Origin of the sequence: Bacillus taeanensis (assembly GCF_003318295.1) — a bacterium.
GTDB lineage: Bacteria > Bacillota > Bacilli > Bacillales > UBA6769 > Maribacillus > Maribacillus taeanensis.
Window position 1 is genome coordinate 1 of record NZ_QOCW01000003.1, and the last position, 57,671, is coordinate 57,671.

58 protein-coding genes and 1 pseudogene (1 of these 59 running past the window's edge) are annotated in these 57,671 nt (G+C 36.9%); 10 read left to right on the top strand and 49 right to left on the bottom strand.

The window, feature by feature from the left end; all coding sequences use genetic code 11:
- Positions 1–131: 131 nt before the first annotated feature.
- The 7 genes and pseudogenes from DS031_RS04035 to DS031_RS04060 form a co-directional block, all read right to left on the bottom strand.
- Positions 132–920, bottom strand: coding sequence for a carbon-nitrogen family hydrolase (locus DS031_RS04035; RefSeq protein ID WP_113804655.1), 789 nt, complete (start codon positions 918–920; stop codon positions 132–134).
- A gap of 15 nt (positions 921–935) precedes the next feature.
- Positions 936–1,328 (bottom strand): VOC family protein, encoded by a 393-nt coding sequence (locus tag DS031_RS04040; RefSeq protein ID WP_113804656.1) that lies wholly within the window; start codon positions 1,326–1,328, stop codon positions 936–938.
- Between the two features lie 144 nt (positions 1,329–1,472).
- A complete protein-coding gene (locus tag DS031_RS04045; RefSeq protein WP_113804657.1) occupies positions 1,473–2,549 on the bottom strand; it encodes an ABC transporter ATP-binding protein in 1,077 nt (358 codons plus the stop codon).
- Entirely contained in the window at positions 2,546–3,139 is a 594-nt protein-coding gene (locus DS031_RS24030) for an ABC transporter permease (protein ID WP_342767230.1), read from the bottom strand. The genes DS031_RS04045 and DS031_RS24030 overlap by 4 nt, the downstream gene beginning before the upstream one ends.
- A 141-nt stretch (positions 3,140–3,280) precedes the next feature.
- On the bottom strand, positions 3,281–4,300 hold the full coding sequence (locus DS031_RS24035) for an ABC transporter permease (RefSeq protein ID WP_181833005.1): 1,020 nt from the start codon (positions 4,298–4,300) through the stop codon (positions 3,281–3,283).
- 20 nt (positions 4,301–4,320) lie between these two features.
- Positions 4,321–5,373: pseudogene (locus tag DS031_RS04055) on the bottom strand (ABC transporter substrate-binding protein).
- A gap of 223 nt (positions 5,374–5,596) precedes the next feature.
- Entirely contained in the window at positions 5,597–6,403 is an 807-nt protein-coding gene (locus tag DS031_RS04060) for a sugar phosphate isomerase/epimerase family protein (RefSeq protein ID WP_181833006.1), read from the bottom strand.
- A 270-nt stretch (positions 6,404–6,673) separates the two neighbouring features.
- Between DS031_RS04060 and DS031_RS04065 the strand changes: the two genes are divergently transcribed.
- Positions 6,674–7,102 (top strand): universal stress protein, encoded by a 429-nt coding sequence (locus DS031_RS04065; protein ID WP_113804659.1) that lies wholly within the window; start codon positions 6,674–6,676, stop codon positions 7,100–7,102.
- 75 nt (positions 7,103–7,177) lie between these two features.
- Here DS031_RS04065 and DS031_RS04070 read toward each other — a convergent pair whose 3' ends face one another.
- The gene (locus DS031_RS04070) at positions 7,178–7,798 is read right to left on the bottom strand and encodes an SGNH/GDSL hydrolase family protein (protein WP_113804660.1); all 621 of its coding nucleotides are present in this window, start codon (positions 7,796–7,798) and stop codon (positions 7,178–7,180) included.
- Between the two features lie 235 nt (positions 7,799–8,033).
- Here DS031_RS04070 and DS031_RS24400 point away from each other — a divergent pair, with 235 nt between their 5' ends.
- Entirely contained in the window at positions 8,034–8,159 is a 126-nt protein-coding gene (locus DS031_RS24400) for a hypothetical protein (protein WP_281269095.1), read from the top strand.
- 64 nt (positions 8,160–8,223) lie between these two features.
- On the opposite strand, the gene DS031_RS04075 is transcribed toward DS031_RS24400, so the two are convergent.
- Positions 8,224–8,634, bottom strand: coding sequence for a DUF2935 domain-containing protein (locus DS031_RS04075; RefSeq protein WP_181833007.1), 411 nt, complete (start codon positions 8,632–8,634; stop codon positions 8,224–8,226).
- Positions 8,635–8,827: 193 nt separating this feature from the next.
- On the opposite strand from DS031_RS04075, the gene DS031_RS04080 reads away from it, so the two are divergent.
- Positions 8,828–10,009 carry an MFS transporter gene (locus tag DS031_RS04080; protein WP_220182072.1) on the top strand — a complete coding sequence of 394 codons (1,182 nt, stop codon included), beginning with the start codon at positions 8,828–8,830 and terminating at the stop codon, positions 10,007–10,009.
- A gap of 39 nt (positions 10,010–10,048) precedes the next feature.
- Here DS031_RS04080 and DS031_RS04085 read toward each other — a convergent pair whose 3' ends face one another.
- On the bottom strand, positions 10,049–10,558 hold the full coding sequence (locus DS031_RS04085) for a universal stress protein (protein ID WP_113804662.1): 510 nt from the start codon (positions 10,556–10,558) through the stop codon (positions 10,049–10,051).
- 185 nt (positions 10,559–10,743) lie between these two features.
- Between DS031_RS04085 and DS031_RS04090 the strand changes: the two genes are divergently transcribed.
- The 4 genes from DS031_RS04090 (at position 10,744) to ablB (ending at position 13,802) form a co-directional block, all read left to right on the top strand.
- Complete coding sequence (locus tag DS031_RS04090; protein WP_142675747.1) at positions 10,744–11,721, top strand: hypothetical protein; 978 nt, start codon at positions 10,744–10,746, stop codon at positions 11,719–11,721.
- Positions 11,714–12,562 carry a protein-glutamine gamma-glutamyltransferase gene (locus DS031_RS04095; RefSeq protein WP_113804664.1) on the top strand — a complete coding sequence of 283 codons (849 nt, stop codon included), beginning with the start codon at positions 11,714–11,716 and terminating at the stop codon, positions 12,560–12,562. Before DS031_RS04090 ends, DS031_RS04095 begins: the two co-directional genes overlap by 8 nt.
- A 60-nt stretch (positions 12,563–12,622) precedes the next feature.
- Positions 12,623–12,790 carry a hypothetical protein gene (locus tag DS031_RS23490; protein ID WP_181833008.1) on the top strand — a complete coding sequence of 56 codons (168 nt, stop codon included), beginning with the start codon at positions 12,623–12,625 and terminating at the stop codon, positions 12,788–12,790.
- 169 nt (positions 12,791–12,959) lie between these two features.
- On the top strand, positions 12,960–13,802 hold the full coding sequence (ablB, locus tag DS031_RS04100; RefSeq protein WP_113804665.1) for a putative beta-lysine N-acetyltransferase: 843 nt from the start codon (positions 12,960–12,962) through the stop codon (positions 13,800–13,802).
- A gap of 48 nt (positions 13,803–13,850) precedes the next feature.
- Here ablB and DS031_RS04105 read toward each other — a convergent pair whose 3' ends face one another.
- The 22 genes from DS031_RS04105 to DS031_RS04210 form a co-directional block, all read right to left on the bottom strand.
- Positions 13,851–14,504: a phosphatase PAP2 family protein gene (locus DS031_RS04105; protein ID WP_142675748.1), complete on the bottom strand. Its 654-nt coding sequence runs from the start codon at positions 14,502–14,504 to the stop codon at positions 13,851–13,853.
- 148 nt (positions 14,505–14,652) lie between these two features.
- Positions 14,653–14,835 (bottom strand): YolD-like family protein, encoded by a 183-nt coding sequence (locus tag DS031_RS04110; protein ID WP_113804667.1) that lies wholly within the window; start codon positions 14,833–14,835, stop codon positions 14,653–14,655.
- A 156-nt stretch (positions 14,836–14,991) separates the two neighbouring features.
- Entirely contained in the window at positions 14,992–15,813 is an 822-nt protein-coding gene (locus DS031_RS04115; RefSeq protein ID WP_113804668.1) for a sugar phosphate isomerase/epimerase family protein, read from the bottom strand.
- 44 nt (positions 15,814–15,857) lie between these two features.
- On the bottom strand, positions 15,858–17,615 hold the full coding sequence (locus tag DS031_RS04120) for a thiamine pyrophosphate-binding protein (RefSeq protein ID WP_113804669.1): 1,758 nt from the start codon (positions 17,613–17,615) through the stop codon (positions 15,858–15,860).
- Positions 17,612–17,824, bottom strand: coding sequence for a hypothetical protein (locus DS031_RS04125; RefSeq protein ID WP_142675749.1), 213 nt, complete (start codon positions 17,822–17,824; stop codon positions 17,612–17,614). Before DS031_RS04125 ends, DS031_RS04120 begins: the two co-directional genes overlap by 4 nt.
- 101 nt (positions 17,825–17,925) lie before the next feature.
- Positions 17,926–19,383: an aldehyde dehydrogenase family protein gene (locus tag DS031_RS04130; RefSeq protein WP_113804671.1), complete on the bottom strand. Its 1,458-nt coding sequence runs from the start codon at positions 19,381–19,383 to the stop codon at positions 17,926–17,928.
- A 448-nt stretch (positions 19,384–19,831) separates the two neighbouring features.
- The gene (locus tag DS031_RS04135; protein WP_113804672.1) at positions 19,832–20,848 is read right to left on the bottom strand and encodes a LacI family DNA-binding transcriptional regulator; all 1,017 of its coding nucleotides are present in this window, start codon (positions 20,846–20,848) and stop codon (positions 19,832–19,834) included.
- A 93-nt stretch (positions 20,849–20,941) separates the two neighbouring features.
- On the bottom strand, positions 20,942–22,219 hold the full coding sequence (locus tag DS031_RS04140; protein ID WP_113804673.1) for a TRAP transporter large permease: 1,278 nt from the start codon (positions 22,217–22,219) through the stop codon (positions 20,942–20,944).
- Positions 22,220–22,774 (bottom strand): TRAP transporter small permease, encoded by a 555-nt coding sequence (locus DS031_RS04145; RefSeq protein WP_113804674.1) that lies wholly within the window; start codon positions 22,772–22,774, stop codon positions 22,220–22,222.
- 59 nt (positions 22,775–22,833) lie between these two features.
- A complete protein-coding gene (locus DS031_RS04150) occupies positions 22,834–23,838 on the bottom strand; it encodes a TRAP transporter substrate-binding protein (RefSeq protein WP_113804675.1) in 1,005 nt (334 codons plus the stop codon).
- A 540-nt stretch (positions 23,839–24,378) separates the two neighbouring features.
- Positions 24,379–24,945, bottom strand: a complete 567-nt coding sequence (locus tag DS031_RS04155; protein WP_113804676.1) for a shikimate kinase — start codon at positions 24,943–24,945, stop codon at positions 24,379–24,381.
- Between the two features lie 325 nt (positions 24,946–25,270).
- Positions 25,271–26,536, bottom strand: coding sequence for a 2-oxoglutarate dehydrogenase complex dihydrolipoyllysine-residue succinyltransferase (gene odhB / locus DS031_RS04160; protein ID WP_113804677.1), 1,266 nt, complete (start codon positions 26,534–26,536; stop codon positions 25,271–25,273).
- A 14-nt stretch (positions 26,537–26,550) separates the two neighbouring features.
- Positions 26,551–29,418: a 2-oxoglutarate dehydrogenase E1 component gene (locus DS031_RS04165; RefSeq protein ID WP_113804678.1), complete on the bottom strand. Its 2,868-nt coding sequence runs from the start codon at positions 29,416–29,418 to the stop codon at positions 26,551–26,553.
- A gap of 492 nt (positions 29,419–29,910) precedes the next feature.
- Positions 29,911–30,060 (bottom strand): FbpB family small basic protein, encoded by a 150-nt coding sequence (locus DS031_RS04170; RefSeq protein ID WP_113804679.1) that lies wholly within the window; start codon positions 30,058–30,060, stop codon positions 29,911–29,913.
- A gap of 191 nt (positions 30,061–30,251) precedes the next feature.
- Positions 30,252–31,211 carry a hydroxymethylglutaryl-CoA lyase gene (locus tag DS031_RS04175; RefSeq protein ID WP_113804680.1) on the bottom strand — a complete coding sequence of 320 codons (960 nt, stop codon included), beginning with the start codon at positions 31,209–31,211 and terminating at the stop codon, positions 30,252–30,254.
- Positions 31,211–32,419, bottom strand: coding sequence for a CaiB/BaiF CoA transferase family protein (locus DS031_RS04180; RefSeq protein ID WP_113804681.1), 1,209 nt, complete (start codon positions 32,417–32,419; stop codon positions 31,211–31,213). Before DS031_RS04180 ends, DS031_RS04175 begins: the two co-directional genes overlap by 1 nt.
- A gap of 37 nt (positions 32,420–32,456) precedes the next feature.
- The gene (locus DS031_RS04185; protein ID WP_113804682.1) at positions 32,457–33,161 is read right to left on the bottom strand and encodes a FadR/GntR family transcriptional regulator; all 705 of its coding nucleotides are present in this window, start codon (positions 33,159–33,161) and stop codon (positions 32,457–32,459) included.
- A 238-nt stretch (positions 33,162–33,399) separates the two neighbouring features.
- Positions 33,400–34,155, bottom strand: coding sequence for a type I 3-dehydroquinate dehydratase (gene aroD / locus DS031_RS04190; protein ID WP_113804683.1), 756 nt, complete (start codon positions 34,153–34,155; stop codon positions 33,400–33,402).
- Positions 34,156–34,400: 245 nt separating this feature from the next.
- A complete protein-coding gene (locus DS031_RS04195) occupies positions 34,401–34,640 on the bottom strand; it encodes a hypothetical protein (RefSeq protein ID WP_113804684.1) in 240 nt (79 codons plus the stop codon).
- Positions 34,641–34,686: 46 nt separating this feature from the next.
- Positions 34,687–36,444, bottom strand: a complete 1,758-nt coding sequence (locus DS031_RS04200; protein ID WP_113804685.1) for a thiamine pyrophosphate-binding protein — start codon at positions 36,442–36,444, stop codon at positions 34,687–34,689.
- Positions 36,441–37,436, bottom strand: coding sequence for a zinc-dependent alcohol dehydrogenase (locus DS031_RS04205; protein ID WP_113804846.1), 996 nt, complete (start codon positions 37,434–37,436; stop codon positions 36,441–36,443). Before DS031_RS04205 ends, DS031_RS04200 begins: the two co-directional genes overlap by 4 nt.
- Before the next feature lie 73 nt (positions 37,437–37,509).
- Positions 37,510–38,958 carry an aldehyde dehydrogenase family protein gene (locus DS031_RS04210; RefSeq protein ID WP_113804686.1) on the bottom strand — a complete coding sequence of 483 codons (1,449 nt, stop codon included), beginning with the start codon at positions 38,956–38,958 and terminating at the stop codon, positions 37,510–37,512.
- A gap of 578 nt (positions 38,959–39,536) precedes the next feature.
- Here DS031_RS04210 and DS031_RS04215 point away from each other — a divergent pair.
- Positions 39,537–40,886 carry a hypothetical protein gene (locus DS031_RS04215; RefSeq protein WP_113804687.1) on the top strand — a complete coding sequence of 450 codons (1,350 nt, stop codon included), beginning with the start codon at positions 39,537–39,539 and terminating at the stop codon, positions 40,884–40,886.
- A gap of 107 nt (positions 40,887–40,993) precedes the next feature.
- On the opposite strand, the gene DS031_RS04220 is transcribed toward DS031_RS04215, so the two are convergent.
- Both DS031_RS04220 and DS031_RS04225 read right to left on the bottom strand, forming a co-directional pair.
- Positions 40,994–42,007 carry a LacI family DNA-binding transcriptional regulator gene (locus DS031_RS04220; RefSeq protein ID WP_113804688.1) on the bottom strand — a complete coding sequence of 338 codons (1,014 nt, stop codon included), beginning with the start codon at positions 42,005–42,007 and terminating at the stop codon, positions 40,994–40,996.
- A 345-nt stretch (positions 42,008–42,352) separates the two neighbouring features.
- The gene (locus DS031_RS04225) at positions 42,353–43,366 is read right to left on the bottom strand and encodes a TRAP transporter substrate-binding protein (RefSeq protein ID WP_113804689.1); all 1,014 of its coding nucleotides are present in this window, start codon (positions 43,364–43,366) and stop codon (positions 42,353–42,355) included.
- Positions 43,367–44,057: 691 nt separating this feature from the next.
- On the opposite strand from DS031_RS04225, the gene DS031_RS04230 reads away from it, so the two are divergent.
- Positions 44,058–44,777 carry a FadR/GntR family transcriptional regulator gene (locus DS031_RS04230; protein WP_113804690.1) on the top strand — a complete coding sequence of 240 codons (720 nt, stop codon included), beginning with the start codon at positions 44,058–44,060 and terminating at the stop codon, positions 44,775–44,777.
- 157 nt (positions 44,778–44,934) lie between these two features.
- On the opposite strand, the gene DS031_RS04235 is transcribed toward DS031_RS04230, so the two are convergent.
- The 7 genes from DS031_RS04235 to DS031_RS23495 form a co-directional block, all read right to left on the bottom strand.
- Positions 44,935–46,137: a molybdopterin-dependent oxidoreductase gene (locus DS031_RS04235; RefSeq protein ID WP_113804691.1), complete on the bottom strand. Its 1,203-nt coding sequence runs from the start codon at positions 46,135–46,137 to the stop codon at positions 44,935–44,937.
- Positions 46,121–47,185 carry a HAMP domain-containing sensor histidine kinase gene (locus tag DS031_RS04240; RefSeq protein WP_113804692.1) on the bottom strand — a complete coding sequence of 355 codons (1,065 nt, stop codon included), beginning with the start codon at positions 47,183–47,185 and terminating at the stop codon, positions 46,121–46,123. The genes DS031_RS04235 and DS031_RS04240 overlap by 17 nt, the downstream gene beginning before the upstream one ends.
- Positions 47,182–47,886: a response regulator transcription factor gene (locus tag DS031_RS04245; RefSeq protein ID WP_113804693.1), complete on the bottom strand. Its 705-nt coding sequence runs from the start codon at positions 47,884–47,886 to the stop codon at positions 47,182–47,184. The genes DS031_RS04240 and DS031_RS04245 overlap by 4 nt, the downstream gene beginning before the upstream one ends.
- A gap of 87 nt (positions 47,887–47,973) precedes the next feature.
- Positions 47,974–48,507 (bottom strand): DM13 domain-containing protein, encoded by a 534-nt coding sequence (locus DS031_RS04250; protein WP_113804694.1) that lies wholly within the window; start codon positions 48,505–48,507, stop codon positions 47,974–47,976.
- A gap of 140 nt (positions 48,508–48,647) precedes the next feature.
- On the bottom strand, positions 48,648–48,968 hold the full coding sequence (locus DS031_RS04255; RefSeq protein WP_113804695.1) for a DMT family transporter: 321 nt from the start codon (positions 48,966–48,968) through the stop codon (positions 48,648–48,650).
- Between the two features lie 19 nt (positions 48,969–48,987).
- On the bottom strand, positions 48,988–49,566 hold the full coding sequence (locus DS031_RS04260) for a TetR/AcrR family transcriptional regulator (protein WP_113804696.1): 579 nt from the start codon (positions 49,564–49,566) through the stop codon (positions 48,988–48,990).
- A gap of 157 nt (positions 49,567–49,723) precedes the next feature.
- Positions 49,724–49,885, bottom strand: a complete 162-nt coding sequence (locus tag DS031_RS23495) for a hypothetical protein (protein ID WP_181833009.1) — start codon at positions 49,883–49,885, stop codon at positions 49,724–49,726.
- A gap of 276 nt (positions 49,886–50,161) precedes the next feature.
- Between DS031_RS23495 and DS031_RS04265 the strand changes: the two genes are divergently transcribed.
- Complete coding sequence (locus tag DS031_RS04265) at positions 50,162–50,320, top strand: DUF1540 domain-containing protein (protein WP_113804697.1); 159 nt, start codon at positions 50,162–50,164, stop codon at positions 50,318–50,320.
- 198 nt (positions 50,321–50,518) lie between these two features.
- Here DS031_RS04265 and cudC read toward each other — a convergent pair whose 3' ends face one another.
- The 8 genes from cudC to DS031_RS04305 all read right to left on the bottom strand — a co-directional run.
- Complete coding sequence (gene cudC / locus DS031_RS04270; RefSeq protein ID WP_113804698.1) at positions 50,519–51,082, bottom strand: choline uptake/conversion transcriptional regulator CudC; 564 nt, start codon at positions 51,080–51,082, stop codon at positions 50,519–50,521.
- A gap of 313 nt (positions 51,083–51,395) precedes the next feature.
- Positions 51,396–52,280: an intracellular short-chain-length polyhydroxyalkanoate depolymerase gene (phaZ, locus tag DS031_RS04275; protein ID WP_113804699.1), complete on the bottom strand. Its 885-nt coding sequence runs from the start codon at positions 52,278–52,280 to the stop codon at positions 51,396–51,398.
- Between the two features lie 19 nt (positions 52,281–52,299).
- The gene (locus tag DS031_RS23500; protein ID WP_113804700.1) at positions 52,300–52,503 is read right to left on the bottom strand and encodes a hypothetical protein; all 204 of its coding nucleotides are present in this window, start codon (positions 52,501–52,503) and stop codon (positions 52,300–52,302) included.
- 132 nt (positions 52,504–52,635) lie between these two features.
- A complete protein-coding gene (locus DS031_RS04285; protein ID WP_113804701.1) occupies positions 52,636–53,835 on the bottom strand; it encodes an acyltransferase in 1,200 nt (399 codons plus the stop codon).
- A 247-nt stretch (positions 53,836–54,082) separates the two neighbouring features.
- Positions 54,083–54,706, bottom strand: a complete 624-nt coding sequence (locus DS031_RS04290; protein WP_113804702.1) for a flavodoxin family protein — start codon at positions 54,704–54,706, stop codon at positions 54,083–54,085.
- A 28-nt stretch (positions 54,707–54,734) separates the two neighbouring features.
- Complete coding sequence (egtD, locus tag DS031_RS04295; protein WP_245947199.1) at positions 54,735–55,706, bottom strand: L-histidine N(alpha)-methyltransferase; 972 nt, start codon at positions 55,704–55,706, stop codon at positions 54,735–54,737.
- Positions 55,703–56,983, bottom strand: coding sequence for an ergothioneine biosynthesis protein EgtB (egtB, locus tag DS031_RS04300; RefSeq protein WP_113804703.1), 1,281 nt, complete (start codon positions 56,981–56,983; stop codon positions 55,703–55,705). The genes egtD and egtB overlap by 4 nt, the downstream gene beginning before the upstream one ends.
- A gap of 172 nt (positions 56,984–57,155) precedes the next feature.
- Positions 57,156–57,671: the end of an ATP-binding protein gene (locus DS031_RS04305; RefSeq protein WP_113804704.1), read on the bottom strand. The gene runs 909 nt beyond the window's last position; 516 of the gene's 1,425 nt are visible here — the last part of the coding sequence; its start codon lies beyond the right edge, outside the window; the stop codon is at positions 57,156–57,158.

The window sequence follows — 57,671 nt, forward strand, 5'->3', positions numbered from 1 at the left end:
AATGGCTGTGAATTTAAGAAAATTCACAGCCAACAACAACTGATATAAGGCATAATAATGAAAAAAGAGAAATTGCGTCCGCAATTTCTCTTTTTTCATTATTTGAAGCTAGTTATGTCCCAGCCTCTTCATTATTTATAAAGCTTCGGAACACGACTTGTGAAAATTGGAACATTTTTTCGAACTTGTTTTACTTTTTCAAGATCAAGCAATACAGTTAATGTTTCTTCCTTTTCAACAGAGCCTTCTCTCACTATGTCTCCCCAAGGATCAATAACAAGAGAAGTTCCGGCAAACTCGACCCCATCATGCGTACCTACCCGATTAGCGGAAACAACATACATTTGATTTTCAATAGCACGAGCAAGTTGAAGATGTTTCCAATGCGATTTTCTCGCAAGCGGCCATTCCGCTAAAATGTGGAGGACTTGGGCACCTTCTAACGCAAGGGAACGCGCAAGCTCTGGAAAACGGAGGTCATAGCAAATAATTGCTCCCATTTTTATTCCATCTAACTCAAATACTTCGGTGGCTTTTTGTCCACCTTTTAAATAAGTGGGTTCATCAAGCATCGGAACAAGATGAATTTTATCGTATTGATAGACAACGTTTCCCTTCCGATTCACAACAAAAGCAGAATTGTAAATTTCACCATCAACATTATTAGCAATAGAACCGCCGATAATATTAATATGGTGCTTGATGGCAAGCTCTTGTAAAAGTGATTTTGTTGGTTCACCATTCATATCAGCAATCGTCTCAAGCTCTGGAAGTGTATAAGCCGTTGTCCACATTTCTGGCAGCACAACTGTGTCAGGTTTTTCAGTTTGAACAACTTGTTCGATCCATGCTTGTACTCTTTTACGATTTGTTTCTGGACTTCCAGGTACAATATCCATTTGATAAATAGAAAATTTCATTCTTTCATCTCCTCTTTATGTTAAAGCAGGTTCATAAAATTCAATCCATTCACCATCAAGACCTTCAAAGAAGATGTAGCGATCTCCATTTGGCAATGTCGTAATTTCGTTATCAATAAAAGTTACTTTTAATCCGTTGAGACGCGCAATTTCTGCTTCAATATTTTCTACTGTAAAGGCAATATGATGAACTTTCCCTTCAGAAGGCAGCTTATCATTATAGCCTTGAATAAGTTCAATAACCGTCTCATCTTCTTCATGAAATCCTAAAAAAGCAAGCTTAATTGACGGATCATTATGTGTTAACGTATTTAAAAGTCTCAGCCCAATTGCTTGTTCATAAAATGCAATTGACATATTAATATCTCGTACCATGATACCAACATGTTCAATTTTTTTTACTGTCATAACAAGAATCCCCTTTCTCTTTTTCCACATTCATTTTAAAAATAAGTATACTACGATAACTCAATAGACGAAAGAATATTCAAAACATTATTTATAATAAAAAACCTACAAGCAGAGAAACTTGTAGGTTAGAAAGTCATTCCGTTATTTCACCACCACCATATTAAGTGTACTTTGGACCGTATCAGGTGTTATATACACTCTCTCACCAATTGAGTAATTTGAAAAAAAACGATCATGAACCACCCACTCTTCACTGAAAACATCTAGTGTATAATGAACCTCTTTTCCTTGGTATTGAATGCTTTGAATCGTTCCTATAATACCATTTCCAGTGACTTCTTTTGATAATGTAAACTGCTCAGGCCGAACTGGATATAAATTTTTATCTTTAAATATCTGTGAAACCTTTGTACCATCCCACTTATTAAAGCAGCTGCCGGCAGTAGGTGTAAATGTATTCCCCTTCCATTTTCCGCTTACTAAATTGGCTTTTCCAACGAAAGAGGCAACAAATTCAGTTTTTGGATAACAATAAATTTCTTTTGGGGTACCAATTTGTTCAATTGTACCATTGTTCATTACAACAATACGATCAGCCATAGCAAGCGCTTCACTTTGATCATGGGTTACATAAACAATAGCAGATTTGGTTGTTTGATGAATATTGATAATCTCCCGACGCATTTCCATACGAAGTTCTGCATCTAAACTGCTTAGCGGTTCATCCATTAATAATAATTGGGGCTGCGGAGCAATTGCTCGTGCCAGTGCCACACGCTGTTTTTGACCGCCCGATAACTCGTGCGGCATCCGATTTACAAAAGACTTCATCCCAACAATATCAAGTACTTTATTCACTCGTGAGTTCGGATTTTTCTTTAATGTTTCAGAAACAAACTTATGATGAAGAAGCGGAAACTTTACATGCTCTCGAACATTCATATGAGGCCACAGTGCAAATGATTGAAATACCATGCCGATATTCCTTTTTTCAGGGGGAACTAATTTATTTGAACTGCCGCATTCTTCATCATCAATAAAAATTGTACCTTCTGTTGGTTTACTAAATCCAGCAAGCAAGCGAAGCAAGGTTGTTTTTCCACACCCTGATGGTCCTAAGATGGCAACAAATTCACCACTATGAATCGTTAAATTAATTGATTTCAAAGCAGTAAAATTTTTATAGTTCATTTTTACGTTTGTTACTTTTATACTCATGAATGAATCACCTTTCTTTGCCATACTTTTTGAAGAAGGATTAACAAACCAAAACCTACTATAATCAATAACACAACCACACTTGAAAAGGCAGTTGAGTATGTGGAATAACCCGCTTGTTCAAAGTTAAAGATTACTAATCCAATCGTTTGTGATTTGCTTGACCACAGCAGCGCTGATACAGTTAATTCTGTTAGTGCGGTTAAAAAGACAAGAAATGCTCCACTTAACACGCCAGGCAAAAGGAGCGGAAGCAGAACTTTTTTCCACTTTATAAAGCCATTCGTCCCACTCGTTCTTGCCGCTTCTTCAATTGACAGATCAATTTGTGAGAAAGCGACAATACCTGCCCGCATTTGTAAAATTAAAAAGCGAGTCATATAGGCAATAAATAAAATAGAAATTGACCCATATACTCCTGGATTCCAATTTGGAATAAGCTCCATCCAGGCAAAAATCATTGCAAGTGCTAATACCGTTCCAGGCAGTGCATATGGAAGTCCAATTAACAGTTCCATCACTTTAGAAGAAAGGAATGGTTTTCTTATTCGTATATAGGCAGCTGCTGTGCCAACGACAGCACAAATAATAGTTAGTTGTCCCTGCTGCTAAATATAAGCTGTTTACAATAGATTGTCTTGATTTTGGACTTTCCCACAATACAAAATAATAATTTGCAAAGCTTATATTTTCTAGTGTATACGGTACACCATAAGCTTTAATAAGAGATGTCATAAACATTGAAAAAGCGGCACAAAACTAATTGTCAGCAAAAAGATCCAGACTAGTAGTTCGATAATCAATCGAGAGCGCCCTAAATAAACTCTTGGCGTATTGTCCATTTGAATAGTGTCCAGGTGTTTCAACCGCCTTGTAGTTAACCACTGTAAACCTGTTCCAACTATTGCTGCAGCAGCTAGAAGAACAGATAAAACAGCCCCTCTTGCAAATGCAGATGGACCAAAGCCAATAATTTGCTCATATATATACGTACTTAACACACTAATATCAGCTGGAATACCTAAAAATGCCGGAATGCCAAAATTATCAAGGCTTGCGATAAACGCTAAAAGTCCACCGCTTGCAATCCCCGGCATTGCAAGCGGAAACGTAACCTTTCGGAATACCGACCACTTTCCAGCACCAGACGATTGAGCTGAGCGTTCAAGTTCACGCGGAATTCTTTTTAATATAGCAGCAGTCAGCAAATAAACAAGCGGATAATGGAACAGACCCATTAGAAAAATAATGCCCGACATACTATATAAATTCCACAACTGCAGCCCTTCATGAATTCCCCCTAAAAATTGAGCAATTACCCCCGCCGGACTTAAAAATTGGGTCCACGCTAATGTAGTGATATATGATGGAATTACAAATGGAAGAAAAATAAACAGCTGCATGATCTTTTTCCCTCGAATATCTGTATAGGTAATAAGCCAAGCAGTTATGACACCTAACCCTAACGAGATAAGCGTCGACCCGAAAACAATATAAAGAGGATTTTTAACTGTAATCCATGTTGCTTGTTCTTGAAGAATAGAAGTATAGTGTGAAAGTGTAAGACCCGCTTCTGATGTAAAACTTAAATAGATTAACCGAATAATAGGAAGCAGAAAAAAAATAAAAAGCACTAACCCTCCTATTACTTTCCATAGAGGATCACGCATCTTCTCTAAAAAAGAAGATGAGAAAGTCAACTGCTGCCTTCCCCATGATAAATTACGACCTGAATAGTTACGCATTCTCATTCTATATTCGCTCCGATCTATTAACCACCAAATAACGTACTGAACTCCTGCTTATCTTGTTCACGCGCTTGATAAAGCTCTGTTATATCCGCTTCCATTACTTTCATCTCTTCAATTGTTTTTAAACCTTCAGGTGCTTTAATACCTTTTCGAATTGGTGTATATCCCCGCTCTGCTGCAAGTGTTTGGCCTTCTTCTGAAAGCACAAAATCAATAAATGCTTTTGCAGCTTGTTCATTGTCTGTATTTTTCATGATACCGATTGGTTCTGTAATAACTGGCACACCTTCCGATGGATAAACTAGCTCAACCGTTGAACCTTCTTTTTTCACACGTGCCACAATAAAGTCAACAACCATTCCATATGATTTTTCACCGGCTGCAACTGCCTTTAATACCGCCCCATTCCCTTCAGTAACCATTACTTCATTATTTTTTAAGGATTCATAATATTCCCAACCAAAATTACTATTTCGTGTAATTACACCTAAATTATAGGCAGCTGCGCCAGAATAAAGCGGACTCGGCATGACAACTTCACCTTTTGCTTCTTTACTCGTCAATATATTCTAAGAAGAGGGCATTTCATTAACTTTATTTGTATTAACAACAAGTGCTGTTGCCATTACTTTTGTTCCTGTATACATGCCATCTGAATCAATGAACCTTTCAGGAATTGCCGCTTCTTCATCTGATTTGTAGCTTAAAAGTAAATCTTGTTTCTTTAAACTTTCAAATGTTACCGCATCTGCGACTAATAAAATATCAGCTTGAATATCGCCTGCTTGATTTTCGGCCTGCACTTTACTAATCACTTCTTCTGTTCCTGAGCGAAAAATATCTATTTCCACTTCTGGATGCTTTTTCATAAAAGCATCTACAATTGCTTGAGCATCCGCATCTGGTTGGGATGTATAAAGGGATAAACTGCCGGTTATTTCTTCATTTTTTAAGGGAGTTTGATCAGCTTCAGCAGTGTTGTTAGCAGTTTCTGTATTTGACTTATTATTACATGCTGCAAGAATTAATAAGATTAAAAATAGAAAGATAGATGAAAAGTTTTTTTGAAACATTTAATCGTTCTCCCTATAAATTGTTTAGTAGAATTTTTAATACCTGCAATATTATTTTTTTCAAAAAGGTTTATAAATAATGAAAATTGTTAGCTCTTCCTAATTACTACATTTTTTATGATACAACGAGTAAAACAACAATAAATGCTACAAAAACTTTTTTAATCTGTACCTTAAACATAAAAGTTCCTCCTTATTTTTAAAATAAATATTTATATATAAATTAAAGGATATATTGGACAGATTTAATTTCTTCTTTTGGCATATAGGGATATAAATAGCGAAGGTTTGCCTGCAGAACTTCACATCCCTCACTTTCATCGTAGCCTTCCATTACAATTGGGGCGTTTGTCTTTAATATTGTAGGGAGAATGGAAGAAAGATCAATTTGTCCTGTTCCAAGCGGTGTATGATACGTATTTGTCGTTGCGTCACTAAGATGAATTTTATTAATGCGTTTCATTTTTTCATAATATACAAGAGGATTTTCATAGAGTGGAACATTTGAAATATCAAAAGTAGTCATAACTTTTTCAGGAAGATGATCTAAAATAGAGTTAATTGAAATAGGATGCGTCATAAATTCTTTTCTCTCATGCTTTGTATGTTCTAAACTCAATGTTATCTGTAATCGTTGTGCCCGATCAGCAAGAAAACGGAGATTTTGAATTAACGATTCAAAATGCCAAGGTGTCCATTCAGAAGTTAATGTACGCCGTCCCGGGCTAACAGTAACGTTGTTAGCTCCAATTGCTTTTGCAAGTTCCATTGAACGCTCAACTTCTTTAACAGACTGAAGTTGAATTCCTTTATTTAATGAGCAGAGATTTAAATCCCAACTCGCAGCATGAAAGGTTAAATCAAGATTATACTTTTCTTTTGTATACTTAATCTTTTCAGGCAATGTTTCATGAAACCAAACGTGTTCTGCCCAAACTTCCACACCTTCAAAACCTGTTTCATAAGCAATTTTTAATACTTCTTCCAGCGGATAATGCCAGCATAACGTTGACGCTAAGTACAACTTCATCTTTTTCCACTCCTTTAATGAGCTGTTTTTACCGCATTTTTCTTCCGTACGCACTACTTTCTTTTCTGATCTGTTAATCTCTGAGTTTGTTACATTCATTGTAAAAGACAAACATTAACGCAAAATAAATGTAATGTTCAGTTTTCTTTAAGATTTTGTAAAGATATTGTTATTTTTTACATTTTATTCTTAGATGTGATGTTTTTCACAGAGCTTTAAACGGAATATAACTTATGATTGGAATATATAGAAAGGAAAGGGTGTGATCGTATGTATTTATATAAAAAAATACTTGCTGCCTATGATGGGTCAGAATTAAGTCAAAAAGCACTTCGCCATGCTGTCGAAATGACAAAGCAAAATAAAGAAAGCGAACTAATTGTAGTGAGTGCCGTCAATCCAACAGGCCCTATGACACATCCTAGTATTTATGAACAAATCGCACAAAGCTTAACAGAGCAAGCACAAGAACTCATTGAAGATGTAAAACAAACATTAGATTCCCTTTCAAACAACACAAGTACATTCGTAATAATGGGCAATCCAGCGCAAAAAATTGTTGAATTTGCCGATAGCAATAAGGTTGATCTTATCGTTATGGGCAGCCGCGGCTTAGGAGGCATTCGTGAGCTTTTCCTAGGCAGTGTTAGTCACAATGTGCTTCAGCAAGCACATTGTCCGGTATTAATTATAAAATAAACGAACAAAGTGCTTAATCAAATGTTTGATTAAGCACTTTGTTCGTTTTTCTATTAAATATTATAGACGTTTCTTTTAGCTTAACGTCTTAATCCATGTTTGTGCCATTAACATATTACCAACCGATGTCATATGCACACCATCAGTCGTTAGTTCAATCCCCTGACCTGATTGAAGAAAATTAATAAATACCTCATGCGTTGGCACAAGCACCGCATCAAATGTTTCTGCAAGACGATGAACAACTTTAACATAAGGAATGAGCATTCTATTTCCGTCTGAATTAATTTTCTCTTCAATAATTGTTGGTTCCATTAAAATAATCTTAGCTTTTGTTTGTGCTTTTACCTGTTTTAAAAGATTATAATAAACCTTCTCAAAGTCCTCTGGATAAACCTGCTCCATTTGAGGATTATCGAGCTGGCGCCATACATCATTAATTCCGATTGAAACAGAAAGCCAATCTGGATTACATGTAAGGACGTCTTCCTTCCATCTCGCTGCTAAATCTGTTACTCGATTACCGCCAACTCCTTTATTAACAAATGAAAGATTTTTTTGTGGATAGGTAACTGTGTAGTAATCACGAATTAACCTTGTATATCCATAACCAATTTCCTCTGGATCCTGTCGTCTATCTGCATCCGTAATACTGTCACCGATAAGCAGAATTCGTTCATTTGATTGAAATCTCATTGTATATTTCCCTCTCTCTTTTTTAATAATATCTCGTTAGATTTTTTATTAAATAAGGCCTGTTCCTACATTTATTGTTCTGTTTTTTTATGAAATTGATTTTACTAATTATAGTTTAACAGGTTTATTATGAAGATCTCGTGACATTTTTAGATGTATCAAATTTATTTTAAAAACATATGTTTAAATTATTGGAAAACGGGTATTCCAATGAAAAAACAAGGAGTTGGACAATTTGGCTGAAAAAAGCCTGTATGACATTAAGCAGGAAAACATGAAGCGCCTTAGAATAGAAGGAGAAGCGTATTTAAAAGCAATTTACAAAAAGCCGTGGCCAAGAAAAAAGAAAAAGACCCCCTAAAAAGAAACAGCTTCACCGTTTAAACGGTGAAGCTGTTTCTTTAAAGCACTTTCTATAGATTTAACTAAAGCTCAGGCGGTGCTTTCCCATACATTGCAAATGAAAGAATTCGCAAATACTCTGCATTTTCACTTAATGTACCATTTAAGTAAGTGGGAGATAAGTTTAAACTTACCAGATTTTGAATTATTAAATGCTGAAGGTGTCCTTCAAACCGATAATATCCAAATACAACAGGATAGCTTTCTTGTGCAAAGGATATCATCTTTTTTGATTTAAAAGGTAAACTAGAATTAACCATTTGAAGCTGTCTGCGCATCCTTGAAAATGCTTCTATATATTGCTTTGCTGTTTGAATCCATTTCGTTTCACTCGAAGATAAATGAGCATGAATATAATGGGCATGATTTTCTAATATTTCAAGCCAAAAGGCATGTTCCTCCCATGCCGAAACCCTTTTTGATATTTCTTCCATCCACATTCCTCCATTACAATGCTTTACACATTCATATGTAGAAGAAGGAAAAATATTAATCTTTCTCTTTTATACCTTTGCAAATTTTCTGAAAAACTTGTATAATCAATTCAACCGTTTGCACAAATAGCAAACTAGATATTGTTTGTGTATCAATGCAAACGATTGCACTAATGAAAAGGAGAGAATTAACGTGTCTAAACAAAAAGCACAAGTATTATTTTTACTATTTGTTACAATGTTTTTGCTGGGTGGACTTGCCAATACAAAAGGAATCATTCTCGAGCAAGTTCAAAGTGATATTGGTCTAAGTTTAAGTCAAATTGGTCTTGTTGTGTTTATTTTCCAATGGGGATTTGTCATTGCCAGCATGATTACAGGATTTTTAACTGATAAAAAAGGTCTTCGCTTTATGATGTTAATCGGGGCATCCAGCATGGTTATCGGCTTATTCGCGACAGGTTTTGCCGCAACAGTCTTCTTTTTCCTTGGTTTCTATTCCATTGTTGGTCTTGGAATTGGTTCAATGACAGTGTCTATTAATGCAATTATTCCAGCTCTTTACAAAGAAAATGCTGGTTCAATGTTTAATATCGCAAATGGGGTTTTCGGCCTTGGCATGATTTTTATGCCGATTATTATGAATGTTATTTTTGCAAATGACCTTTCATGGCGCTACTTTTACATCGGTCTTGCTGCTGTTATTGCTCTTACAATGATTGTAATTACTTTTGCTGATTTACCGAAGCCGCAAGCAAGTGATCTTGACTTGAAAGCGTTTCTCGAAACGATAAAAAACAAGCAGTTTATGTTTGTAATGTTATTTTTAGTTTTTTATGTTTCTTCTGAAGCATCATTTATGAACTTTTTTCCGATTTACTATAAATCGCTTGATATTGCAGGAATGACGCTTGCAGAAAAAACAGAAATGGCAGGCTATGTTATTGCAAGTTTTTCTGTTTTATTTACAATCGGCCGCTTTGCAGGAGGATTTATTAACTACAAGCTCGGAGAGCGAAATACACTTATTCTATTCTCTGGACTATCAGTTGTTTCACTTGTTATTAGTAAACTATTTGCGGCAGAATGGGCATATTTATTTATGTCTGTTGGTCTTATGTTTTCTGTATTATTCCCAACTGCAACAGCAATCGGAGCAAAAACAACTAATAAAGGTGGTTCCGCTTTAGGATTTGTCTATGTAGCGGCCGGGATTGGCGGCGCTTTCGCCGGATGGCTTGTTGGGGTTCTTTCTGATATTTTTGGTCCATCTATGGGGTTCAATATTCCAATTGTATTTGTTGTTATTATGTTTGGACTTTCTCTATTTATTAAAGATGAAAAGAAAACAGTATCCGTTCGAAAAGCTGCATAAAGAAAACCCTCTTGGCTTAAACGCTAAGAGGGTTTTTCCTTATTTTACAATTAAGACAGGAACCTCTGCTTCTTTAGCAACTTTTTCACTAACACTGCCAATCATTAATTTTTTTAGTCCGCTAATGCCTCTGCTGCCGATTACAATTACATCCGCTTGATGAATGTCAGCATATTCGCATAACCTTTTTGCGGGATCTCCTTCAAGAACATCAAATTTTGCCGGTATATGTTTCTCAGCAATTTTGGCTTTTGCTTCTACTAATATTTCATCATTATTTTCTGTAATTCTCATTCGTTCCTCTTCTATTAATTCTCTTTCATTCATTACTCCGTAGTCGTCGCGATTTGGTGCATATCCATAAGGAGTAAATATTTCATTACTTCTTGCTAATTTAGGTTCATTTTTCCTTGTTTGTAAGTTCTTTTCTTTCACCACATGAACAACCGTTAACTTTGCAGACTGTCTCTTACTTAACTCAATTGCGTGTTCAAGTGCCTTCACACTTCCTTCTGAGCCATCAAAAGCAGCTACAATTTTTTGATACATATCCACTCATCCTCTCAATCATCATTTGAATTGATGTTATTTACTCGCTTTATTCCCGCTTTTTTAATGAACATATCTTGTATTTCAATTACAGTTTGGTAACAATTTTTCACTTGATTCACTGATAACTTTTATATTTTAAAATATATATGTAACAACCCTTTATTGCTTGAGAGGATGATTTTATGCCTAACACGAACAAACTGAATCACATTTTCCATACAAAAGGAGGCAGTTTCTTACAAAGATCGTTTTTTACAATGTTTTCAAACAACAAAAAAGAAACCATTACCCTTTTAAATCGAGAAGACCTTGAATTTGCCACTTTATTTCTGCTGGAAAATGAAATTAATAAGCTAAAGCTGCGCCGTTATTTAAACGATCGAAATCAAATTGCATTAGAAATTACAAAAGAGATTTTATCTAATCCGCAAGTTCCGTGTACATTATCTTTAAACTGGCAGCTTTGTGATTACTCTCATGTCATTCAAGCAGCATTAAAGTGGATCATTACTTCCAATAAACAAACGATTAGTAATTTTCAATATATTGAAGTGATTGACAGCTGTTCTTCTCTTTTAACATCTACGTATAAAGATGAAAACATCTTACCATATCTTTGTAAACTCATTTTTTCCCGTTATAAACAGGACCTTCCCTATCATTATTTAACAAGAGCTTTTTTTGAAGCGAAAGAATCAACAAGTTTACTATTAATTGCCGAACGTCTTACGAGTAATGACCTACAGGAAGTTAAATTCGCCAAAAGGATATTAGCATTTATACCGGAATTAGCTTCCCAACAAAATGGGAAAGAAGCGTACAACATATTTTATAGATGGTTTCAACTAAACAATTTATTTCTTTACTATACTGGTGAGAGCTTTGATACAAGCCACTTCCCTACTCTTTACACTATAGCACTGCATGCGAAGTATTTAGGAAAACCTGTATTTATTCAAACAGGCGAGATACTTGAAAGTTTAACAGAACAGGAAAAAAATCTTTTAAATGACTTTTATCATTTAGAGGAAAGCAAACAGTCTCAGATCGCCAATTATTCTAACTCACTTCGAATACAGCATTTTCATAAATGGAGACAGTGGCTAGAACAGCCCCTTGAAGTCCAACTTGAAGAGGTAAAGGAGCTATCCCATGATTAATATTAGAGGAGAAATTTTTAGTCTAGATGAACTAAATAGCTTTCTTCCATTAAATGAACAGGAAAAAGAAATTGCAAAAAAAATGGCGAAACATTTAACCGTTTATTATTATCCAACTGTTTCTGAACTCCATTTTGAAATTGAAATTCGCCTTCAAATTATTAAAGCAGCCCATGCGTTATTTAACAGCCGAGCAGAGTTTGCAACATTTTATCGTTCAAGATGCAATGACGTTTATTGGGAATTAACTACAAAAGGAGGATTTCAATTAAAACAAGATGCACAACCTGCACAGGCTGTAGTTAATATTTTTAAAGATGGTACAAATTATGCATTTGAATGTGCGACAGCAATGATGATCGTTTTTTATAAAGCTGTGCTTGAAGTAATTGGTGCAGGAAGGTTTAATAATTTATTTAGAAACCTTTTATTATGGGATTGGAATTATGATCCAGACCTAGATGTAAAGACCGTTAGAACAACTGAATATCTACCAGGAGATGTGCTTTATTTTAAAAATCCGGATGTGCATCCAAAACTGCCGCACTGGCAGGGAGAAAATGCAGTAAACCTTGGAAATGGAAGCTATTATGGACATGGTATTGGAATTGAAAGTGCTGAAAAGATGATTGAAATGCTTAACAAACAGCGAAAGCCCGAAGCAGAACAGTCTGCATACCTGTTAGAGCAGGCAACACGCCCTAATTTTCGCTCTCTTTATTATAAAGCAAGACGGTTTAATTATTATATTTTTGATCAATATGGGGTAAGACAAAATGGTAACTCACAGAAGAACATGGATCAGCTTCGCAGAGATTATATTACTATTCAATTTGGCTAAAATACCCTTTGTATAGCTCTTTTAAGTGAGGAGATGCTACAAAATAAAGGAGGGATTATTATGATTGAAAAAGAACAGCAAACACGAAAAAACATTGAAATTGAACAACCTCATATTCGAGAATTTGAGATAAACACTCCCCACCCTAGCGAAGAGCAGAACCTAAGAAATATCAACTATGCCCCAGGCGAAAATACCTATTTAAATGAAAATACAAACGCACAATAAAGAAGCGGAGAAGGCTTAACTCTTCTCCGCTTTTACATTTATTTCTGTTAATCATACTTGCATTATCCTGAACATGATACAGATTATGAATTTTAGTTCTAACATGGCGCCTCTAATTATATATTTAATATAGAACATACTAAACCTTGCTGGGAGGCATTTTTCTTACATGGAAATCATACAGTCCCTATATAAAACGGGACAATCTATTGATGTTGATCCGCACAATCGCCGCATTAAAATTTATCGATACCCGACAAATCAAGAACCAAAAGTGATGATAGCATCTTTAAAAAAGCTTGGGAAAGAAAAAAACTGTGATAAACTTATTTTTTATATTATGAAAGAAGAACGATACGTATTAGGCGCAGAAGAATGTTATTTAGAAGGAATTCTTGATGGTTTTTTCAAAGGAAGAGATGCTTATATTTATTCGATCTTTCTAAAACCAGAACGCAATCATTCTCTCTTTGCCGAAAAACAGCAGTCAATTATGGAAACAGTCATTAAAGATCGAAAATCAATAAACTCCATGTCGCTAAAAAGCGAATATTTGTTAAGAGAAGCCGAAGAAAAAGATATAGAAGCAATGGCAGAGCTTTATGATACTGTATTTATTACGTATCCAACGATGATGAATGATCCGGAATTTATTAAGAAAATGATGAAAAAAAACACTCTATTTACTGTGATTGAGCATAAAGGAACGATAGTCAGTGCTTGCTCTGCAGATTTGTTTCCAGCTTTTGAAGCAGCAGAAATGACAGATTGCGTTACGCTCCCAGAACATCGAGGCAGCGGCTTACTTTCCAATCAATTTCACTATTTAATCGAAAAAATGCGTAAAAATAATGTTAAAACATTATTTTCGTATTCACGTGCCGTATTACTCGGTATGAACTTAATTAATGCAAGACACGGCTTTGATTACCGTGGCCGTATGAAACAAAACAGCAATATCTCCGGACGCCTTGAATGTATGAATGTGTGGGTCAAGCGTCTCAATTATTAAAATGGGTTCCCCTTCCTTTATATATAGATATATATAGAAGCCTGTGAATTAATGTTCGCAGGCTTCATTCATTTCTCTCCCAACCGCCGCTTCATAGATAACTATAATTAAAATTGTCCAAGCCGCTCCTGCAGAAATTCCTGCAGCTACATCAATCGGATAATGAACACCTAAATAAATACGACTTAGTCCAATTAACAATACTAACAAGAAAGCGGCAAACCAAATACTATTTTTCTTGAAGCGTCTCCATACTATATAAGCAAGAAATCCATAAAATGCGGTTGAATTCATCGCATGACCGCTCGGAAAGCTGTAGTAGGAAGCACGGACAACAGCCTCAAGATCAGGACGACTTCTCTCAAACCAGGTTTTTAACAGCCAATTTAGTTCGCGCACCCCGAATAAGTTCACAGCTAAACAGAATACAAGTACGTAATGCCGCTTTAGTAAATAAATAATTGCTAACATTCCAAGCATCGGATACGTAAATGTCTTCGAGCCCAAATGAGTAATAAAAATAAAGAATAAATCAATAAATGTTCCTGAAAGCTGGTAGATCTTCTGTAATAACAATTTATCGTAATAAACTACCTTTTCAATATGATAAATATATGAAAGTAAAAGAAATACAAATAACAGCAAAACTAACCAAAATAAATATTGTTTTTGAATAGCCAAATAGTCCCTCAAATTGATCACCCTCCCTCCTTTTTATTTTTAAAAGAAATACAAAAAAAATACGCGACCTCTATAATTCTTAGGTTACGCATTCCTATTTTCAAAATATTTGTTTACATCATCATTGAACTCCAAAAAGAGATTTCTCCTTTATTATTAAAATAAATGATTAGTGAATATGTTTAATTCCAGCTAAACGGATCGAAAGAACTTTTTGATCTTCATCTTGTAATAAAAGACTCTGCTTGTATAAATCAATGTCGCAAACTCTCCCCTTACATGTTTGTAATGTTCCGTTATGATAATAGTCAACTGTTACTAAGTGATTTTTTATTAATTTTTTCAAGATCATGTTTTGTTTCATCTCCTTTCTGTTTCTACCGCTCAAATAAACTTCTACATATAAATTAAAGTCGAATTTCCTTTAAAAGAAACTCGACTTTGTTTATATCGCTCTCTATTTAATCCATGCACTTCTTCATTTTCTTCGACGTTATGCTGGTATATATCATGTATAAATTAAATGGTTATTAATATAAGTCTTTGCAGTTTGCAAGCAGCGTCTTGCATGCTCCTCATAACCTAACTCTTGAGCACGCTTGTCATGCGGCAGTTCAATTGAATAAGGAATATTAGGAATTTTATTCAAAATACTCGCAATATCAATACCGCCCTCTCCTACATACAAACGTTCCTCACGAAGAATTCTTGTCATCTCTTCTTTTGACTCAGGAATTTTTCCTGGCGCATCGCAAAGGTGAAGATATCGGAACCATTCACGCGGTACTGTATCTAGAGCCTCTACCTTGTCACCTGAGCGATGAAAATGATGGATATCAATCATTAGACCGGCATTTTCCTCATTTACCGTCCGAAGAACATCAAGAGTTCCCGCAAGGTTATAAACACTAGCAATAGGAACAAATTCTAGCTCTACTGTTAATCCAAAAGGCTTAGCTAATTCACAAAGTTCAGCAAAACGTTCAATATAATAACTGCGATCATCTGTCCAAATGCTGCTAAGAATATGACGCCCGCCGAGCTCAGCCGCAACTTCCATAGCAGGTAAATAGTTTTTTAAGTCGACTCCATCATAGATTCGTGCTAGTTCAATATCAAGAAGCTTAACCCCCGTTGCAGAAAGTGCAGCTTTCGTTTGCCGCATCATCTCCTTATTCTCCGCTAATGCATAGTTAGGTTCACTAGGAAGTCCCATATAAATGGGTCTCAAACTAACGAAATCATAGCCGGATCGAGCGGCAATATAAGTCATTTCAGGAGGTTCACAGCCGAGAACGGTAAGATGGGCGAGGGAAAACTGAGTTGTCATCTTTTTCTCCTCCTAAATTTTTAGATTTCACTAAACTTTTTTTATTAAAGGGAAACGTGATGAACTTTCTTATCAGGTGAATAAATGTCCATGATGTTCCAATGTCCTGCCGTTGGAACCGGGTTGTTTAACATCGCCACATCAATGACAAACGGCTTGTTGGACGCAATGGCTTTTTCGAGAGCCGGTTTAAATTCTTCCGCCGCTTCAATTTTAATGCCTTCGACTCCATATGCTTTCGCGACGCTTGCGAAGTCCGGTGAATACGCTTCTCCATTTCGCTGAAACACCGTCCCAAGCGTTGTGCCGTAATGGGCTTTCTGCAAACCGGCAATCGTACCGAACGCATAGTTATTCATGACCACCCACACGACTGGGATATTTTCCTCGGCTGCTGTCGCAAGCAGGGCCGGGTTTTGACCAAAGCCGCCGTCACCTACTAAAGACACAACAACACGATCCGGCTGCGCAATTTTTACGCCTAGTGCCGCCGGCGCTCCAAAGCCCATTGTTGCGTAGCCGCCTGGTGTTAAAATCGTACCCGCTTCATAAATCGGGAACTGCTGACCGACACCGTTTTTATTCCAACCCACATCGGTTGTAATGTACGCATCTCTTGGCAGCACCTCACGCACTTCTTCTAAAATGCGCTGCGGCTGCATTGGGTAACAGTTATCTTGGATATACTGCTGATTGCTTTGTTTAAACTCTTGACGATACCGGACAATTTCCTGCTTTAATGCTTCATTTTTCAAGCCGTTTGGTACCATCTCTTTCGCAACGCGGTTTAATACGGTAAGCGCCTGTTTTAAATCCGCAACCGCGCCGATTTCTACCGGGTAGTTGCGGCCGATTTCACTTGGATCAATGTCAATTTGGATTAATTTCGTTGGCGGGAAGTTAAACGTATACTCCGATTCCCACGAACTTGAATCCGCTTCTGCAAAACGAGTCCCTAACGCGAAAATATAGTCAGCTTCTTTACATTGATCGTTAATGAACTTTGTCCCCCAAAATCCGGTCATGCCGAGCGTTAGTGGGTGATCATCGGATACGGCGCCTTTCCCCATTAACGAATGAGCAACCGGAATTTCCAAATGATCGACAAGCGCTCTCAACTCTTCCGCCGCATCGGCTAACATAATTCCGCCGCCAACATAGAAAAGCGGATTTTTTGCATCGAGTAACGTTTGAATGATGTGTCGCGCTGTCTCATCATCAATTGATGGCTTTTGAAGCGATTTTGTATGATGCTTCAAGCGCTCAAATAAGGAGACATCGACTTCTTTTGAGAAAATGTCCATCGGCACCGATACTAAAACAGGTCCCGGGTTGCCGCTTTCAGCTAACTGGAATGCCTTTTCAATAATTTCTGGGAATAAATCTGGACGTTCCACGCGCCACGCACGCTTGACAAACGGGCGGTAAATTTCATACTGTGACGCATCGGCATGAAGATTCACTTCTTGGTGTGGGTGCTTGCCGTAGTAATGACTTGGAACATCCCCAGCGATGACCACCATCGGAATTGAATCGAGGGCGGCATTGGCAACCCCTGTCGCCGCATTCGTTAACCCTGGACCTAAGTGGCTTAATAACACAGACGTTTCTTTTTTCGCGCGGGCATAACCATCCGCCATATGAGCGGAAATTTGTTCATGCCTTACATTCACAAATTTAATTGAACTGCATTCTAACGCTGTTAGAACTGCAATATTTGTATGACCGCAAAGCCCAAAAATATGTTCCACACCGCGGTTTTCAAGATACTTCACAAGTTGATGGGAAATAAGATCGTTCATGAATGGGATTCCTCCTTAAAATCTAAAATAATTTTGCCGTATTCTCCGGACACAGCCGTTTCATAGGCGCGTTTATATTCTTGATACGGAATAATATCCGAAATAATCGGTTCCACCTTAAAACCATCCTGTTTTAAGTAATGAAGCGTTTGTAGGAAATCGTCCGGAAAATCATAAATAATACTGCCGTAAATGAGTTTCACTTTCACTTCAACTGCCGATCATTTTTTAAATAAGAGCATGAGTGTTAGGTATCACTCATGCCTTTACTTGTGTCGTTCATTGTCCTCATCTAAATAATCAGTACTTCTTATTCATGATCCGGAAGCTGCAGGACAATCATTTTTGTTTCCGTCATATCTTCAATTGCATAACGCGGGCCTTCACGACCAATACCGCTGTTCTTCACACCGCCGTACGGCCAATGATCAAGACGGAAGTTCGATGTACCGTTAATTACCACACCACCCATTTCAAGCGCGTGTGCAAATTGATAAGCCACGTCCATTTGGTTTGTAAAAATTCCTGCCTGCAGACCAAAGTCCGAGTTATTTGTTTCTTCAATGGCTTCTTCAATTGTTTCATAAGGAATAATATTAACGATTGGTCCAAATACTTCTTGGCAAACGACTTTACTATTTTTTGATGAATTTAATAAAATAGTAGGCTCTACCGCTGCCCCACGCTGCTTGCCGCCGTGTACTAATTCAGCACCTAACTGAACAGCTTCATGAATCCATTCCACAATTCGATCTGCATTTTTCTTATCAACTAAGCTTCCAATATCTGTATCGGACAAGAGCGGGTCACCAATTTTAAGTTGTGAGACATGTTCCTTTAAGAGTTCGGTAAACTGAGGAACAATTGATTGATGAACATAAATACGCTGCACTGAAATACAACTTTGCCCTGAATTGCTGAATCCTGTTCTCGCACAAAGCGCCGCGGCACGGTTTAAATCGGCATCTTCATGAACAACTGTTGCCGCATTTCCGCCCAATTCAAGGAGCACTTTTTTCATACCCGCTAATTCGCAAATATTTTGGCTGGCAACTGTTCCTCCAGTAAAGGAAATGACATTGACGCGATCATCTTTAACAATTTGTTGGCCAACTTCTCTTCGACCGATCACCATATTCACGGCATTTTTAGGTAAACCAGCTTCTAACATGAGCTTTAAGAATTCAGTTGCAATTAAAGTTGTTGGAGTAGCTGGCTTTAAAATAACGCTGTTTCCTGCCGCAAACGCTGGACCAACTTTATGACAGACAAGGTTCAGCGGTGCATTAAATGGCGTAATCGCCGCGACCACACCAACCGGAACGCGGAACGTAGAAGCTATTGCTTTTGTTCCTCGTTCAGATGCATCGCCTGGAATCGTTTCTCCAATAAGCCTTTTTGCTTCTTCCCCTGATTGTTCAAGCGTTTCAATCGAACGCGACACTTCATCACGGGTATTTTTTAACGGTTTTCCTAACTCAAGTGAAATTAGTTTTGCAAAGCGCTCTTTCTCTTGCTCCAGCAGCAAAGCAGCTCTTTTTAAAATTTTTGCACGTTCATGAGACGGGATTCTAGCAATCTCTTTTTTAGCTGCAAATGCTGATGCTAAAGCTTTCTCAACATCTTCTGCCGTTACAATTACTTGTTCACCAATGATTTCTCCTGAATATGGGCTTTTAATAGGTGCCGTATCACGATTTGAAGTAATCCATTCCCCATTAATATAAGGATGTGCTTTTTTGAAACTTATGTTTGTTACGTTTGTCATTTCCATCACCTGCTCTTATAATTTTTAAAGAAAAAAGCTGACTATTTTGTTTAATCCTTTCTAAATAACTGGCCATTTATTTAGATCGATCTAAATAGTAAGTAAAAAATATCCTGATTATTGTAAAAAACTCTAAAAACGCTTTTTTGTTTCTATAAATACTTTTATTAAAGACTGTTTTTTAGAAGAAACTTGTTATTCAATTATAAGATTAGTAGATCGATCTAATAACACGATAAAAAAATATCTTTAAAACTCTCTCACACCTTTCTTTCTAACTAAATTATTAATTTTTACCAACGTGTTAAGTTAATCACTCTTATTAACCTTTTGTTGGAAGCGTTATCATCATGGTATAATAAATTTTTAACACTTGCAATACTATTTATTGATTTTTTAAAAATTAAATTTAATAAACAAATCCTATGTTCTATATACTGCTCTTACTTTAAGAAGAATCGCGAACAACAAGCTCTGGCTGTAAGATCATACGCTGACGTTCACGCAGTGGATCGACAATGCGTTGATGCAAAAGATCAGCAGCATATGTACCAATAAGCCGTGCAAATGACGAGACAGTAGTAAGCGGCGGATTTGAAATAGATGCTTCCTGAACATCATCAAGGCCAACGACTGCCATATCTTCACTAGGAACTAGCCCTCGATCTCTTAAGCCCTGCATGACGCCAAATGCTACAAGATCGTTAAAACAAAAAGCAGCTGTCGGTGGATTCGGATCATTTAGAACCTGCTGTAATGCTTTTTTTCCACCTTCTCGAGTCACAGCGTTTTCTATCACCAGCGCTTCATCAATTTGTAATCCTACTTGTTGAAGAGCTGTACAATATCCTTTTTTACGTTCCTGCCAAGCAGAAGATTCAGAGGAACCGCCTAAAAAGGCAATCCTCCGATGTCCTTTTCGAATAAGATGACCAACAGCCATCTGTGCGCCAATTTTATAATCAATTCCTACATAATCACAACTTACGTCCGGAAGTTCTCGAACCGCATGTACAATTGGAATATCCCACTGCTTAATGCGCTCAATCGTTTCTTTTAAACTATCCGAAACAGGGCAGAGAATAACTCCCCCAACTCTATGTTCAAGCATCGTAGAAAGAAGTTTGTCCTGCTTCGCATCTAAATCAAATGTCGTACCTAAAACCACAGTGTATCCATGCTTTTCTAATGCATGATGGACACCTATAAGCAGTTCAGAAAAAAACGGATTTGCTATATCTGTAATAATTAATCCTATCGTTGAAGAACGCTGTGATCTTAAATTGGCAGCAATACGATCGTAAACATACCCTAATTCCGTCATAGATTTTAACACTTTATTGCGCGTAGCTTTAGAAATATTTTGGCTGTTGCGTACAGCAAGTGAAGCAGTTGCCCGAGAAACCCCTGCATGTTCGGCTACTTCCTGTAAAGTAACACGTGAGTATTTTTTTTTCGTTTTCATCGCTGCATCACCTGCTTAAAGCACCCTTTAATTATTTTAAAACTACCACTCAGTTTATTAATCTTTTTAAAAAAATGTAAGCAAATTTAGAAATTACTCAAACCATCCTACCGGAATAGTTACAAGAGATGGGAATAAAATGAGAAAAATAAGCACTACTACTTCTACTAATAAAAACGGCCAAATCCCCTTCATAATAGATTGGATATCAATTTTCCCTACACCGCTCGCAACGTTTAATACTGTTCCTACAGGAGGAGTTAATAGTCCGATAGAAAGATTAAGAACAAATAATACTCCAAAATATACCGGATCAATTCCTGCTTGAGCAATAATTGGCATTAACACAGGTGTAAGAATTAAAATTGCAGGAGTTAAATCCATCATCATTCCAACTAACAGCACTAATAAATTGATCATTAATAAAAGCATTAAGCGGTTATCAATAAATGGCTGAAGAACATCAGTAACAACCGCCGGAATATTCGCAACCGAAATTAACCACGCTGAAACCATCGCTGCTGCTACTAAAAACATCACAATACTTGTTGTTTTTGCAGAAGCTACTAACACTTTGTACAATTCTTGTATTTTTAATTCCCGATAAACCACTACACCAACAAACAACGCATAAAATGCTGCCACAATACCTGCTTCTGTAGGTGTAAAAATTCCGCCGCGCAGTCCGCCGATAATAATAACAGGAAGAAAAAGAGCCCATAATGCTTGACGAGTAGCGATTAGCATTTCTTTCCCCGATTTACGCGGTAAAACTTCTGCTTTATCTTTTCGAACGACAATTGACCATGTAATAATAAGGCCAATTGCAATCAGAAGACCTGGAACAATTCCAGCGGTAAATAACGCTGTGATCGAAACACCACTTGTTACTCCAAAAAGAATCATCGGAATACTAGGCGGAATAACAGGCGCGATAATTCCCCCTGCTGCAATAAGACCTGTCGAGCGATTACGATCATATCCTGCCTTTACCATCATTGGAATAAGAATTGCACCAAGAGCCGCTGTATCTGCTACTGCTGAACCGGATAAACCTGCAAAAAGCACACTTGCAATAATGGCTACATAACCCATTCCTCCGCGAATATGACCAACAATTGACATTGCAAAATTAATAATTCGAGTCGAAATTCCTCCCGCATTCATTAATTCGCCCGCAAGAATAAAAAACGGAACGGCTAATAACGCAAAACTATCTGCTCCATTAATAAGATACTGTGCAACAATTTGACTATCAAAAATATCAAGATAAATCATTAGCACAACACTACTTGCTAAAAGCGCTAGGGCGATCGGCACCCCAAGCGCCATAACTCCGATAAGTGAACCGACAAATAGAGCTAATGTCATTTACCTTCCCTCCCCAGCCGTTTTTGTTTGCTCATGAAATGAAGAAGCGATTTTCTCTGATTCAGATGCTTTAACAGAATCCTCTAGCGATCCTTTTTGAAAGATTACGCGATAAAGATTAAATAACACAATAACTCCCATTCCAATCCCTGTAATAACTCCTGACGCATAAATAATTGACAAAGACAATCCTGTTGCAGGCGCTGTGCTGCCAATACTGCTTAACGTGAGATGCCAGCTTCCATTAAGAATTAACCATAAGAGATATAAAACGAGCACATTACTTATTACAAAAACAACCCGTTTTGCATTAGACGGCAATTTTTTTATAAAGAGGTCAACACCTAAGTGGCTGTTATCTTTTAGCGCACCGATAGCTCCTAAGAAAACCATCCAAATAAACAGAAAACGGGCAATCTCTGTTGAACCTGCAATACCCAAATTAAAAGCATAGCGCAAAATTACATTTAAAAAAACAAGAATAGACATAATCGTTAAACATAAAGCCATCGTAATATTTAATGCCTTATCAAATACTGAAAATACTTTATTCATTTCTAACACCCCATTTCAGTAATTAAACCTAATGCTGAAAAAACAAATTAATTCTTTCATTATTTAACCGCTTCCAACAGCTTGCTAACAAATTCTTCGCCTATTTCTGATGAATATTTCTCATAAACCGGTTGTACGGCTTCAAACATTTTCTGCAGCTCTTCCTCACCTAATTCTGTCACAACCATTCCTTCTGCTGCTAAGAAAGCATACGCATCTTCGCTTTCCTGCTGATTTAATTCACGCTGGTATTCTTTCGCTTCTTCTGCCGCTTTCGTTACAATTTCTTTTTCTTCATCGGAAAGAGTATTCCAAAACTTTTCGCTGATCATAAATACACTTGCATTATAGATGTGATTCGTTTTCGTTAAGTATTTTTGTACTTCATAAAAATTCCCTGTCGTAATATTTCCAGCTGGATTTTCCTGTCCATCGACGATACGCTGCTCTAATGCTGTAAACAATTCCGGGTATGGAATTGGCGTTGGATTAGCACCGAGCTCTTTCCACATGTCCACATGCAGCTCATTTTCTAATGTTCTAATTTTTAATCCTTTAATATCCCCAACTGTTTTGACTTCTCTTACATTATTCGTCAGCTGTCTAAACCCGTTTTCCCAATAATTTAAACCAATTACACCTTGCTCCGGCAAATCATTCAGCAGTTCTTCACCAATTGATCCGTCTAACACTTCATAAGCCTCTGTTTCGTCTTTAAATAAATAGGGCAAATCAAAAACAGTGAAGCGGCTTTCAAATGAGGCAATAGGGCCTGTTGACATCGTCGTTCCTTGAATGGAGCCGATTTTTAATCCTTCAAATACAACACGATCTCCGCCAAGCTGTCCGTCCGGATACACTTCAACATCAATTGATCCGTTTGTTTCTTTTTCAACAATTTCCTCAAACTTATATAAACCCTGTGTCAAAGAACGATCTTTTGAAGTGGCAACTGCTAATTTCATAGTTTTCGTTCCATCTTTATTTGAATCAGAAGCTTGTCCAGAACATGCTCCAAGAAGTAGTATGCATAGTAATAATGAGAAATTCAATATCTTTTTCACTCGATATCCCTCCGTTATTGTTTAAAAAGTGAATGTATAAAAACTTGATACCTCCTTTTAGCAGGTTATCCAGTGAGCCTTTAAATCTCTTAAAAATAAATGCGTTTTCTTATTATATTTTTTAAAGACAGCGCTCACAAAATAATCAAGAACTTCTTTTTTTAGAGCTGAAAATATTAATTACAGTTGTTTACCTTTCTTATACTCTTTCATTTAAGTAAAGATGAAAACGATTACTATTTTGTTCATAATTAAATGGAGGTAACTATAATAATTAATAATACTCAATAATAGTTAGATCGATCTAAAATTGAAGAAAAACTTCCCGGCCAAAAATAAAAGAGATTCCTTAAATTAGATCGATCCAATTTAATGCTTATTAAAAAATCCCATTAAAGGATAGAACAGATTAAAAGCTTCTCTTTCATTTTTTGAACTTTTAGATCCTTCTTTTATTTTACATGAATTTTTTGAACTTTTCAACGTTAATTATTATAGAACATTTCTCCTATTTTCAGCTAAGAAAACGGACAGCACTGACTATTCACGGTGCGGCTGGTTAATATCCCATGAGAATTTTAGAACGTCAACAATATAATCGGCAACTTCTTCCGCATCTAAGTTATCTGTACTCACTCTTGAATTGTGTAATGAATAAGCTTTTTTTCTTTCTATAAAAAGCTCCTCTATTTCTTTAAACTTCTTCTTCTGAAGGATTGGTCTGCTGTCAATAATTAAATCAAGTCTTTCCTTCCAGTTATCCCACGATAAATCAATTAAAAATACAATGCTGTTAGACAAGCATGCTTTTTTAATTTCTTCTTGAAGAAACGCTCCTCCTCCTAAAGAAACGACTTTCAGACGCTTGTTATTCACAATATCGAGTACAAACTCTTTTTCAATTTTACGAAATTCCTGTTCACCTAATGTTTTAAAAATATCAGAAACACTCATCTCGTACTTTTGTTCAATTTCATGATCAATATCAATAAATTCTCGGTAAAGCTTCTTTGCGATTAATTTTCCAATCGTTGTTTTACCTACTCCCATAAATCCTATTAATACAATATTCATTTCGCGAATTGGGGTTATTCTTTTACTATTCATGAGGTATACACTCTTTCTAAAAAATTGTTGTAATATTTGCTTATTCGCTTTAATGTGAAAACAAAAAATGTTCTTTCAACTAAAAAGGGCGAAATATTCAGATTACATTTTCTATTCCATACTATACTACAAATCATGAATTTAAGAAACAAAAACATTGAATTTATCGCTGCCATGAATAAGTTGAATAGGTACAACCTTCTTAAAATAAGATGGATAGCTTAAATAAATGAATCCCTACTCCTGTTTTTTCGTATAGAGTAGGGATTATAACCTTAATAACCGACTAGAGGACAGTGAAAGAAATAACAGTTTCCCCCCTGTTCTATCCTTCTAACAGCAATGATTCCGGGTCTTCTAGGAGCTGTTTCACTTTTGCTAAAAAGCTTACCGCTTCTTTTCCGTCAACAATACGGTGGTCATAAGAAAGGGCGATATACATCATTGGACGGTTTTCGATTGTGGTTTGATCAATCGCTACCGGACGCCATTGAATGCTGTGCATCCCGAGAATGCCTACCTGTGGGCTGTTTAAGATGGGCGTTGACATCATTGAGCCGTAAATACCGCCGTTTGTTATTGTAAATGTTCCGCCCTGTAACTCGTCCATCGTTAATTTATTTTCTCTCGCTTTATCTGCAAGTCTTGCAATCTCTTTTTCAATTCCCGCAAAGCCAAGACAATCTGCTTCCCGAACGACAGGTACAACTAGTCCACCTTCTGTACCAACAGCAATGCCAATGTCATAGAATTTTTTCAGCACAATTTCATCGCCTTGAATTTCTGCATTTAACGCCGGAAACTTCTTCAGTGCACCAACAACCGCTTTTGTAAAAAACGACATAAATCCGACTTTCACATCATGCTGTTTTAGAAATGCTTCATTACGGCGTTTTCTGACATCCATAATCGCGGTCATATCTACTTCATTAAAGGTTGTTAACATTGCTGCTGTGTGCTGTGCTTCCACAAGCCGTTTCGCAATCGTTTGACGGCGGCGCGACATTTTCACTCGTTCCACAGGCTTTTCAGATCCAGTTGAAGCACTTACCGGCTGCTGAGCTTTTCGATTTTCTGTTTTTTCATTTTTCGGTAACACTTCTTCTTGCTGCTGCACTGCTCCTCTATCAGCATGCGCTCTAACATCTTCTTGTCTAATACGCCCTAACAAGTCTGTTGTTTTTACTTCATTTAAGTTAATGTTCAGTTCTCTTGCCAGCTTTCTTACTGCAGGAGATGCCAGTGGGCGCTGCTGTTTAGAGACTGCTGTTTCGTTCTTTTCCTCTTCCACATTTGAAGCTTTACCCGTACTTTCTTTTTGTTTAACGGGAGCTACTTCGTTTAGATCTTCTTCAATGCCCTCTGCTAGAAAAGCAATAACTTCATCAACTTCAACTGTATCGCCTTCCCCTTTTAAAATTCCCTTAATAATTCCTTCGCTCTCAGCACTTACCTCTATATTTACTTTATCTGTTTCAAGCTCAACAATATAATCACCTTTTTGAATTTTATCTCCTACTTTAACAAGCCATTGAGCAACTGTTCCTTCTGAAATAGATTCGGCTAGTTCAGGTACTTTCACTTCAATCATTCATAATTCCCTCCCTAATTGTTAATGAGACTTTTTTCTTCTTTATGATGAACATCTAATTTAGATCGATCTACTAACGCTTTATGAAGAATGAGTTCTTGTTCCTTTTTATGAACAGTTGGATTACCGCCTGCAGGACTTGAACGCTCAGGGCGTCCAATATAACTTACCGTTACATGATTAGGAGCAGTATCTCTAAGCTTTGCTTCAATATAGTTCCAAGCTCCCATGTTTTTCGGTTCTTCCTGCACCCAAACCACTTCTTTTAAGTTGTTATAACGTTGTAAAATTGCTTCAATATTGTATTTTGGAAATGGATAAAGCTGCTCGACACGAATAATATGAAGCCAATCAGCCTTTTCTTTATTTAGCTCAATTTCAGCAGCAAGATCAATTGCCATTTTCCCGCTTGCTAAAACAAGCCGTTCCACTTTATCCTGCTCTTTTCCAAGTCCCTGCTGCTCTAATACAACTTCAAATCGATCATCACTAAGCGCCGTATGCGGTGAAGAGGTAAGCGTATTTCGCAGCAAACTTTTTGGTGTCATTAATACTAATGGACGAACTTCTTCTTTTCCTAAAACAGCAGATTGACGGCGCAAAATATGAAAATATTGCGCTGCACTTGTGACATTTGCAACCGTCCAGTTATTTTCAGCGGCGAGCTGAAGGTAGCGCTCGATTCGACCGCTCGAATGTTCCGGTCCTTGTCCTTCATATCCGTGCGGCAGAAGCATCACAAGACCGGACTTTTGTCCCCATTTCGCTCTTCCTGCTGAAATAAATTGATCAAAAATAACTTGGGCAGTGTTGGCAAAATCTCCATATTGCGCTTCCCAAAGCACAAGCGTTTCAGGAGAAAATACATTATAGCCATATTCAAATCCAACAACAGAACCTTCAGAAAGCGGACTATTATGAATCGCAAATGATGCTTTTGCCTGCGGAAGAGCATGCAGTGGTGAAAAAATTTCATCTGTATTTGTATCATGCAAAACGAGATGACGCTGTGCAAATGTCCCGCGCTCGGAGTCTTGTCCTGTTAAACGAATCGGCGTGCCTTCACTTAAAATAGATGCAAAAGCCAGCGCTTCAGCTTGAGCCCAGTCCACTTTTCCATTCTCTTCGAAGGCTCCTTCGCGTCGTTTCAATATACGGCTCAGCTTCGGATAAACATTAAATCCTTCAGGCCACTTTAATAAATTGCTGTTGATCTCGCGGAGTTTTTCGAAAGAAACTCCTGTTGGAGTCGATGGAATACCACTTGCAATACGTTTAGGTATCATTACTTCGATTTCTTCGCTTTCCTGATCAGCTCTTGATGCTGTTTCATATTCTAATTTAAGCTTATCCTCTAAATCATGCTGGAGCTTTTCGATTTCTGCAGCTGTTATAATCTTTTCTAACTGAAGCTTCTGACCGTATAATTTGCCGACAGTTGGATGATTACGAATCTGACTATAAATTTTCGGCTGTGTAACCGCTGGATCATCCATTTCATTATGACCAAAGCGGCGGTACCCTACTAAATCAATAAGAAAATCCTTATTAAAACGCTTACGATACTCATATGCCAGCTTTACTGCTGCAAGACATGCCTCAGGATCATCAGCATTAACATGGACAATCGGAATTTCATATCCTTTTGCAAGATCACTCGCATATTTGGTAGAGCGCGAATCATAGCTGTTCGTTGTAAAACCTACTTGGTTATTTGCAATAATGTGAAGGGTGCCGCCTGTTTTATAACCGTTTAATTGACTTAAATTAAGAGTTTCCGCTACAATTCCTTCACCTGGAAATGCTGCATCACCATGAATAATAATGCCAAATGATTTTGTAACATCTTGCTTTGGATACCCAGCTTTACCGCGATCTTCCTGAGCAGCCCTTGTATAGCCAAGCACGACTGGATCAACGAACTCTAAATGACTTGGGTTGTTAGCTAATGTAATATGCGCCTGGACTTCACCCGCTTCTTCAAATGTTTTATCTGCACCGAGATGATATTTTACGTCTCCCGTCCAGCCATAATTTTCAGCAGCAGATTCTTTATTTGGCTTATGCTGAAACTCTGAGAAAATTTTGCTGTATGGCTTTTCTAACACATGGGCAAGCACACTTAGCCGACCGCGGTGAGCCATTCCAACCATAACATGACGGGCACCATGTTGAACCCCTTCAGCAATTGTTGCATCAAGCATTGGTACAAGTGCATCAACTCCTTCAATAGAGAAGCGCTTTTGACCAACAAAAGTGCGATGTAAAAACTGTTCAAAACTTTCTACTTCCGTTAACCGCTTTAAAAGCTTTACTTTCTTTTCCTTGGATAAAGGCTGAGAAAATGCGCCGCTTTCAACAGCTTGATTTAACCACTTACGCTCTTCCTTATGAGGAATATGATTAAATTCATATGCTAACGAATTTGTATAAAGCTCCTGTAAGCGTCCTGCAGCCTGTAGTCCAGTTTGAATATCATCAGGGGAATCTGACCACATCACTTTTGATGGTATCGCTTCCAAATCTGATTCTGTTAGTTCGTATTCTCCTAAATTAAGAAAAGTATTTTCCACTTGATTTGATTCTAATGGATTTACTGCAGCAGTTAAGTGACCATAAGCACGAATATTTTCTAAAAGTTTAGCTGCTTTTACTGCCTTTTCCATCACTTCTGAATAACTTAAAAGACTTTGCGAAGCTGTTGTTTCTTCACCTGCTTGGACTTCTGCTTCAGGGGAACCCCATACTTGAAAAAGTTCTTTTAGTTCCGAGGCAACAGAATCAGAGTCTAATTTATATCTTTCATATTGTTCCATCATATAGCCAAGATTTGGACCGTGAAACCTCTGCCATGGATTTTGTTTTACGTTCTTACCTGTCATTTAACAATACCTCCCATACCATTAAGATTGCTCCGGATTGTCTAACCTTGTTTAAAGAAATAATCTATCGTTTTTGGAAAGAGTACCCCTTCCTCAAGGAATGTGAAGGGCGATTGCCCAATCAGTAGGGAGGGGGTGAATTTCCATCATTTATTACGAACGCAAGTACGTAATAAATGATATAATAATCGTTGTACATCCTTGTACATGCTCATTGAAAACTGAACATATAAGGTTGTAGCAGGAAAAGACGCTCTGCTGTGTAAAATGTTCAAGCCTAGAGAAGCCGAAAATGCGTGATACATGACTAGCACAACGTGTGAAAATGTTGCAGTAGGCTTATTAAAAGAAGTCTCAAAGGCAAGACTGATGGGATAGAGGAGTTGGGTGTATTCAGATCACCAATGTGGCAACTCCACTAACGTTAAGCGTTCAGAAATGTTCGATACGTTAGAAACCCCCACTTCAAGCGTAGCTAAGTGGTGGGAGTATTCATGAATGATTAGCTAGTGAGTAAGTTTCTTTTTCATGTCTTTCTTCAATTCTTTTTTCAATTCTTTCTAATGCCTTATCATCTTCTAAAAGCTTCTTTTTGTTTTCTAAAACTAATTGTTTAAAACCTATTCTTATTGGCTTTCTCATGCTCCCCACCCTTATTCATAAATTTCGCTTATTGGTTATTTGGGCTATTGGGTAGTCCAGTTAATTAAATTATATTCCTATGCTTATGAACCGTCAAGCGATTTACATGGTTTTTCAAAGAAATATTCGTTCTTTATAACCTTAACGATGCCTAAAAAGCCGCGGCTCAGACACGCGGCTTTTATCATATCTTAAGTATTCAACTTTTCTTGAGTGTTTGGTTTTTCATGAAGCTCGGAACAAGGTCCTGATTGCAATAGGAAACTGCCGCCATCATGACCAATTTTTCTTTGGACATCTTTTGCTGTGATAAGAAGCTGGTCAACATTAATGCCAGTTTCAACTCCCATTTCATGAAAACCATGTACAAGATCTTCCGTTGCAATATTCCCCGTAGCTCCTGGCGCATAAGGACATCCACCAAGTCCTGCAATCGAGCTGTCAAAATGAACAATTCCCTGCTGCAGAGCTGCAACGGCATTCGCAAAAGCCATTCCTCTTGTGTTATGCAAATGCATGGAGAAGGTAATATCTGAAAATTCATTTGTTAATAATCCCAAAAGCTCATATACTTGTTTTGGATTTGCCATTCCTGAAGTATCTGCTAGTGAAATCTCGGAAATACCTAACTTTTTATAGCGCTCTACAATTTCTATAATTCTTTCTTCAGGTACATTTCCTTCATAAGGACATCCAAAAGCTACTGAAATTGATCCGCCCACTTTAACACCATGTTTTTCACCCAACTCAATAATTGGTGCAAACCCTTCCTGTGCTTCTTTAACAAGACAGTTAGCATTTGATAGACTATGAGAATCTGTCGCCGAAAGCATCAGCTTTAATTTTTTAATACCTACATCAATTGCCCGCTGCGCTCCTCTCACATTTGGAACGAGAGCTCGGAATTTAATTTCTTCTAAATCCTGTACCTGTGTCACAACTTCCTCTGCATCTTTCAACTGTGGAATTGCTCTTGGATGTACGAACGAAGTAATTTCCATTGATTGAACGCCGGTTTTTGCTAATTGGCGAATAATATCAATTTTCGTTTCGGTAGGAATCCATTCTGATTCTGCTTGAAACCCATCTCTTGGTGCTACTTCACAAATAATCGCTTTAGAAGGAAGTATCATTTTATTGTTTGTATTCATTAGATTACCCCTTTCTCTTTTAAGCTTGATAACTCTTCTGCCGATAACCCGAGTGCTTCTCCAAAAATTTCTTCATTATGTTCACCTAATTCAGGTGCGCGATGACGAATCGCTCCCGGTGTACTTGAGAACTTTGGAACAACGCCTGGAACTTTAATTTTTCCTAAACGCGGGTGCTCCACTTCGACAATGTTTTGTCGCTCTTTATACTGTGGATCATTAAAAATATCTTCAATACTGTAAATAGGACTAACCGGTACGCCAAACGAATCAAGCTTTTCCATTAATTCTTTTTGTGTATGCGTACGAATCCAGCCGGATACAATTTCCTGCACCTCACTATCATTTTTTAAACGCTCAGAGTTTGTATAGTAGCGAGGATCTTCTAACATATCTGTTCGCTCCATCGCTTCAGCAAGACGATTAAATGTAGAATCGGTACTTGTGACGAGCACCACATATTTGCCATCCTTTGTTTCATAAGTACCGGCTGGACTGGAATGCCCCGCTAAACCTGGACTTCTTTCTCTCACTTTACCTGTTTGATCATATTCGGCGATTAAAAACTCCATCATCCGGAAAATCGATTCATAAAGGCCCATCTCAACAATTTGCCCTTCGCCTTCTTCATTTGTTTCCCGATAGAAAAGAGCGCTTACAGTTGAGAAAGCAACATAAACACCGGTAATGTAATCTAATAACGAATAAGATGGACTAACCGGCGGACGGTCGCTGTATCCCTGCAGATAGGTATGACCGCTAAATGCTGTTCCCGGAGTACCAAAGCCTGCTTTTTCGCGATAAGGACCTGTTTGACCATAACCGGAAACACGAGTCATAATTAATTTCGGATTTGCTTTCTTTAATTCTTCATAACCTAAATTCCATTTTTCTAATGTACCCGGGCGGAAGTTTTCAATTAATATATCGACTGTACTAATCAGCTTTTTAAAAAGGGCACGTCCTTCTTCTGTTCGAATATCTAAGGTTACAGATTTTTTGTTACGCGCCAATCCCGGCCATCTTAAAGGCTCCGTTCCTTTCCAAGGACCTACTGTTCGAAGCGTATCGCCTTTTCCGGGTATCTCGACTTTAATTACTTCGGCTCCTAAATCTGCAAGTAATGTTGCGCCAAATGGTGCTGCAATCATTGTTGATACATCAAGAATACGAACTCCTGTTAACGGGCCATAATTTACTTTAGACATTTTTTTCCCTCCAATAATAAAGTGCAAGTTTCTATTTTTAATAGTTTTCTAATACATTTTTACGAAGGTTTTGGAGATGCTTCACTGTGAGGTCAACAGCATCAGAAACGCTTCTATATTTTACTGCTTCTAAAATGGCTCGATGTTCTCCCAAAGATTGCATCGTACGTTTTTTAGAAAGCAATGTTTTCTTTCGAATATGATGAAAGATATTTAAATTTGTTTTCATCATTGATACAAAAACAAAATTTTGCGTTGCTTTCGCTAAAGCTAAATGAAAGATGCTATCGTCTGCTGCTTTTTCCAATGGATTTTTAAGTTTCTCTTCCATTTTTAATAAAATGCTTTCTAATATTTCAATATCTTCCTCTTCTGCTTTTGGACAAGCTAACTCTGCTATTTTAGGTTCAAGAGCTTCTCGTGCTTCTAAAAAGAAAATGATTGTTTTCTTTTCGATATAATCTCTGCTGCTAGCATACTTCTCTACACCTAAATGTTGATTAACATTCTTAATAAATCTTCCTTCACCAGGCCTTGATACAATAATTCTTTCAGATTCTAGTACCCTAAATGCTTCTCTTATCGTACTCCTGCTGCATTCAAAACGAACTGCTAAATCTCTTTCACCCGGTAAACGATCTCCCGCTTTTAAATCATCTTCTTGTACGAGCTTCTTAATTTTTAGCACAATCTTTTTGTAAAGCCTTTCGTTATCCATATGCGAAAATAATTGGTCATTCATAACATGATCTCCAAATACAATTGGTCATATGGACCATTGGCTAGTCCAGTTAACTAGATTATAGTTATTAAAGAAGAAATCGTCAAGTGCTTTATTAAATTTTAAACTTCTTTTATCGATTATTAAGCAGAAAAACCCTTAAAAAAGCGCTAAAAGAAGGGAAAAAGACAGTCCCAACTATCTCTTTCCCTTTTTTCATAAATTATTTTATAATCGACTAAATTTAGATAAGCGGTTATTAATACCCCATCGGCTTTTTTATCAGTTCAATTACTTTTCGAAGATCTTCAATCGGAATTTGCCCAGGAGCTGAGCTTTTTTCTCCAACAGCAAATGTAACGGCAGAGCCATAAAACCAGCCTAACATTCTGCTTAAGGAACCTACGTCACCCATTGACATCGTAATAAGCGGGATATTTAATTCTTCCTTTGCCTTGCTCGTTACTTCCAATAACGTTAACACATCTTTTTGGTTTTTAGGCATCACTGCTGCTTTGGCAATATCTGCACCGTAAGACTCCATCATAGATAAACGTTTTCGTAAATCTGCTTTTTCAGGGGTACATTCAAAATTATGATAAGATAATATAAGCTTTTTTCCATACTTTTCAGAGACTTCTCTTACATGTTTAATATGTTCTGGTTCACTGGATAATTCAATATCAATAATGTCTACAAATTCACTTTGACAAACTTGACTTAACAGCTCTACTCTTTCTTCCTCTGATAACGGAATTGATTCACCGCCTTCTTTATGAGAACGAATTGTAAAAAGAAGAGGAAGACCGCTGCTTTGAGCAGCAATTTTTTCAGCTGTTACTAATACTTGATTAAAATCATTAATCTCTTTGTAGAAGTCAACTCGCCATTCAATTAAATCAGGATTTTTAGGTAAAATGTTTGTTAGTTCTCTCATAATTTCCTCTGTGTTTTTACCTGTTAAGGGTGTACATATATAAGGAAAGTTTTGTTCATTAAATAGTTGATTTTTCATATGCCCTCCTAAAATTTTTAATTCATAAATGATTATTTTATTGAATTTTCCATCAAATAAGTAATAACTCCCATTATATAATGATTACAAATTGAAAAACAGCTTTCCTCACAAATTAAATGATAAAAATAAAAAGAGAATCATCCCTAAGGTCAGACCTTAGGGATGATTCTCTTCGTTATACGTGACAATACGGCATGTCTTACTGCAAAATAAGAGACATCTAGGGATAGGGGAGAATTTCTTTACATGTTTTCCTGTGACATTAATGCGAGCAGCATCGCTTTTCTTGTTTTATTATTACTGTTGTTCTCTAAAATACTTTGAATGCCGCTTTTTACTTCTACATTTTTTTCTGATAATTCGACTAAGCGTACCAGTTCTCTTTTTTCCAGTTCTGATAATAAAGTTGAATCTAAGCCTAAAATGACATCTAAAGCCTCGTAACCTAAAGAACTGAACATTTCACCATAACCAGGATACATATCATTTATCCCTCCCAAAGCTTTAAATGGAATCAAATTTTATAAACTACAGAGAGACGTGATGAACTTTCTTATCAGGTGAATAAATGTCCATGATGTTCCAATGTCCTGCCGTTGGAACCGGGTTGTTTAACATCGCCACATCAATGACAAACGGCTTGTTGGACGCAATGGCTTTTTCGAGAGCTGGTTTAAATTCTTCCGCCGCTTCAATTTTAATGCCTTCGACTCCATATGCTTTCGCGACGCTTGCGAAGTCCGGTGAATACGCTTCTCCATTTCGCTGAAACACCGTCCCAAGCGTTGTGCCGTAATGGGCTTTCTGCAAACCGGCAATCGTACCGAACGCATAGTTATTCATGACCACCCACACGACTGGGATATTTTCCTCGGCTGCTGTCGCAAGCAGGGCCGGGTTTTGACCAAAGCCGCCGTCACCTACTAAAGACACAACAACACGATCCGGCTGCGCAATTTTTACGCCTAGTGCCGCCGGCGCTCCAAAGCCCATTGTTGCGTAGCCGCCTGGTGTTAAAATCGTACCCGCTTCATAAATCGGGAACTGCTGACCGACACCGTTTTTATTCCAACCCACATCGGTTGTAATGTACGCATCTCTTGGCAGCACCTCACGCACTTCTTCTAAAATGCGCTGCGGCTGCATTGGGTAACAGTTATCTTGGATATACTGCTGATTGCTTTGTTTAAACTCTTGACGATACCGGACAATTTCCTGCTTTAATGCTTCATTTTTCAAGCCGTTTGGTACCATCTCTTTCGCAACGCGGTTTAATACGGTAAGCGCCTGTTTTAAATCCGCAACCGCGCCGATTTCTACCGGGTAGTTGCGGCCGATTTCACTTGGATCAATGTCAATTTGGATTAATTTCGTTGGCGGGAAGTTAAACGTATACTCCGATTCCCACGAACTTGAATCCGCTTCTGCAAAACGAGTCCCTAACGCGAAAATATAGTCAGCTTCTTTACATTGATCGTTAATGAACTTTGTCCCCCAAAATCCGGTCATGCCGAGCGTTAGTGGGTGATCATCGGATACGGCGCCTTTCCCCATTAACGAATGAGCAACCGGAATTTCCAAATGATCGACAAGCGCTCTCAACTCTTCCGCCGCATCGGCTAACATAATTCCGCCGCCAACATAGAAAAGCGGATTTTTTGCATCGAGTAACGTTTGAATGATGTGTCGCGCTGTCTCATCATCAATTGATGGCTTTTGAAGCGATTTTGTATGATGCTTCAAGCGCTCAAATACGGAGACATCGACTTCTTTTGAGAAAATGTCCATCGGCACCGATACTAAAACAGGTCCCGGGTTGCCGCTTTCAGCTAACTGGAATGCCTTTTCAATAATTTCTGGGAATAAATCTGGACGTTCCACGCGCCACGCACGCTTGACAAACGGGCGGTAAATTTCATACTGTGACGCATCGGCATGAAGATTCACTTCTTGGTGTGGGTGCTTGCCGTAGTAATGACTTGGAACATCCCCAGCGATGACCACCATCGGAATTGAATCGAGGGCGGCATTGGCAACCCCTGTCGCCGCATTCGTTAACCCTGGACCTAAGTGGCTTAATAACACAGACGTTTCTTTTTTCGCGCGGGCATAACCATCCGCCATATGAGCGGAAATTTGTTCATGCCTTACATTCACAAATTTAATTGAACTGCATTCTAACGCTGTTAGAACTGCAATATTTGTATGACCGCAAAGCCCAAAAATATGTTCCACACCGCGGTTTTCAAGATACTTCACAAGTTGATGGGAAATAAGATCGTTCATGAATGGGATTCCTCCTTAAAATCTAAAATAATTTTGCCGTATTCTCCGGACACAGCCGCTTCATAGGCGCGTTTATATTCTTGATACGGAATAATATCCGAAATAATCGGTTCCACCTTAAAACCATCCTGTTTTAAGTAATGAAGCGTTTGTAGGAAATCGTCTGGAAAATGATAAATAATACTGCCGTACAGCGTGAGCTCATTTCGAACAATTTTTACAACAGGAAGATTCGCTTCTGGAGTAAGGCCGACTAAGACGACCGAGCCGCCGGGACGGGTAATGTCTACCGCCTGTTCCACGGAAGACTTTACTCCCGCTGCTTCAATGACAACATCAAACGTTTCATCCTTAATATCTTGAGGGCGGGCGGGTGTAATGCCCCAAGAACGTTGTGCTTTCTCCAGCTTCTTTTCATTAATATCAATCGCAGTAATCTCAGCGCCTAAATAATGCGCAAGGGCAATCGCAAGCATCCCTTCTGTGCCGCAGCCAACAACGGCAACCGATGTCCCCTTTGTAATGGCTGCTTTTTTAAACGCATGGACAATGACCGCCAGCGGTTCAATCAGGACTGCCCGTTCATCTGCCATTTCCCTCGGAATCGGCAGCACATACTTTGAGGAGATCACAAATTCTTGAGAAAATCCACCATCTGTATTGACACCTAACGACTGCTTATGACGACAAATATTGGTCTTCCCTTCTACACACAAATCACATTCACCGCAAAAGGAATTCGGCTGAATGACAACCTTTGTGCCAATCTGATGAACTGACTCTTTCCCGGCCTCAATAATTGTTCCCAATAATTCGTGACCCGGCCGAATCGGATAAGCAGCATGACCAATTTTCCCTTTATACACTCCAATATCCGATCCACAAATGCCGCCGTAAATTAATTTTACTTTCACTTCATCTTCTTTAAGAGAAGAAGATGAAAATTCTTTTAGCTCAATCTCACCTGGATTTTTCAAATACAATCCCAACATTTTCTTCACCACCAGTTTGTTCACCTACTTCTTTATTTCTTACCTATCATGAAGTGGCTAATTTAAGTTTTATTTACTCGTTAACAGGAAGCTGCAGGACAATCATTTTTGTTTCTGTCATATCTTCAATTGCATAGCGAGGGCCTTCACGACCAATGCCGCTATTCTTCACACCGCCGTAAGGCCAATGATCAAGACGGAAGTTTGAGGTTCCATTAATAACAACTCCCCCAGCTTCAAGGGCATGTGCAAATTGATAAGCCACATCCATTTTATTTGTGAAAATTCCTGCCTGCAGACCAAAATCAGAGTTATTCGTTTCTTCAATCGCCTCTTCAATCGTTTCATAAGGAATAATGCTGACGATCGGACCAAATACTTCTTGGCAAACAACTTTGCTCGTTTTAGACGGATTTAAAAGAACTGTCGGTGTAATTGTCGCACCATTTTGCTTTCCGCCGTATACTAACTCTGCGCCCATGTTTACTGATTCATGAATCCATGTCATAATTCTATTTGCTGCATTTTCATCGACTAAGCAGCCAACATCTGTATCTGGTAATAAAGGATCCCCAATTTTTAGTTTAGAAACTTCTGCTTTTAAAAGTTCCGTAAACTGAGGAACAATCGATTGATGCACGTAAATCCGCTGCACAGAAATACAGCTTTGTCCGGAGTTACTGAAGCCTGTTTTTGCACAAAGCACTGCCGCACGGTTTAGATCGGCATCTTCATGAACAACTGTTGCTGCATTTCCGCCCAGTTCAAGAAGCACCTTTTTCATACCCGCTAATTCGCAAATATTTCGACTGGCAACTGTTCCTCCAGTAAAGGAAATGACATTGACGCGATCATCTTTGACGATTTGCTGACCAACCTCTACACCGCCAAGCACCATGTTAATCGCATTGTCCGGAAGACCTGCTTCTAACATGAGCTTTAAGAATTCAGTTGCAATTAAAGTTGTTTGAGGGGCTGGCTTTAAAATAACGCTGTTTCCTGCCGCAAAGGCTGGACCTACCTTATGACAAACAAGGTTCAGCGGTGCATTAAATGGCGTAATTGCTGCGACCACACCAACCGGAACGCGGAACGTAGAAGCAATCGCTTTTGTGCCTCTTTCAGATGCATCACCTGGGATCGTTTCTCCAATAAGTCTTTTTGCTTCCTCGCCTGATTGTTCGAGCGTTTCAATCGAACGCGACACTTCATCACGCGTATTTTTTAACGGTTTTCCTAACTCAAGTGAAATTAGTTTTGCAAAGCGCTCTTTCTCTTGTTCCAACAGCAAAGCAGCTCTTTTTAAAATTTTTGCACGCTCGTAAGAAGGAATTCTAGCAATCTCTTTTTTAGCTGCAAATGCTGACGCTAAAGCTTTTTCAACATCTTCTGCCGTTACAATTACTTGTTCACCAATGATTTCTCCTGAATATGGACTTTTAATAGGTGCCGTATCACGATTTGAAGTAATCCATTCTCCATTAATATAAGGCTGAGCTTTTTTTACAGCTACTTTTGTCATTTTGATCACCTGCTTTTTAAAATTTACATAGGAAATAAGGAGTGATAAACTACTTGGTTAATTCCTGCTATGAACAATTCTCAAAGTAATCTTTGAACCTAAAGGCCAAGCTGAAAAACGTAAATTTTCAGTTAGATCGATCTAACTTAAAGATATAATTTTTAGCTAACAATTTAATCTGGAAATAATATAACTGAATATAATGGATGTGAATTCTCAATGATTTATAATTTGCTAAAATTCATTAGATCGATCTAACAAAACATAAAATCCTTAACTTTTGTAAACGTTATCATAATCTTACAATAAATTTTGCACACTTGCAATAGTATTCATAAAAATAATTTCCTAATTTTCAATAAAGTAAATATAGTGGAACTTCTGTTAATAATCTGCTAAAATTCATTTAAAAATCTTGGACAGCTACTTTTCGGATTAAATGATGAACTTCAGAATGCTAATTAGCTTTTATAATAATTTTAATTAGATCGATCTATATTTTAAATAGCTATATAACGAGTTGAGACTTTCATGTTGGTATACCTCTAACTTTTTTAAAGAAAGGATTGCATTCCTATATGATCATTTATATTTATACTATTCTTATTGTTTTGTACATCATATCTCAGTTTATCTCTACTCCCATTTTGACCTTTAGTATGGGAATAACCGCCTTAAGCACCTTAATTCTTTCAGCTTTCCGCGCTAATGGACTGTACTTAATATCTGGTATCGGCTTTCTCATCATTGGAACGTTTTTATTTATTTTTAATGATCTACCTTGGTACACATTTTTATTACAATTCGAATCAATGCTTGGTGTTTTATCACTATTTTTATTTCTGCCTTTTATTAATTCTATCATTCGCATAGGACGTTATGATACAAATTTAAGTTTATTATTACAGCAGGGAGTCACACGTTTAAGTAAGTTATATAGACGAAGCTTCCTTGTTTGTCACCTTCTTGCCCTGTTTCTTAATATAGCGACTATCCCAATATTAACGAGTTCCTTAAATAAAACGTTACGGCAGCTGCCAAAAGCTACTGCTGATAAATACTATACACAAAATTTATTACGTGCTTATACGTTATGTCTCACTTGGAGTCCTATGGAAGTGATGGTTAGTATTTCAATGGATATTACAAAAAGTCACTATTATCAAATTTTTCCGATCATGATTTCAATTGCCTTTATTATCATTCTTTCAGACTGGATGCTTTCTTATTTCAAACATACTGATATTCCTTTAGTAGTCGAAAGGAAAGAAGAAATCTCTTTGAAAAATGTTTATAAAAAAATACGAGAAATGCTTATCATGCTGTTGATTTTTATTATTCTCGTTTCCTTTATTCAGCACACTCTTAATAAAGGATTTCTTTTTTCAGTTGTCCTTTTATTACTGCCAATTTCGATTGCTTGGGCTCTATTTATTGGTAAATTAAGAAGGTACTTTTCGTTCACCATTCCTCATTGGAAAGAACGAACAAAGGGGCTGTCTAATTACTTTTTTATGTTTTTAAGCGCCGGATTATTTGTCGAAATGTTATCTTTTTCAGGGCATCTTTCCTTTTTGCAAAACACTTTTAGTTTAGCCTCTGAAAAAACATTATTACTTTATGGAATGATTGGAGGATATTTTTTATTTACTTCTCTTGTAGGATTTCATCCTTTAGTTTCCATAACACTTCTCATCGAATTATTGCATCCTATTTTACCTGAGATTTCTTCTCTTTCTTTAACAATTGTATTAATTTCATGCAGCTTATCAACAGTAATGTACAGTCCTTATAATTTATCTGTATCTATTTTAGCGGATCAATTAAAAATTAATCCTTATAAAATGGTGAAGTGGAATATTGGATTCGCTATCTTTTATATATTGGTAAGTATTTTCACTGCCTATTTTCTTACATTTATTGTTTGAGAATATTAGTTTTTTAGAGCTGCAAAGGCTGTGAATATACAAAAAGACAGTTTCTTCTCGAAAGAAAAGGCTGTCTTTTTCTTTTACAATTCTTTTAAATTTAAATTTTATGAAGAACCTCGCACAACAAGCTCAGGCTGCAGAATGATTCGCTGACGTTCCCGATTTATGTTTACAATCCGCTGATGCAAAAGGTCAGCCGCATGTTGACCAATAAGCCGTGCAAATGAGGAAACAGTAGTAAGCGATGGCGTTGAAATAGAAGCTTCCTGAACATCATCAAATCCGACAACAGCCATATCTTTACCGGGAGTTAATCCCATATCCTTTATCCCCTGCATAACCCCAAACGCTACAAGATCGTTGAAGCAAAATGCTGCTGTAGGCGGATTAGAATGACGAAGAGCCTGCTGTAATGATGCTTTTCCACCTTCTCGAGTAACTGCATTTTCTATGAATAAAGATTCGTCTATGTCTAAGCCCGCTTGTTTAAGTGCCGTACAATAGCCTCTTTTTCGCTCCTGCCATGCTGAAGACTCAGAAGATCCACCGAGAAAGGCAATTCTTCGATGTCCCTTTCTTATTAGATGTCCTACAGCCATCTGGGCCCCAATTTTATAGTCAATTCCTACATAATCACAATTTACTTCAGATAACTCTCGAACAGCATGTATGATTGGAATATCCCACTGCTTAATCCGATCAATTGTTTCTTTTGAACTGTCCGAAACAGGGCATAAAATAACTCCCCCTACTCTATGCTCAAGCATCGTTGAAAGAAGACGATCCTGCTTTGCATCGGAATCGAATGTAGTACCCAACAGTACTGTATATCCTTCTTTTTCCAACTCCTGATGAACACCGATTAACAGTTCAGAAAAAAAGGGGTTGGCTATATCGGTAATAATTAACCCTACAGTTGATGAACGTTGTGATCTTAAATTCGCGGCCACACGATCATAAACATATCCTAATTCGCGCATAGATTCTAAAACCTTTTTACGCGTTTTTTCAGAAATTTTGGAGCTGCCCCTTACAATGAGAGAGGCTGTCGCCCGTGATACTCCAGCATGCTCTGCTACTTGTTGTAAAGTAACTCGAGAACGTTTTTTGTCTTTCATATGTAAATCACCTGCTTACAGCATATTTTATTTATTTTAATTATTTATTAATACAATAAAGCAGCCTTTAAGTAAGCGCACTCACCTTTCTAAACTGCTCATACTTGCTGCAACTTTCGTGTTATAATGCCGTTTTTGTAAGAGGAGTTGCTATCAAAACTTTCTTTGAAACTAAAAATATGCCTACTCTAATGTTAGCTATATTATAGGTAGCAATGATAAACATTGTCAATTTGAAAGGAAATAAATTAACCGACTATGCACATATTAATTTTATCACCTGTACATGCACTTGTCGTTTAAAAAACCTTAAGAGGAAAGTTTCCTCTTAAGGTTTTTTGTAAGTTATTTAGCAGCTTCTAACAGCTTATTTACAAATTCTTCTCCAATTTCTGATGAATATTTCTCATAAACCGGTTGTACAGTTTCAAACATTTTCTGCTGCTCTTCCTCACTTAATTCTGTCACAACCATTCCTTCTGCCGCTAAGAAGTCATACGCTTCTTGACTTTCCTGCTGATTTAATTCACGCTGGTAATCTCTCGCTTCTTCTGCCGCTTTCGTTACAATTTCTTTTTCTTCATCAGAAAGTTTATTCCAAAACTTTTCGCTGATCATAAATACGCTCGCATTATAAATGTGATTCGTTTTCGTTAAGTATTTTTGTACTTCATAAAAATTCCCTGTCGTAATATTTCCAGCTGGGTTTTCTTGTCCGTCTACAATACGCTGCTCTAATGCGGTAAATAATTCTGGATATGGAATCGGCGTTGGATTAGCTCCAAGCTCTTTCCACATATCAACATGAAGTTCATTTTCTAATGTTCTAATTTTTAATCCTTTAATATCATCTACTGTTTTGACTTCTCTTACATTATTCGTCAGCTGTCTAAACCCGTTTTCCCAATAATTTAAGCCGATAACGCCTTGCTCTGGCAGGTCATTCAGCAGCTCTTCCCCAATTGGCCCATCTAACACTTCATAAGCAGCGGCTTCGTCTTTAAATAAATAGGGCAAATCAAAAACAGTGAAGCGGCTCGCAAATGAGGCAACCGGACCTGTTGACATCGTCGTGCCTTGAATGGAACCGATTTTTAATCCTTCAAACACAACGCGGTCTCCGCCAAGCTGTCCGTCCGGATACACTTCAATCTCAATCGATCCGTTTGTTTCTTTTTCAACGATTTCTTCAAATTTATATAAACCCTGTGTCAGAGAACGATCTTTTGAAGTAGCAACCGCCAGTTTCATCACCTTTGTTTCTGCAGCACCTTCCTCAGTCGAACTTGACGTTTCTTCCCCACATGCAGCGAGAAGCAAAAGACCTGTTAATAAAAACAAACATAACAATTTTTTCATTTGATGCACCCCTTGTCATATGATTTAACTAATAAAACATCAATTAGAAAGTAAACTATTATTCGATTAAATTACCTTACTAATTAATGAATAGTTTGTATACAATCGTTTTTAAGAAATACCATTCATCATTTGTAAAATAGGTAACGCTTACAAAAAATCTTTTATTAACAATTACGATAGATTAATTCATTAAATAGATCGATCTAATAAAGCGTTATAAAAATGAAATGATTTAAACATTCATAGTTAAAACAACTATTCCAATACTTGATTTCCATCTTAATTTATTGCCCCTTCAAGAGAACGCTTTCATTTCAGAACAATACATTGTTAATATAAGCTACTATCAATAATTGTTATTTATACACTCCTTTCCTAATAAGATTTTTTTAAGGTTTCCTCTAACCTTTGTCCATCTTTCAATAAAAATGTTAACCTATCAATTGATAAGTTTTTTGAGTTATTGGGCTATTGGTATATTGGATAGCCCAATTAATTAAATTATATTCTCATCTTTATTATTCGTCAATACCTTATTTTATCTGATAATTGATCTTCTCAAGGACTATTGTTAAAATTGACCCTTTGCTTTTTTCTGGACAATCCCCCTATAATATTAAGTAAGAAGTAAAAGGACTAACCAGCAGCCCTATTATTATTGGGTGTATAAATAGAGAGGAGAAAAGATATGGAAAATTTTTTTTCAAGTGTTCGTTCAGAGCGACTTTATGAAAAAATTGTTGTACAAATACGTAAGTTAATTCAGGAAGGTCGTTTAAAACCAGGGGATCGCTTACCAGGAGAACGCGAACTTGCCGAATCGCTTGGGTGCAGCCGAACATCGCTTCGAGAAGCGTTTCGTGTTCTAGAATCAGAAGGACTTGTCATTTCTAAACCAGGTGGCGGAAGGTTTATTCAACATGTTGATCAAAATATGGCTGTAGAATATCGTTTTAATCCTGTTGATATGATTGAAAAGTCATCGGTTGTTTATTTCTTAGAAGCTAGAGAAACATTAGAACCGAGAATTGCAGAATTAGCTGCAGAACGTGGGACACCCGAGCAAGTGCAAAAGATTGAAAAGGCTTTATTAAAAATGGAAGAACAGCTAAAAAATCCTGATGAAAAAATTGACGGTGACAGCAGCTTTCATATTGCGGTTGCTGAGTGCACCCAAAATTTTGTATTTGTTTCTATGCTTGAAACTAATTTAAATATGATTCGTCAAGTACGCAGAAAAACGTTAGTATCTCAAGATCGTTATAAAGCATCTTTAGAAGAGCATCGCTTAATTTATGAAGCGATCAAAAATAAAGATGTACAAAAAGCGAAAGAAATGACAATCTTCCACCTAAAAAATCTAAAAGAAAATGTTTTACAAAATAACCCTGACCTAAAAGAAAAGTGATTTTTTAGATACAAGTTACCTTAATAATTATAGATCTTATTTGATATTAATTAAACACTTCTAGTTAAATCTTAGTGTTATTCTTTATCTAATTGCAGTATATTAACAAAAAGGCTGTTGGCATCATTTTTTCAACAGCCTAAAAATGCTGATCTATTTATGTCTGCACCCAAGCATCATTATCATAACCTCGTACTTCCCAAAAACCGAGATGTGGATAATCTATTAATTCAATGCCAACAAGCCATTTTACCGACTTATAAGCATACATTTTAGGCACGATTAATCGAACAGGCCCACCGAAGTCAGAAGGAATCAGCTTGCCATCCATGAGCACTGCAACCATCACATCATCCATCTTTGCCTGATCAAGTGAAAGCGTGTCAGTATAAACACCATCACCGGAGTAAAGTTTTACATATTTAGCTCTCTCCTTTACACCTCCCATTGCTAAAAATGTTGACAGAGGAATTCCTTCATAAGTCACATTATAAACCGACCAACCTGTTACGCAATGAAAGTCACTTACCTGTACTTTTCGTTTTAGCTTTAAGAAATCATTCCATGTAAAAGTTAACGGTTCATCAACAAGCCCGCTGACGGTAAAGTTCCAGGTTTTTTCTGTAAATATTGGTTTTTCTGTTACTGTATAAACACGAAACTGCCCCTTATATCCTCCGCCAATAGGTGGATTGGACTCTTGAAGCGGTGTCGGTTCTGGATTCATATTATTGCCGTCTGACCGCCCAACAACTTTTTGAAGTGAAGTCCCTCCATCATCTGTAAGCTGCTTCACCCATTTGTAAAACGATGGTCCAATAATCAATACAAGACTTGTTCCAACAATCCACTGGATAAAACCCCGCCTTGACAGCGGTAGTTTTCTCTCACCATCACCAGCCTCATTACCCTTTCTAATTGTAACGAATGGCTGACGCTGCTTTTGTACCCACAGAAGCCTTGTAATAGAATGGTAAATAATAATAGGTAATCCAATCCATGTAAATAAATCATGAACAAACAGCGCAAATGGTACTAAATCCTCTGGCACACTCTTTTCAAATGTTAAGACAATTCCACTTATTATCCAAACAATAATAAAAGCAATCATCGTTATTAAGTTAATACGCTTACTCTTTTGCTTTTTCAGTCGTTTCCAATGTTCTTGAAAAAAAGGCATATACAATAACAGAATAACAGCAGACAGAAATCCTAGTAGAATATGAAACTGTTTTAAGCTGATACGAATTGAAGCTAAGGGACCTCTCAGTGAGGGAAGAAACAGTAAAATACCTGTAATCAATAAAAAAGCGATCAGCCAACCGTTATAAACATGCAGCTTTTTAAGTTTGTTCCACATCCTCTTCCCTCGCTTTCCATGTTGGAATCGTAAACCAAAATGTACTTCCACCGCCTTCTCTGCTGTGAACACCAATTTGTCCACCATGCAGCTCTACAATTGATTTTGCAATCGCAAGTCCGAGACCCGAACCACCTTTTTCTTTGCTGCGCGATTTTTCAACACGATAAAAACGGTCAAAGATTTGGCTATATTCCGATTCTGAAATCCCTTCTCCTTGATCAGAGATAGAAATTTTAATCCATTCCCTTGAAGATTCATCTGCTTTTAACTGAATGACGCTCCCTCTTGGTGAGTAGCGAACCGCATTTTGAATTAGATTAATTAGTACACGTTTTATTTTTTCCGGCATTACCGCTGCAGCAGGTAATTTTTCAGGAATCACAACGTTTACTTCCGTTCTATTTTCTTCTAACTGTAAAAGTAGGTTTTGCAGCGTTTCGACGATTAAACTGTCTACATGATAAGGGTGCGGATGATAGGTTTCACTTCCTGCATCAAGCTCTGAAAGCTGAAACAAATCGTTAATAAGTTCACTAAGCTGTTTCGTTTCAAGCTGAATTGTTGCTAAATAGCGTTCAAATGATGCTTCGTCTTGAATTACATCATCCTGAAGTGCTTCAACAAATGATTGAATTGATGAAAGTGGCGTGCGTAAGTCATGTGAAATATTTGCAATAAGCTCCCGTCGGGATGCTTCAGACTTTTTAATTTTTGTGAAGCTATCATTTAACTGTTTGCTCATTTCATTAAAGTTTTCGGCAAGCTGTTGGAACTCTAATGGACCGCTAGAAGGTACTTTTCCGTCAAAGTTTCCTTTTGCAACCTTTTTTGATTCGCTTGAAATGAACTGAACTGATTTTTCGATTGGACGAATGAAAAAACTGTGTGCTATGAACGAAACAACCCCCGCACCTATTGTAACGAATGATAGTACAATAACTGCATCATTTGAAAGAAACATTCGCATATAACTAATGATTAAAAAGACAAAAATAATTACAATACTAAGGGCATTTGCAAGTAATAGTTGTGTACGAAGTTTCATCTAACATCGCTTCCTTCAAATTTATAGCCGATACCCCAAACTGTTTTAATATAGGTAGGTTCTGATGGTGTTGGTTCAATTTTTTCTCTTAGACGACGAATATGCACGGTAACGGTTGTTGTATCTCCTTCATAATCGATATCCCAGATCTTCATTAACAGCTGATTTCTAGAAAATACTTGTTTTGGGTGACTTGCAAGCAGCCATAGTAAATCAAACTCTTTTACAGTTAACTCAATTGGCTTTCCATTAACGATTGCAATTCGCTGTTCCGGCTCAATAGATAAACCATTAAATGTAAGCACGGTTTGTGATAGGTTTCCTTTCTCCCTCCCAATATGAATACGCCGAAAAATCGCCTTTACCCGGAGCACTAATTCCCTTGGACTAAACGGTTTTGTTATATAATCATCTGCGCCTAGTGTTAAACCCATCAGTCGGTCGATTTCTTCTCCTCTTGCTGTTAACATAATAATTGGTACATCATCTTCATTTCGAATTTCTTCACATACTTGCCATCCATCCTTTTTGGGCATCATTAAATCAAGGACAATAAGATCTGGCTTTGCTGATTTCCACTTTTCAATTGCGTCAGTACCATTCGATGCTGTTAATACTTGATATCCTTCCCGTTCTAAATACCGACTAGAAACATCGGTAATATTTCGTTCATCATCGACAACTAAAATTGTATAATTCACAAAAAGTACTCCTTTCTTGTGTATGTCTTTACTGTTATCATACCTTATTTAAATTTGCTTTTTACAAGAGGAGCACTTTTCTGAATATTACTTTACTGCTAATAAGGCATAACCAAAATCAACGTCAAAAGATTTGCACCAAATGATGACTTTACTATATTCTATTAAATCAGCATTCACTGGGAGTATATAGTTCTGATCGCCAATATTACCTTTTAGCTCACCCAGGTGAATGCCTTCACTCGTTTTTTGCCCTGGCTTTGCAAGGAATACATGCAGATCTGGTCCATTTGTTGCTTCAAAATCTTCAAAACGTAAATATATATCATCACCATCCATCACCGTTATTACTTTTCCAGAGACACTGTGCTTTTGATCAGCATCTTCAAATTGGCCCGTAAACTGCTTGTTCATCTCCTGATTCATTTCATCTGACATTTTACTTTCAGTGCTTTCATCTTCCATCATTTCTCCTAACATTTCTTTCTCTCCACTTTCTTCTGATGAACTAGGTAATGCTTCATTTACTTTCTTATCAATAAAAAGGGGTGAAACAAGCCACCAACCAATAACAAATATGATAAGAACAGCAAATGTAATTATTAACTTCTTTATTACCATTATAAAGTCCCCCTTTTCTAGTTCTATATCAACCTTAATAAAGAAACCTTATAAGATTCTAAAGAAATCATTACAAAAGTATTAAATCATAAAAAAAAACGCCTCCCTATATGAAGAAGACGTTCATTACTATTATATTATTAGTGACTTGAAGTAACTTTAAGCCCAACAATACCAACAAGGAGACATAGCAAAAATATCATTTTTAATAAATCGCGCGATTCTCCTAGAAACAGCATGCCGATAACTACTGTTCCTAACGCACCAATCCCCGTCCAAATCGCATATGCAGAACCGACAGGCAATGTTTTTAATGAAAGAGATAACAGCCAAAAGCTAACTGCACCGCCTCCAATTGCTGCAATAGTAGGGAAAACCTTTGTAAATCCTTCTGTATATTTAAGACTTACCGCAAAGACGATTTCAAAAATCCCCGCAATAACTAAATAAACCCAGGCCATGATCGATTACTCTCCTTTATTACTTTTCAATGCCAGACCAAAATGTATTCCATACCGATTCTGCTCGTTCACGATATCGTTTTCTGCCGTAATAATGAAGTTCAATAAATAGCCCATCAATTAAACAGTAAAATACGGCGAGCAGCTCATCAATATCTTTCTTTTTAATTAACTTCTCCTGAATTGCCTGCTGAAAAGCTCGACTTAATAACAATGACCACTGCTTTTCATAATTAATGAACTGAATTTGCAGCTGTTCTCTTAAAAATTCAGGCGGAAACAGCATTGCGCGCTTCCAAAACGCAAATTTTTCGCGCTCTTCTTCATACACTCTATACGTATATTGAAAAACAGCATAAAGCTGTTCTTTCGGACTTTGATCGTACACTTTAGCCATTAATGTTTTTCCGCTCGTAATTTCCTCTGTTAATATATCCTCAAATATTTCTAAGAATAGCGCTTCTTTCCCATCAAAATGAGAATAAATTGATGCTTTCTTTATACCCACTGCATCGGCAATCGCTGATAAAGACGTTCCTTCATAACCGTGTTTAGCAAATAAGGACAATGCTTCACGTTTAATTGCTTGACTGCTCAACGTTTTCTCTCCTTTTACAAACTACCTAACGTTCGGTAGTTAAAATGTAACATAAATCATAACATGAAACAATTTAATTATAAATATCATGTTCGGTAACAAATCTTTCAAATAAAAAAGCAAGCGGCATGGCTTCAGCATGCCGCTTGCTTTTTTATTAATGAACATGAACATAATCACTATCACTGTTTTCATCTTCTGCATATAACCAATGATAATACTCAACTTCAACATCCGTCATCTTCATAATCTTATCAATGGTAATTGTTGTATGGTTACGTAGAAACTCCACTTTGTAGTCTCTCACAATATGGCTCATCAGTAATTAAATCCTCCTTGGATTCGCATTTAAAAATTTTATATGCTTTCTTATTACAGTGTATACCCGTTTTATATGCGAATACCAATATCATTATTGACTCGATTCTTATTAATTGATATAGGGATTGAATCAGTAAAAGAGCTGTTGGGAAATTTATAATGATAAACCTGCTCCTTCACATACACCTGCTATAAATTTTTTACAAATGCAAAAACAAGTATGAAACCCTCCCCAAAAGGTCACCATAACACAAGAGAGGGAGGTGTAAATAACATGGCAAAAGACGTATTATGTGAAGTAAACAACTGTAAATATTGGGCACAAGGAAATCAATGCAGTGCTGAGCAAATTTATGTTATCAGTCATTCTGGAAAGCAAGCCTCAGATCAGAAAGAAACGGATTGTAAAACATTTGATCCAGCTGGTATGTAGCTTGTTTCAAAAGGCAGCTTTAAGGGAAGCTGCCTTTTTTCATCTATATTATTGATAATAATTATCATTTTTATTCTTAAAAAGTGGAAGAAATTATTTTTATTTCTAAACAACGCTTCATTTCCCTTTTCGTGAATTTTGCTACCTTTTAAAAATTAACCAAAAAGCCCCAACCTTATTTGGCGAGACTTTTTAAGGTTACTTTTCTTCTTTTTCCATTGGAATATAGGAAAAGATTTCTCCAGAACGAAAGCTTTCAACAAGTTTATCAAGCCACTGGTAATAAGCTCGTGATTCATGAATTTGTTGATAGCACTTTTCAGCTTCTTCTCTTATGTGCTGCGGCAGCTCTTCATCATTTATCACTTCTAACAGCTGTTTTTCAGAGTGCTCAATTGCTTCAAAATTTTCTTCTACTTCTCGTTCCCATCTAATGCAAAAAAATTGTATAAATGATTTAAAAAAGTTTTTTTCTGCTTTATATAAATCTTTTCTTGTTCCTCTTTGCCATACTTTATGAACCATTTTAATATCTTGAAGCTTTCTAACTCCTGTACTCATACTCGGTTTACTCATGCCAAGTTCTTCCTTCATTTCATCAAGTGTTAAAGCTTTGTCTTCAAAATATAGCGTACCGTAAAGACGCCCGATGGAAGGAGCAATACCGTAATGATCTAACGTTTCAGAAATTGAGTTTGTTACAATATCTTTTGCTTCAGCAATCTTTGCCTCTGCTTCGTGCAGTTTATCGGAGCTAGTCATACAAAAGCCACCTTTCTTTATAGTGCTTGCCGCATTTTATTTATATATTTCGTATTTCAACTCAATTAAATAAATAATGTTCATGATTTTATTTTTAATTTAACGAAATTCAGCCAGAAGTCCCCTTCCTCAAGCGCAAAGCGGTAGGGAGGGGAGGTTCATCGAATACTTTCCGTAGAACATCATAAAGCATCTTTAATATTTTTTCCATTAAAAATTAAATACATTGCAAAAAATTTTAACAAACAAAATGAAATAAAGAAAGCACTAGAAAAAAAAAATTAAGAGTAAAGCTTCTTGAAATCAAGAAGCTTTACTCTTTAAGCACACTTTCAACTGCCGTTAATAATTGCCCTAAATCATCAATTGGTGGAGAATGTCCGCATCCTTTTAAAATAATAAGCGCTGCTTTATCGCCCAAATCCTCTATTACTTCATCAATCATTTCTTTACTAATTACTTTATCGTTTTCTCCCCAAAGCACATAAACAGGGGCTTCAATATTTGCTGCTTCTCCTGTTCCTTCTGTAACCCCATTATGATGTTTACTTATGTTAAATGTATTTAAAGCATGATACACATCCGCTAAATTTCGCTGTGTGATCATGTCTTCTAAATATTCTTCATACCGTTTTTCTTCCGGCTTATTGTCAGTATAAATAAGCGCATCCCATATACTTCTTAAAAATTCTGTATTTTTCATTTTATAAGCTGCTGTAATCGGAATTGTACGAGTTAAATCCCCTTCAATTTCTTGTTTTGTTTCATAACGAGTTGGAGGAATTGTTGATAAATTAGCCATTGGATATCCCCTTGTTGATGCCGGAGCTAGCAAAAGGAGCTTATTCATATATTGCGGATAATTAGCGGCAAACTGCATGCCTACCGCACCTCCTGTTGACCAACCAAGAATAGAAAACTGTTCAAGCCCCAATCCATCAACAAACTGTTTAATATCTTCAGAAAAATCTTTAATTGAATTAATTGGTTCATTATAGGAAGAAGTTCCAAAGCCTCTTAGATCTACAGCATACAACTTATATTTTTCATTCATATGTTCTAACACAAGATCCCAATGTTTTGAGGAAGTCATGTTACCGTGAATAAGTAACACAACTTCTTCTCCTCCCTCTCTCTCGCGATACCCAATCTTTTCACCATTTGGAAGCTCAACAGCCTTCAATTCAACTTTTCCCATCATACCCGCTCCTTCTTCGTCAGTTTAACCACACATCTTCAGCCTCTAAAAAACGTTCTGCTTGTACGACCCGCTCCTTATATTTTGTTAACACAATTGTATAATAATTGGCGCCTTGTATTTTTACAAAGGGGCTGTTCGGAATAAGATGCTTTAGTTCTTTTCCCTTTTTCACTGTAATTAAAAACGTTTTTTTATCCATGAATCTAAAAAAGACAAGCATCGATCAAATATAACCTAACTGTTTGATCGATGCTTGTCTTTCATGTATACAATAATTAATCAAATGAATATATCTTGTTTTATAGCATTAAGGGAAACTACACATGTTCCATTCTTAATTTTTTTTATATTTTTATCTTCCTATTGTATAACTCTTTTTACCCTCTAGATGAATATTACTTTCAGCTTGTTTCTCTTTTTGCTTATAAGGCATATTTTTTGGTGTTGCACCAAATAAAATCCATGCATACTTTGAAGAACGAACAGCAATACCAACAATCATCCATGAAAAGAAGAGTACCAATAAAAAGAGTGCTAGTATTTTAAAGTGATAGAAAATCGGATTACCCGTTTGTGGCAGCCAGGCTCTGAAAAAATCAAGCAGAAAAACATGAATTAAATAGATTCCAAATGAAACAACACCTAAATGAATAAGACGGTTTGTCATCCATGTTGGAAACTTAGCAAAAATAATATACGAAACTTGCATCAGAATAATTGCTGATAAATACGTATGCATATTCCACGTTAATTCATATAAAAGAGAATCTGCCCAATTTCCTGTTACTCTTGTCCAATACCACAAGTATACGTAAGAAGATGCAGAGATAATCCAAAGGCCCCAAATAGCAGCTGCTGCGAGGCCTGCTTTAGAAAAAAGGCGTTTCTTTTTAAAATTGAAAAATTCAATGATTTGATTATAATAAATTCCAACGAAAATACCTAGAAAATAATAAGCCATATAAGAAAGGGAAATACTTCCTTTTAAAGTAATATGAAAATATTCACGATTTAATAAGACAAACCCCCATTGAATAACAAACCCAATCCATACAGCATGTCTTCCTAATCCCTTTACTTTCTTAAATAAAAGCAATAAAAAGGGAAATAATAAATAAAGCTGTATACTTATAAACACAAAATATAAATGATATGCTGCTTTTCCCATAAGGAGTTTACTTATAAAATTTTCAATAATTTCCTCTGTCGTCATATAAGGAAAATAAGGTTGATAGAGAAACCAATAGTAGCCCAGTGAAAATATAAAATAAGGAATTAATATATATAACAACCTATTTTTATAAAATTTAATTAGTAAATCCTTTGTGATGTTTTTATGATAATAATTATAAAATAAAACAAAGCTGCTTAGAAATATAAAGGTAGGTGTGCCAAATTTAAAAAAGATATTTGTAAAGTTATAAATGCCATAGACAGAAGACCCTGTGTCCAGCTCTCCAATTGATGTTGATGTGGAATGGACGATGAGCACTCCCAAAATGGCCAACGCTCTTGTAATATAAATTTCATTAATTTGCTTCTTTTTCTTCATTAATTTGCTCCTCCTGATTACTCTCTAATCCCTCTTTCTGTTATTTCTATTTAACTACTTAATGATACTAACATGTATGAATAAATAATTGAAACTAATTTTTCAGTATGATATAAAATATCGCAGACTGGTACATAAATGTGTCTGTTAACACTTCATTACTTTGTTTATTTTTCAATTCCAAATTTCTTTTAAAAAATTTTCACTCCAAAACAAAAAGCCTGCCAGTGATTTGGCAGGCTTTTTATTAACGTACAACATTCCCTTCAGCAGGAATTGGTTGCTGCTTTAACATATTTGCAAAGTGAACGAGGTTATGTGACATCATTTTAATATGCTGTATTGTAAAGTCATTTTTCGTTCCTTCTGCTTCAATGAAAGAAGGACCCGGTCCGGCTTCCCCTACCCAATACGTATCAACGTTTGGCGGGATTGTAAAACCAATATGTGAGAGTCCGTATAAAATAGAGCGTGCAGCTTCTTTTGCACCGTCTTCATTTCCAGTCACTACAACACCACCAACTTTATTGTAATAAATATACTGTCCTTTTTCATTTGTTAAACCAGCCCCGCCGTATAGACGTTCAATTGCAAGCGTGGCAATGCTGCTTTTTTCCCCCAGCCAGACTGGTGTACCAATAATTAAAATGTCCGCTGCTTTTATTTTTTCAAAAACTTGCGGCCAGTCATCCCCATTACCTGCATTATCAGTAATTCCATACGCAATTTGATAATCTGATAGTCGAATGATTTCTGTATCAACATCTTTTTCGTCAAAAATTTTTACTGCTTCATCTATTAATGCTCTCGTGTTTGACTGTTCATCTCCTGATTTTAATGAACAATTTAAAACAACTGCTTTTAAACTCACTCTCTCACTCCTTTATTAATCATTTTTACTAGCCATTTACCGTTAAATAATGAACACTAAACCACTCATTTTGATCTGTCCATACTTCAACAGGCTTAAATCCGCTTTCTTTTGCCATTGTTTGAAACTCATGAATTGTATATTTATAAGAATTCTCCGTATGAATCGTTTCGTTTCTTTTAAATGAAAACGAATTTTCACCGATTGCAACCTCTTGATCAACTAGACTTTGAATATGCATTTCAATCCGCCCAAATTCTTCATTATAAAAGGCCTTATGTTGGAATTGATTAAACTCAAAATTAGCTCCAAGCTCATTATTTATACGTGTAAGCATGTTTAAGTTAAATGCAGCTGTAATACCTTGTTTATCATTGTAAGCATCATGAAGAGTTTGACGATCTTTCTTTAAATCAACACCAATAAGAAGACCATCTCCTGTTTGGAGCATTTTTGCGATTTTCCGTAAAAACTTTTGTGCATAGAGGGGATCAAAGTTACCAATTGTAGAACCAGGAAAAAAGGCAACCTTCTTTGAGTGTGAGCCTATTTCCGGAAGATTGAATGCACTCGTATAATCTGCACAAATCGCAATAATTTTAAGGGCATGATATTCCCTAGCAAGCGCTTCTGCTGATTGCTTCAAAAATTCCTTTGAAATATCAATTGGCATATACGCTGATAAGTTGGGAAGATGATCTAGTAAAAGCTTAATTTTTGTACTGCTTCCACTGCCGTATTCAACAAGTACTGCTTCTTCACCAACAACATCAGCCATTTCAAGAGCATACTGCTTTAAAATTGAAATTTCAGTTCTCGTTACATAATACTCAGGCAGTGTTGTGATTTTTTCAAACAGCTCTGAACCGCGCTGATCATATAAAAACTTTGGACTAAGCTGCTTTTGCTTTTTATTTAGCCCTTTTAACACTTCTTCCATAAAATTAGAGGCTTCTGGATAGTGATCAATTAGCTGTACCGCTGCGTGCTGTGCCTTCACTTTACATCACCTGCCAAGCGAAATCCTGTAAATTGCCAACGTTTATCAGGATGGAAAAAATTTCGATATGTAGGGCGAATATGGGAAGATGGAGTTGCACACGAACCGCCTTTTAAAACGAGCTGATTACACATAAATTTGGCATTGTACTCGCCAAGAGCTCCTGCAAGCGGCTTATTTCCTGGATATGGACTGTATGGACTCATTGTCCATTCCCATACATCACCATATGTTTTTTTGAATTTCCTTTCATCATATTGTGCATGTGGATGAAAGAAACCAGATTCCGCAAAATTCCCTTTTAATTCTCGTAAGCTTAAAGCATGCTCCCACTCCGATTCTGTCGGAAGACGTTTTCCTGCCCATCTTGCATATGCATCAGCTTCAAAATAGCTTACATGACAAACTGGTTCAGCTTTATTAACTTCCCTCAAGCCAGAAAGTGTGTAGTAATACCATTTACCATCAATTTTTTTCCAGTAAAGCGGCGCCTCCCAGTTTTGTTCTTTAACTGCTGCAAACCCTTCTGACAGCCAATATTGTGGAGAGTGATAGCCGCCATCTTCCATAAATTCAATAAACTCACCATTTGTTACTGGACGCGATGCCAACATATAACGCTCAATCCACACTTTATGACGAGGGCGTTCATTATCGAATGAAAATCCTTTTTCTTCATGTCCAATTTCAACGAGTCCTTCTTCAAATTGATGCCATTTCAATGGTGGACAACTTTCATCCTTACTTTCTTTTTTCTCGCGGTAAACAGGGGAAGATGGATTGATTGAAAAATTATATTTCATATCTGTAAGAAGAAGCTCTTGATGCTGCTGTTCATGCTGCAGCCCAAGCTCAATGAGTGATTCAATTTTATTAAGAAGTTCTTCATCTGCATGTTCAAGCAAATCCATAAGATTTTCTTCAACATAACAACGATACTCCATTACTTCTTTTACAGTCGGACGCGATAACAATCCGCGTTGATGGCGCGGGAATGGATTACCGATCGTTACATAATAGGAATTAAATAAATGATCAAACAATGAATTAAACTCTTTGTATGTAGAAGAATAAGACATTAAAATAAATCGTTCAAAAAACCATGTTGTATGTGCAAGATGCCATTTTGGAGGACTGACATCTGGGATAGCTTGGATAACAAAATCTTCAATTGTTAAAGGTTCAACAAGATACTCTGTAAACTTGCGAATATGCATAAACTCAGATTGAAGCGCATTAGAACGTTCCCTCACCGTTGATGTTGGAACATTTGTCATTCTATTTCCCCCTTAAAATTAAATTTACTGCTAAATAGATTGAAAGAATGCTTATATTTAAGATACGTTTCCCGAATCCCTAAATAGATAAACCTACTTTTATGCAGGGAAACCTTCTAATATGCTTCTTACTAAAAATAAAAAACACTTCATTCGTAGAAGTGTTTTTCTGTTACTTATGTTTTGGAATCAGCAATGTAAAGATTGTTCCGCTGCTTGAACTTTGCTTTAAATATAAATCTCCACTTTGAGCTTTTGCTAACATTTTACTATACGGAAGACCTAATCCTAGTCCACGGACACAATGTTTTTTGTCCTCGCCGCGATAAAAACGTTCAAAGATAAGATTCTGCTCGACTTTTGGAATTCCTATCCCATTATCCCTTACATCAATTCCTATAAACTGCTCATCCAACTCATATAATTGTACTTCAATTTCTCCATTCTCTTTAACAGCATGCTTACTGTTGTTTAATAAGTTAATCATAATTTGCTGAATGCGCATTGCATCCCCATATGCAGTAAAGGTACTTTCAGGAACAGTACTGTTTACTTGAAATGAGGATTCCTCATGAACAAGTTTCCATTGATGCGTAATTTCTGCCACAAGCTGATTCATATTCAATTTTTCAACATTTACTTCAACTGCCCCTGAAGCAAATGAGTTAAAATCAAGTAAATCTGCAAC

Coding starts and splice junctions, on each gene's coding strand:
- DS031_RS04035 (WP_113804655.1), bottom strand. CDS start 920: ATGAAATTTTCTATTTATCAAATGGATATTGTACCTGGAAGTCCAGAA.
- DS031_RS04040 (WP_113804656.1), bottom strand. CDS start 1,328: ATGACAGTAAAAAAAATTGAACATGTTGGTATCATGGTACGAGATATT.
- DS031_RS04045 (WP_113804657.1), bottom strand. CDS start 2,549: ATGAGTATAAAAGTAACAAACGTAAAAATGAACTATAAAAATTTTACT.
- DS031_RS24035 (WP_181833005.1), bottom strand. CDS start 4,300: ATGAGAATGCGTAACTATTCAGGTCGTAATTTATCATGGGGAAGGCAG.
- DS031_RS04060 (WP_181833006.1), bottom strand. CDS start 6,403: ATGAAGTTGTACTTAGCGTCAACGTTATGCTGGCATTATCCGCTGGAA.
- DS031_RS04065 (WP_113804659.1), top strand. CDS start 6,674: ATGTATTTATATAAAAAAATACTTGCTGCCTATGATGGGTCAGAATTA.
- DS031_RS04070 (WP_113804660.1), bottom strand. CDS start 7,798: ATGAGATTTCAATCAAATGAACGAATTCTGCTTATCGGTGACAGTATT.
- DS031_RS04075 (WP_181833007.1), bottom strand. CDS start 8,634: ATGGAAGAAATATCAAAAAGGGTTTCGGCATGGGAGGAACATGCCTTT.
- DS031_RS04085 (WP_113804662.1), bottom strand. CDS start 10,558: ATGTATCAAAAAATTGTAGCTGCTTTTGATGGCTCAGAAGGAAGTGTG.
- DS031_RS04090 (WP_142675747.1), top strand. CDS start 10,744: ATGCCTAACACGAACAAACTGAATCACATTTTCCATACAAAAGGAGGC.
- DS031_RS04095 (WP_113804664.1), top strand. CDS start 11,714: ATGATTAATATTAGAGGAGAAATTTTTAGTCTAGATGAACTAAATAGC.
- DS031_RS23490 (WP_181833008.1), top strand. CDS start 12,623: ATGATTGAAAAAGAACAGCAAACACGAAAAAACATTGAAATTGAACAA.
- ablB (WP_113804665.1), top strand. CDS start 12,960: ATGGAAATCATACAGTCCCTATATAAAACGGGACAATCTATTGATGTT.
- DS031_RS04110 (WP_113804667.1), bottom strand. CDS start 14,835: ATGATCTTGAAAAAATTAATAAAAAATCACTTAGTAACAGTTGACTAT.
- DS031_RS04115 (WP_113804668.1), bottom strand. CDS start 15,813: ATGACAACTCAGTTTTCCCTCGCCCATCTTACCGTTCTCGGCTGTGAA.
- DS031_RS04120 (WP_113804669.1), bottom strand. CDS start 17,615: ATGAACGATCTTATTTCCCATCAACTTGTGAAGTATCTTGAAAACCGC.
- DS031_RS04130 (WP_113804671.1), bottom strand. CDS start 19,383: ATGACAAACGTAACAAACATAAGTTTCAAAAAAGCACATCCTTATATT.
- DS031_RS04135 (WP_113804672.1), bottom strand. CDS start 20,848: ATGAAAACGAAAAAAAAATACTCACGTGTTACTTTACAGGAAGTAGCC.
- DS031_RS04140 (WP_113804673.1), bottom strand. CDS start 22,219: ATGACATTAGCTCTATTTGTCGGTTCACTTATCGGAGTTATGGCGCTT.
- DS031_RS04145 (WP_113804674.1), bottom strand. CDS start 22,774: ATGAATAAAGTATTTTCAGTATTTGATAAGGCATTAAATATTACGATG.
- DS031_RS04155 (WP_113804676.1), bottom strand. CDS start 24,945: ATGAATAGTAAAAGAATAACCCCAATTCGCGAAATGAATATTGTATTA.
- odhB (WP_113804677.1), bottom strand. CDS start 26,536: ATGATTGAAGTGAAAGTACCTGAACTAGCCGAATCTATTTCAGAAGGA.
- DS031_RS04165 (WP_113804678.1), bottom strand. CDS start 29,418: ATGACAGGTAAGAACGTAAAACAAAATCCATGGCAGAGGTTTCACGGT.
- DS031_RS04170 (WP_113804679.1), bottom strand. CDS start 30,060: ATGAGAAAGCCAATAAGAATAGGTTTTAAACAATTAGTTTTAGAAAAC.
- DS031_RS04175 (WP_113804680.1), bottom strand. CDS start 31,211: ATGAATACAAACAATAAAATGATACTTCCTTCTAAAGCGATTATTTGT.
- DS031_RS04180 (WP_113804681.1), bottom strand. CDS start 32,419: ATGTCTAAAGTAAATTATGGCCCGTTAACAGGAGTTCGTATTCTTGAT.
- DS031_RS04185 (WP_113804682.1), bottom strand. CDS start 33,161: ATGAATGACCAATTATTTTCGCATATGGATAACGAAAGGCTTTACAAA.
- aroD (WP_113804683.1), bottom strand. CDS start 34,155: ATGAAAAATCAACTATTTAATGAACAAAACTTTCCTTATATATGTACA.
- DS031_RS04195 (WP_113804684.1), bottom strand. CDS start 34,640: ATGTATCCTGGTTATGGTGAAATGTTCAGTTCTTTAGGTTACGAGGCT.
- DS031_RS04200 (WP_113804685.1), bottom strand. CDS start 36,444: ATGAACGATCTTATTTCCCATCAACTTGTGAAGTATCTTGAAAACCGC.
- DS031_RS04205 (WP_113804846.1), bottom strand. CDS start 37,436: ATGTTGGGATTGTATTTGAAAAATCCAGGTGAGATTGAGCTAAAAGAA.
- DS031_RS04210 (WP_113804686.1), bottom strand. CDS start 38,958: ATGACAAAAGTAGCTGTAAAAAAAGCTCAGCCTTATATTAATGGAGAA.
- DS031_RS04215 (WP_113804687.1), top strand. CDS start 39,537: ATGATCATTTATATTTATACTATTCTTATTGTTTTGTACATCATATCT.
- DS031_RS04220 (WP_113804688.1), bottom strand. CDS start 42,007: ATGAAAGACAAAAAACGTTCTCGAGTTACTTTACAACAAGTAGCAGAG.
- DS031_RS04225 (WP_113804689.1), bottom strand. CDS start 43,366: ATGAAAAAATTGTTATGTTTGTTTTTATTAACAGGTCTTTTGCTTCTC.
- DS031_RS04230 (WP_113804690.1), top strand. CDS start 44,058: ATGGAAAATTTTTTTTCAAGTGTTCGTTCAGAGCGACTTTATGAAAAA.
- DS031_RS04235 (WP_113804691.1), bottom strand. CDS start 46,137: ATGTGGAACAAACTTAAAAAGCTGCATGTTTATAACGGTTGGCTGATC.
- DS031_RS04240 (WP_113804692.1), bottom strand. CDS start 47,185: ATGAAACTTCGTACACAACTATTACTTGCAAATGCCCTTAGTATTGTA.
- DS031_RS04250 (WP_113804694.1), bottom strand. CDS start 48,507: ATGGTAATAAAGAAGTTAATAATTACATTTGCTGTTCTTATCATATTT.
- DS031_RS04255 (WP_113804695.1), bottom strand. CDS start 48,968: ATGGCCTGGGTTTATTTAGTTATTGCGGGGATTTTTGAAATCGTCTTT.
- DS031_RS23495 (WP_181833009.1), bottom strand. CDS start 49,885: ATGAGCCATATTGTGAGAGACTACAAAGTGGAGTTTCTACGTAACCAT.
- DS031_RS04265 (WP_113804697.1), top strand. CDS start 50,162: ATGGCAAAAGACGTATTATGTGAAGTAAACAACTGTAAATATTGGGCA.
- cudC (WP_113804698.1), bottom strand. CDS start 51,082: ATGACTAGCTCCGATAAACTGCACGAAGCAGAGGCAAAGATTGCTGAA.
- phaZ (WP_113804699.1), bottom strand. CDS start 52,280: ATGGGAAAAGTTGAATTGAAGGCTGTTGAGCTTCCAAATGGTGAAAAG.
- DS031_RS23500 (WP_113804700.1), bottom strand. CDS start 52,503: ATGCTTGTCTTTTTTAGATTCATGGATAAAAAAACGTTTTTAATTACA.
- DS031_RS04285 (WP_113804701.1), bottom strand. CDS start 53,835: ATGAAGAAAAAGAAGCAAATTAATGAAATTTATATTACAAGAGCGTTG.
- egtB (WP_113804703.1), bottom strand. CDS start 56,983: ATGACAAATGTTCCAACATCAACGGTGAGGGAACGTTCTAATGCGCTT.